Here is a 57,671-nt window from a genome sequence, read left to right as displayed (position 1 = left end):
CTTTTCTTGAGTGGAGGGATATCCAGCTCACCTTTTTCAAAGAATTTTTTCAATAAATATTTACTAAAGCCTGCTGCTTGTGTGTATGTGATTTTCCCAGGTAACGGTGGTTCATTGGTCACCGCAACATCAATGATCACAGGTTTCTCAGCTTGAAGTGCTTGATCAAAGGCTGGTGCTAGTTCTTCATGTGATGACACCGAGATTCCTTTACCACCGCATGCTTCTGCAAATTTTGCAAAATCAATATCTTCCAGCTCTATACCATAGTTGATGTTGCCTTTTACCTGTTGTTCATATTCAATCATACCAAGGTTGTTGTTGTTTAAAATCACAACGACAATTGGCAGTTTATATTTTACCGCCGTCACAAAATCTTGCATCACCATTGTGAAGCCTCCGTCACCACAGACAGCAATGGCTTGGCGGTTTGGTTCGTTTAATTTAGCTGATATTGCGCCAGGTAAACCACAGCCCATTGTGGCAAGCCAGCTGGAAATAATGAAATCCTGCTGCTTCATTTGGAAATGACGTGCCATCCATACCGTCACATTACCGACATCAACTGAAAGAATGGCATCATCATCGACCGCTTCTTCTAATCTAGCGATGACTTGTTGCGGTTTAAGCGGTGATGTGGCAATAGATTTTTCCTTATCCATTTCTTCTCGCCACTTCATCATATGCTCTGTACAAGCTTCAAGGAAACCGCGCTGCTCTTTATATTCAATATAAGAGGTTAGTTCATGAAGACCATTTTTACTGTCACTTACAATCCCCACTTCTACTGGATATCTTTTACCGATCTGATCCGATTTGATATCCAATTGAATGGCAGGTGTGTCTTCCGGTAAGTAATCCCTATATGGGAAGGAGGTTCCAAGCATGATTAATAAATCGCACTCTTCCATCGCTTCATATGCAGGCTTCGTCCCGATCTGACCTAGGTTCCCTAAAAAGTATGGATGCCTGTCTGGAACAACACCTTTTGCAGGAAGTGTAATGACGATCGGTGCAGCTGCCTTTTCTGCAAACGAAAGAAGCTCTTCTTTTGCATTTCTTAATCCTTTTCCTGCTAAGATGACTGGCTTCTTCGCATTGTTAATGAGTTGAGCAGCCTTTAGCAGTTGATCTTTCTTGGGCCGCACGTCTCCCTCTACGTAAAGAGGAGATGTATAAACGGGACTCCGCTTAATTTTCTGAGAAAATAAATCATCTGAGACAGTGAGAACCGCCACCCCTTTATGGGTATAAGCAGCTTTGATGGCTTGATTCAATAAGTCAGGCAGAGCTTCTGCTGTTTGTACTTGCTGATTAAAGACAGCAACATCGTCAAACATCCGCTCTAATTTGATTTCTTGAAATGCATCTCTGCCTACTTCAGTTGAGGCAACCTGCCCTGCAATCGCTAATACAGGTGCACCATCCGCTTTTGCATCGTATAGTCCATTTAATAAGTGGACAGCACCTGGCCCAGCAATTGATAAACAAACACCAAGTTTGCCTGTTAGTTTCGCATCAGCTGCTGCTGAAAGTGCTGCCACTTCTTCATGTCTTGTTTGTATAAATTGAATTTTGCTTGATTCATGCCTTAGTTCTTCGATTAATTCGTTAATACTGTCGCCGGGCATTCCATAAATATGTTTCACGCCCCACTCTTCCAGTAGCGCTGTTACTTCTTTTCCTGCGGTTCTTTGCGGCATGTGAGAAAACTCCTTTTTTCTTACTCCATACCACCGCACCCTTTTGATCAAACGTTTCAACTTGCTCTTGCTACTTTTTAAAGTGATATGGAAGAGTGGCGACAACAATATCCCGTTTCCATAATAAACGGAATCTTAATAAGAAAGCAGATTGATTATGCAAAATGGTGTGCCATCTTTTTTTCGGAATAAATTGAGGGACGAGCACCATCACTCTATATTGATGTGCATTTGCTTTCGCTTCAATCGTTTCAAGAAATTTATCAAGCGGGTGAATGAGACTTCGATAAGACGAATGTAAAATCACAAGACGCACATCACTATTCAGCTTTTCCCAATCAGCTTCAATTTTCTTGTCTTTCTCTTTATCAAACGATACATGAACCGCTATGACCTGGTCTGATAAGGATTTTGCATATTGCACAGATTGTTCGACGACACGTGTGACACCTGCTATTGGGACGATGACCACATTTCCTTTGATTTCGACAGGCTCGGTTTCATTCAATAAACGCAATTGTTCTCCAACAGACAGATAATGTTTCTTAATAGAATGAAAAATAAATAGAACAATTGGCATGAAAACAAATACTGGCCATACAAGGTGAAACTTGGTCAAAATGAGAATCATGAAAACCGTAAATGAAATAAGTGCTCCCACGATATTGATAGGCATTTTCACTTTCCATCCCTGTGGTTTTTCACGAATCCACTTTACACACATACCTGTCTGAGACAAGGTAAATGGAATAAACACACCGACAGCATAAAGTGGAATGAGGTGTTCCGTTTTCCCATCAAATAGCCAAATAAGCAGCATAGAAGCTACACCTAAAAAGATAATACCATTGGAATAACCAAGCCGATCTCCTCTCACTGTAAACATGCGCGGCATATATTTATCTTTTGCTAAGTTGACAGCCAATAATGGAAAAGCTGAAAAGCCTGTGTTTGCCGCTAATATTAAAATTAAAGCTGTGACAGCCTGAATGACATAGTAGAAAAATGTCCGTCCAAATGTGTCTGATGCAATTTGTGACACAACCGTTTCTTCTGGCTTTGGCGAGATGCCAAAACCAAACGCAAGCAATGTCACTCCTACAAATAGAACGGCCAGTAATCCCCCCATCATCAATAAAGTTCTCGCTGCATTTTGTGCAGCTGGTTTTTTAAAGGATGGAATTGTATTAGAAATCGCTTCAACACCAGTTAAAGCAGAACAGCCAGACGAAAATGCCTTTAATAAAAGAAATAACGTGATGCCTGATACATGTGTGCCAAATGCTGTATGTTCAGGTGCTGGCGGCACTTGCCCTGTTAATAGTTTAAACCCGCCCACTCCAATTAAAATGAGCAATGAAAAGACAAATAGGTACACAGGATAAGCCAAAATAGATGCCGACTCTGTCAGTCCACGAAGGTTTAACACCATAATCACTAGAACTAATACGATTGAAATCATGACATGATATGGATATAGAGCTGGAAAAGCCGATGTGATCGCATCGGTCCCAGCAGAAATGCTCACTGCTACGGTTAAAATGTAATCGACGAGTAATGATCCACCAGCAACCAGCCCTGGTTTTTCACCTAAGTTTCTGCTGGAGACGACATACGCCCCGCCGCCTTCTGGATAAGCATAAATAATCTGGCGGTAAGATAGAATTAACGCCATTAAAAGAATTAATACACAACCTGCAATCGGGAGTGAGTACCAAAACGCTGCCGCACTGACAACTGATAGAACAATCAAGATTTGTTCTGTACCGTATGCGACTGACGACAATGCGTCTGATGACAATAATGCCAAAGCTTTGATTTTTGATAGTTTTTGTTCTCCTGCTGCCTGTGATTTTAATGGTTTACCAATTAAAATACGCTTCATCAAACTGTACATGTGTTGCCCGCTCCTTTAGTGTCAAACGATTTGAGTTACAAAATTTTGGATCGCCAAAAAGACACAGAGGCAATAGAATGCCCCTGTGCCTATTGTTTAGATCACAGGTTGGTCTTTGCTCTCTTTAACGCTTACGAGGTTAGCTGACGGATTCGGGCGCATGAGATTTTGCCCTACCTTAAAAGGATTCACCCCACGTGGTGTTTTATACCACCACAATTGGTTCCCCCGCTCATCGAAATGATTCAGCGATTGGTCTTTTATAAAAGAGATCATACTCCCGTTTGACACCAAAGTAAAGAGATTTTTTCAAGGTCTTTTGATCGTTTAGAACTCAGTCTTTTTACGGTTTTTTCGTACGAAATAGACAATCATCACAAGCACAAAAAGGATGAGTGCAGCGATACACGCAAAGTAAATCCAAGACTCGCTGCTGCTTTGTTTTTCACTTGTTTTCAGACTGCTCGATGTGCTGCTGACGGATTGATGATTAGAAAACACGCCTTTGTTTTTACTCTCTATTGCAACTGTTGCTTTTTCTGTATTTGTTTGAAGAAATTGCATCACTTCATTTGACACGTTAGCTTCAGCTGCAGTCATTCCTGAAAAGACTGTCATTGTCTGTTCTTTATTCCAAACAGATGGCTGCGTCCATACAATTCGAGCCGTTGTTTCGTTGATCATGCCGAAAGAAGATACATCATACTGATCCTTTTTCACCGGAACAACGAGATCGGCTGCTTTTTCTTTCAGAAGAGAGAATGTTTGAATACCTCCGATAAAAATGAGAGGGTGATTTTTCAATTGTTCATTTGTGACTTGAGAAGCTTTTATTAAATGATATTGAGCTACTTCTGGCTGACTAAAAGATTCCGTCAACATGGCCATTTGATTGATTGTTTCACGTTTGATTTGATCTGGTATGATGATCAATGTATTTTTCGAAGTGAACGGGAGCGGCCATGCGGCTAAATCTGGCTTTTCACTCGTTGTTCCTTCTGGTATTTGTAAAGAGCTATTTTTGTCAATGAATATCCAGCCTTCTTCATCCGTATGTCTGCAGGATTCCATGTTTTTAAAACCACTTGTGACAAATTGCAAATCAATATATTCATTTTTTTGAAGTACCTTTGAATCTACTGGAATCGAGACATGATAGAATCCATTCGCATCTTTGTTGCCTAGTTTTGTTAATGGTACGTCGTGCGGTTCGTCATTGATCATAACAGTTAACCGTTCTGTTTTGCTTGCTGCAGTATCAGATTTTTTGAATGAAAGATTGAGCTTTGCACCAGATTTTTGGTTAGCCAGTAGCGCTTTCGGATAATAGTAGTGGTCGGATGCCGTCTTGTTGGTCCCAACCGTGACATCATCTCCGCCAAAATCTTTCAAACGAATCTTGTGAGATGGTTTAGACGTTTGAGCTGCAGTCTTTTGAATCAGTAAGTCCGTTCCAGTCAGTTGACCCGTTAATTCTGACTGAGTCAGAACATTGATTTTTTCAGCAATTGTCACAGGTTTTTCCGCTGTCACAAATAAAATGGGCTGTTCTGTTTTCTTTGCTGTCAAAGTTCTCATCGCTAACGTAAGATGACTGCTTTTTGTTTTAATTCCTGCAGCTTGTTCAATCGTTTTCAATCGTCCATCCCAGCTTCCTTTAGCTCCCACAGCAATCGTTGGGTGCGTCACTTGCTTGATGTCCTTTTCTTGGATAAGTTTGATCTCTTTTTGGCGATCTTTGTTTTTCAACGTACGGTATACTTTGATGGCTGCTTCTAATTCAGCTCCATCCGGTGAATTAGGAATTACAATGTCTGTCTGTTCTTTCTGATCACCCGTTTGAATAAAAGGTGATGGAAAGTTGTCTAATGCGAGGTCTTTCTTTTGAATTCCTTTGAATACAAGTTCACTTTCAGGATACACTTTTAGCCAATTGGCAGGTGTCTCTTGGTTGATACACACGCCTTCTTTTAAAACACCATAAAATGTGACCTGAATGCGGTGAGTACCTTTTTTCAATTGTGCTTTGTTCAACTTGATTTGAATCGACTTCTTCTGGTTTTTCCCTGATACAGGGATGGTCTTTTCGATCTCTCCATCAATCATAACAGTGAATGAGGAAGGTGAAATCAATAATGGTGAAGCCTCTATATTGAACGTCAATGTGCTTGACTCTGTTTTTTCCTGATCCACTTGATAGGTAAATTCAGTGCGGTCTTCTTGCCCATATAAGGTCACTACGTCTTCTGATAGATGCTGCGTTTTTGTTTTGCTTTCTTTTGAAAAATGAATCCACTCATCTTTGACTTGAACTCGGTTGGATTGCGCCATTGCTTGACCTGCCAGGAAAAAAGGCTGGATCGCTAAGGATAATCCTAATATATAAATCAACCATTTTAACGATTTCAATATGTCACCCGCTTTTCTTTTGTTGTTGATTGTAACGCTCGGTTTTGTACCATTTCACTTCTTGTTTCAATAATCGGCTTTTCACCTCTACACATAAGGAGTACACGACAAGCGCAATCCATACTTGGGAATAGGTAAAGTACATGAGAACGACAATGAGAATGTTTTGTTTGGTCAGCTCTGTTTTCTCTATGCTTAACGTAATCATCACTTCTGTTAAAAAGAGGAAGAAGGCTAACCCCCATAGGATGAGTGCCACAGCTCCCACAGATAAGTGAAGATCAACGAATAAGTTTACGATAAAAATGCCATTGGAGAGCAGTACACCAAAGAAAAATAAGAAATACGTAAAGAAAAAATAGAATAAATCGAAAATCATTCGTTTTCGTTTTAATTTCATAAATTGCCTTAAAAATTTGAGCACAACATATTGGTTGCCTCTAGCCCAGCGTGTTCTCTGCCGCCACCAGACTTTCCATGTTTCAGGCTCTTGTTCCCATGTAATCGCAGCAGGAAAGAACCGAATCACATAGCCCAGATTATACACACGAATTGTTAATTCAGTGTCTTCAGCTAGTGCATGGACATCCCAGCCGCCAAGCTCTTCTAAAATGTGCCGGCGGATCGCAAAGTTGGTGCCTGGTATCGTCGCAATGCCAAACCATTTCCATCTCCCGCCTTGCGCCATCCACTGGAAGCAGATCGTTTCTATGTTAATGAATTTTGTCAGGAGGTTTTTGGCTGCATTGATGACCCTGAATTTCCCGACAACAGCACCTGCTTTAGGATCATTCAATAATCCAAGAACCAAATGGTAGACGGCTTTCTTTTCAGGCATATTATCTGCATCGTATACACAAATAACGTCTCCTGTCGAAGCCTTCAAGCCTTCATTCAGTGCAGTAGATTTCCCCTTCCCTGCAAATGGCGGCTTTGTTTCAATCATATGAACATGATCGTATAGCTCACTAAATGATTGCACAATCTCCCCTGTACGATCAGAGGAATTGTCATTAATCACAATGATTTCAAGAAGGTGTTTGGGATAGGATAACTGGACCATGGCTTTTAGCGTCTGCCGAATGACCACTTCTTCATTATGTGCTGGAATGAGAATGCTGACGGTCGGCAGATCTTTCCCTTGTTTCGTCCATTTAGGCAGCACTTTTTCGTAAGTTAAATAGTGCTGAAAGCCTCCCTGCATCAGAAACATATGATATAGGAGCATGATCCAAATCAGTATTAATGATAGGTAAAATAAGATATCAGCCACCTGATTTTCTCTCCTTAAAGATCCGTTTTTTCATCGTCAGCCTTAAATACAATGTGTAAAAAGCAAATGCCACAATAAAGAGCAGCACCACCATTGTGAGTATTCGAAGCATATTTTCCATCCCGCTTCGTTTGTTTGTTTTTGGTTCAGCTATATTGGATTGCTTTATTTGAATCTGTCCATTTCCTGCTGTTTTGATCTGGACATTCTGAGTTTGAACAGTCTGTTTTGTTTTCTTTAAATCTAGCCATTCACTAGAAGGGATCGCATCCATTTGTGTGATTACATCTTGCAGCCCATCTATCCCCGCTTCCACATCATAGGACAGCCCAATGGCGGCGGATTGGATATGCTGCATGGATTGAATTGTCTGCTCTGTCAGTATGTTTGCACCTTCTTGGTCAGACGCTGTATCTATAGACTGTTCAGGATATAAAGTCATGCCATGAAGCATGGCGGGTGTCGACAAAAACGGTGATGCACTTCTTGTTTTCCATGTACGGTCTGAGAGCTGCACCTGTCCAAATAGACTGGACACATGGCGGGAAATCACTTCATAGCCTTGCAGGGAAATGGCGTCATTTGGCACTTCAAATGCAAGCGGATATAATCCCTGCTGCGCGAGCAGTTCAATGCCTTTTGTCAGCTTTTCTTCTGTATAGATGGCTTCTTGATGTTGAATGGATGTGATATACGCATTAAAACCTTTTTCATTCGGAAAAAAGCTTTTGTTCAGCTGCTGATCAGCTTTCTCTGGTTCATTTGACGTAACGGGCTGATCGTACTTTACATCCCAGAATTCAAAGCCTTTACCCGACTCCTCCGTTCGATACGTACGGCTAAACCCATGAAGAACGACACTAGCTCCATTGCTTTGCAATTGTGTTAACACGTGGACAAGTTTAGGCCGGTCACTGAGCGTCACTTCATCCCCTGTTGCTGGATCAATCCATATAGGGGTCACCGCCAGCAGAAAAGGGATATGGCGAGCTGTTACGTATCGTCCAAGTTCAAGTAACTGCTTCTCATCCGTGACGGGGTTAATCTTCCCAATCTGTAAGTACTTTGTCGTCGTTTGATTAGAAGCCGGCAGGAGACTTTCCAGCACCTCTGCAAGCAGCTTGTCGTGCTGAAGGATATTTAGCAATCCGACATATGCCGCACCTTCTTTTGTTTGAATCACAAATGGCTGTTCAGCTTGATTTTTCTTCAATAAGAATTTACGTTGCAGATCTGTCCCTTGAACTGTCTGAGCTGTGATTCCTCTCTCTAGCTGACGGTATTCTTGATCATCAGTATCTTTGATTTGACTGATGTGATCTTGTTTGTGAAAAGTAAGCTTGGAGAATGGACGAAGCTGTTCCGCATTGTATCCTATTGCGATTAAGCGTTTTGATTCGTTTATAAGACGAATGGTTTGTGCTTTCAACGTTCTCTTTTCTTCACCTATATAGATAACTAGCTGAGAGTCATTGAGGTTCTTTTCAGTGATTTGTTCATCAGATAAAATGGTCGTTCGTGCGGAAAAATGCCCCACAAGTACATCAAGCATATGAACAGTTGGCGTTGTCTCACCTGATTGTGTGGAATAGACGATGAGGGTCCTGGACTCTTTCTCAAGTGCACTGGCTGATGTACTGTCTTTGATTGAAAGCATAGAGAAAAGAACGATTAACAAACAACATTTCGTCAAAACATTAAAGTTCATTCATCATCATCTCGTTTTCTAGTTCTTCTAAAAATTGCTCTGGTGTCCGATAATCCGAGCTGCTTGTTAAATGACAGACATGAAAGGTTAAGGTCACTTCACGGCCATTTAGCAGGACATGCGTTTGCAGTTTGTCCTTTAGCTTATCAAGAACGATCGAGACATTTTCTTCAGGTGTGTGAGTGAGCAAGAGACCCATTCGTTCTTCGGATAATCGAAATTTCTTATCGGTTTCTCTCACACTTTCGCGAATCTTCATACTGAGTTGCTGGAAAAGATGTTGCATTTCTTTTTCTCCATATAATGTTTTGAATTCCGCTGAGTAGTGCATATGAAGAAGGATAAAGACGAATGGCTGTTTGTATCGTTCTGCTCGTTTCATTTCCTCAGACAACTCGAGTCTCATCCGCTCTGCATTGTCAAATCCTGTGGTTGAGTCAATCGCTACAAATTGTTTGATGGCCCTCTTTTGTTGGTCAATGGTGTAACGCATCGTTTTTATTCGCTCATGCACGTTTCCAGCAGAAATAGCAAAAAAGAGAAGCGCCACGCCCCATATCACGACATCTTGCAACGTTTGATGAGAAAAGAGTGAATTTGTGTGACCAAGCTCTGTAAAGAACATCCCGCTTCCTATAAAGAACAAAATCAACAAAGTAAAAACCAATGCTGGCAAAATACCAAATAAAATGCCGCATCCTATCACGACAAATGTGAGTGTGATGATCATGACACTCTCCGCATCACGTCCATTCAAGTAGCCCATAAATAAAATGAGTCCCGCAAACGTGAGGAGCACCGTATAATACGTGCGATAGGTGTTACTGAATAACCTTTTCATTTAGAAGCTCCCTTTCTGCAATTAGAGGCAATAAATTATCAAATGAGTGTGTATCTTTTTCGTTCATATAGCCTCCGTAATAAGGCTTGAGAGGATCTTGGATTTGCAGCTCTTTCATTCGGTGATAGACGTCTTTTGCAAAATCATCTTCTCCTTGTTTGAGTGCATATAAGATCACCAGTGCATAGACTGAAGGCGATTCATACGTCACTGCTGGCTGTAATGTGCTCAGTTTATATCGTCCATACAGTTTTCCTTCCTTTTGGAAGTTGGTTTTCAGCCATTTCATGATGACTGTTGTATCAACCTGTGCACGTTCGGCATAAAGAGCCGTATAAAGCTGGTCGATCAAGTTGATTTCCTGATCAAATGAGTAGACTTTCTTCGCTATGTCATAGGATTTTGGAAAAAATCCTTTTTGTCTCGGTGCATTTTTTAGAATGGCCAATTGGTTGTTCATCATTTTTTCTGTGAATAGGTGGAGGGATACTAGTTCTTTGATTGCTTTTGGGTCAAGATATGAAAGTGTGATTGTGTGTGAAGTTTGTTTTGTCGATGCATCATAATAGTCGGTCAACATACCCTTGAACATGTTTTTGTCTTTTAACGCTTTTGCGATTTTTTTGGCTGTGGTTTGATACACTGACTTCTGCCACAATTGATCTGCTTTTTGAAGCGCTGTTACTGCACGTAAGTCATCAACTAAAGCATTGACTTTGCTTTTTTGATGAGATTCGATTTGCCAGCTAAGAAGATCATGTTCCAGTAAGAATTGAGTGCGCAGGACGTCTACCTGTTGATCAAAAGATGTTTGATCTTTTTTTCTAACAAGATAATCCATCCAAAGTCCGAGCGATTCTGATAAGTAAGTAGGCTGCTCCGCAAGCGAGGTGCGAATCATGCCTTGATCTGTCATTAAGTGATGCGTAATAAAATATTCTCCTGACAATACTGGTTTTGCAGGTTCTGATTGAGCTGGCACCTGCTGCTGTTTCCAGGTACATCCGCCTAGTAAAATGACAATAAGTATAGCGATAGACGTACGATATATGGGTGTGTCCATTCGTGTCCCCTTTCAATCCTTGTTCTCTCTAAGCATCTAACGATTTATTATAGAGCGTTTCTGTTTAAATGAAAATAAATATTTTATACCAAATTACGAGTCTTTTCGCTTACATATTCCCATTTACAGAAAAACAACATGTCAAAATACTCGAACAAACAAAAAACCCATGCGAATTCACATGGGTTTTTACACAACTATTGATCTAATTTTAGTTTCTTTAATTGTTCTGCAAGTGCGTTATTGATTGGTTCTTCCACTTTCTTTTGTTTCTTCATATATTTGGACACATCGTGCTTACTGGCTCGTTTTTGATTGGATTGTGATTTGCGTTTTTCGAAAACAGACAGTTTCTCTCTATGACCACAAACACAGGCAAATATTTTGCCATCACCTTCTCCTCGAAGCTCAAGCTTTTTATGACAGTTCGGGCAGCGTGCATTTGTTTTCTTTGCCACATTTTTTCGATGTCCGCATTCTCTATCCTGACAAACAAGCATGGTGCCGTTTTTCCCGTTCACTTTTAACATGAGTTTTCCGCAGTCAGGGCAATGTGTGCCTGTCATGTTGTCATGCTTAAAGGTTTGGTTCGTTTGTTTGATTTCAGATACGGCTAGTTTTGCATATGACTTCATTTCACTCATGAATTGAGAAGCTTTCAATTGGCCTTTCGCAATTTTAGAAAGCTTTTGTTCCCATTCCGCTGTTAACGCAGGTGACTTTAAATCTTCAGGTACTAAAGAAAGTAGCTGCTTCCCTTTCGATGTGATGAAGATGTCTTTGTCTTTTTTTTCAATTAAGAAGCTGTTAAACAGTTTCTCAATGATATCAGCTCTAGTTGCCACTGTCCCCAATCCACCCGTTTCGCCAAGGGTTTTCACTAAGTCTTTTTCCTTGTTCTCCATAAATGCAGACGGGTTCTCCATGGCAGATAAAAGGGTCGCTTCGTTAAAACGAGCAGGAGGTTTCGTTTCGCCTTTTGTCTCTTTTAATTGGCGTACGTCAAGTGACTGCCCCTCTGTTAATGCCGGCAAGTGCTGATCTGCTTCGGCTGATTCCTCGTCTTCATAGGAATCATCGTACACGGCTTTCCAGCCGGCTGATTGCACAATTTTTCCTTTCGCTGTGAATGTCTCACTGCCGATCTTGGCGATCACTGTTGTTTCCTCATATTCAAATGGGGTCATCAGTACAGCAAGGAATCGCTTGGCAATCAGGTCATATAATTTACGCTCTTTATCGCTTAATGCACCTGGATACAGCTCTTCCTCGGTTGGAATGATCGCATGGTGATCTGACACTTTGGCATCGTTGACGAAACCTTTATGTGCTTTAATGCCTGATTGTAAAATGCGATTCACATGCTGCGCGTAAGGTCTAACGTTCATTCCTTTGAGTCGATCTTTTAATGTAGACACGATATCTGCCGAAATGAAACGTGAATCCGTACGCGGGTACGTGACGAGCTTATGCTGCTCATACAGACGCTGAAGTGTAGACAATGTTTCTTTTGCTGAAAAACCGTAGCGTTTATGGGCATCACGCTGCAATTCTGTCAGGTCATACAATCCTGGAGCAAAGGATTTTTTCGCTGTTTTTTTCAGTGCATCAATCACTGCAGGTTTTCCTTTACAGGCTGCCAAGCGCTCCTTCACTACATCTTCTTGGAATGTACGGTTTTGTTTTGTCTTTGCATCCTGCCAAGTCAGCGTCAGTCCGTCTACTTGTGCAGTCAGCCCAAAGAACGGCTTCGGCTGGAATTGCTGAATGTCTTCCTCTCGCTTGGCGATCATAGCAATCGTTGGCGTTTGCACACGTCCACAGGATAACTGCGCATTGAACTTCGTTGTCAGCGCTCTTGTTGCGTTGATCCCTACAATCCAGTCTGCCTCTGCACGCGCCACCGCCGAGCGATACAGGTTATCATACTCTCTGCCGTCTTTTAATCGTTTGAACCCTTCTTGAATGGCTTTGTCTGTAACAGACGAAATCCATAGGCGTTTTAGAGGCTTTTTCACATGTGTTTTTTCAAGAATCCACCTTGCCACAAGCTCCCCTTCACGTCCAGCATCTGTTGCGATGACAATGTCTTTTACATCTTTTCTCGCCAGCTGCGCTTTGACCGCTTGGAACTGCTTCCCTGTCTTTTTCATCACGACAAGCTTGAGTGGTTCTGGAATAATGGGTAAATCCTCTAGGCGCCAAGATTGAAATTCTTTCCCGTAGCCTTCTGGATCAGCCAGTGTCACCAAGTGGCCAAGCGCCCACGTGACGATGTATTGATCTCCTTCTAAGAAACCATTTCCTTTTTTATGACACTTCAGTACGCGTGCAAGGTCACGTCCTACTGAAGGTTTCTCTGCTAATACAACTGTTTTTGACACGAAATTTCACATCTCTTTCTTCTATCCATCCTTTTATTATAGCAGACGTGGAGATGCGGTTCTAATGACGGATTATTTCTTCAATCGTTTAATGATTTCGTTTGTGACCTCTTGTGTTTGATAGGCTCCGCCGATATCTGCCGTTAAAAAGCCGTCTGCTGTGACAGATTCAATCGTATCGAGAAGGTGTGTGCCTAATTCTTCCTCTCCGAAATGATCAAGCATGAGTTTAGCGGTCCAGATTTGTCCAATAGGGTTCGCGATGCCTTTTCCAGCGATATCTGGTGCTGATCCATGTACTGGCTCAAACATAGATGGATATTTACCATTTACATTGATATTGGCTGCTGGTGCGACGCCAATACTACCCATTATGGCGGCACCAAGATCCGTCAAAATGTCACCAAATAAATTGCTGGCGACGATGACATCGAATTTCTCTGGTCTTGTGACAAAGAAGGCTGAGAGCGCATCAATGTGCTGAGAATCTGCCTCCACCTTAGGGTAGTCCTTTGAGACGTCTTGAAACACTTCATCCCAAAATGGCATTGTATGAACGATGCCGTTTGACTTTGTTGCACTTGTTACATGCTTTCGTCTCTTTTCTGCTAATTGAAAAGCAAAATGCATCGCACGTTCTGTCCCTTTTCTAGAGAAGACGGCATTTTGAATCGCAAGCTGATCCTCCCCTTGATAGATGCGGCCTCCAATTTCACTATATTCACCTTCACCGTTTTCTCTTACAACAAGAAGATCGAAATTCTTTGGGTGAGCAAGCGGGGAGCGAATGCCGCTCAGCTGTTTTGCCGGTCTAACGTTGATCACCTGCTCAAATTCACGTCTAATTTTAATGAGCAATCCCCAAAGTGATACATGATCCGGCACTAAATTGGCATCTCCGACTGCTCCTAAGAAAATGCTGTCAAAGGCTTTTAGTTGTTCCAATCCATCCTTTGGCATCATTTCGCCATGCTCTAAATAATACTCACAGCTCCACGGAAAGTCCTGAAAGGTGAAAGACAGACCGCCATGCACATCTGATACCGCTTTCAAAACTCGAATAGCTTCAGGCACAACTTCCTTTCCAACCCCGTCACCTGGTATCGCTGCAATTGAAACATGCTTCATTGATTTTTCCCCCTTTGTTATCGGTCGACCGTCGACCGTTTCATTTGAGTTTACTAAATAGTGCGTGTTCTTACAATGGACAAAAGACGCTTTTTTTGATCAAAGCGCCTTTTTATCCTGCATCAGCACATGGGGCTTCTGTTTCTTTCTTCCCGCACTTTTTTTATCTGAAAGCAGCAAACCTCCTAAGGTCAGTGCTGTTCCAAGCCCAGACATGAAGGTCAAGCTCTCGTGAAGAACGATCATTGAAATGATCATCGTGATAATAGGCACTCCATAAATATACACACTTGATTTCACCACTCCGATCGTCTTCACGGAAAAGCTCCATGTCAGAAAACAAATAGCAGATGCAAAGACGCCTAAAAACAGCAAGTGGAAGGCAAACGATGGATTGGTCAACCGCTCCCAGTCTAAACGAACCTTAAAATGCCAGATCAGTGGAATCATCCATAGCAGTCCGTAAAAGAAGACACGCCTTGTTACCTGAATGATATGGTAGCCATATTGGTTGATCATCTTCGATAAAATGGAATAGAATGCCCAGACGATGGTTGCTGTTAATGCTAAGGCATCACCGAGTGGATTCAATTGAAACGTCGTCATTCCATTCATGCTAATCAGCACGATTCCCGTCATCGCGATGAAAAAGCCTATGAAAAACCGGCTGTGCAGCGGCTCATCTTTTAATAAAAAATAAGCCAATAAAAAAGAGAAGCATGGGACAACGGAGCTGATGACACCTGCATTCGAAGCGAACGTATAAGTAAGTGCGACATTTTCTAAAAAGTAATATAAGACCACACCGCATAAACCTGCCAGCGCAAACATCCCTTCATGCTTTTTACTTTGCACCTTCATCGTAAACGGATAGATGATCATCAGAGCCAAGTACCCTATAAAAAAACGGAAAAATAAAATCTCTGTTGGAGAAAAAGCCGTTAATAATATTTTGGTAGAGATAAAGGTAGATCCCCATAAAAAAATGGTGAACATGGCCGCTAAATGACCGAGCAGCTGTTTATTTTTCATCAGCTGTTACCTGCTTTACAAAAATTTGCTGATACTGCCCTGGCGTGAGCCCAATAAATTCTGAAAAGAAATGACTCAAATGACTTTGATCAGAAAATCCAGCGGAGGCAGCCGCATCTACAGGCTTCACTCCTTGGGCGAGAAGCTCCTTCGCAAAGTTCACTCTGACTGTCTGTAAATAACGATACGGCGTGATGCCTCTAAACTTTGTAAAAGCACGCAGCAATGAATATTTGTTCATGGACACAAGCTCGCCTAAGTCATCTAACGATATATTTTCCGTGAGGTGTGTTTCGATATATTGCTGTACGTCTCGGACTTTTTGTTCGTTGGCACGTGTGGCTGATGCTTTTTCCTCTGAGGTATCAGCATAGGCTTCAATCAATTGTTTCATAAAGAAATAGAAGGTTTCCTGTTTATTCAAAGCAGGAGCTTCTTCTGTGATCATTTGATGTAGATCATATAATGGCTTTGTTAGTTCACTTTGTGAAAACACAGGGGCTTTAAAATGCGGTTTGTGCTGAAAGACCTTCTCTAGCACACCTGCTTCAATATTTAAGCAGCGATAATCGAGTGTCCTGTGATCAATTTGTTCACATGCGTGATTATCATACGGATTAAAAAGAAGGATATCACCTTTTTCAATGATGTATTCTTGATTTTGGCAGACCAAACGTCTTTGACCGTCTTCAATAAATCCAATCACATAATATGTATGAAAATGATTCGGGAACTTTTGCATGATGCCATGAAAGCGATATGCCTCTATTTGTAAGTCTTGATCAAAATGTACAGTTCGTTCCTCTTGTGTGTTCATGTCGATCCCTCTTTTCGCTGAACTGATCATAAGTGTAGCACACCCCTTTTCTCTTGGATTGTACGATATTGACTTTTTGATGCAGGCTTGCCTAGAGGGAAAAACTTGGATAACATGAGACAAAAGATGATGTATAAAAGAGGGAATGATGGCATGAATTCATTCGAGATGGAAAGACCAACACCGTATCACATGCAATTTTATGAACAGCTGAAGCAAATGATTTTTGATGGCCAGTTTCAGCCAGGAGAGCGCATCAATGAAACACAGCTTGCCAAACAATTTGGCGTAAGCCGATCACCAGTAAGAGAGGCGATGAGGCTGTTAGAAAAAGACGAGCTCTTAATCGCGGATCATCGATCAGGCTATTCCGTCTATACGTTAACAGAAAAAGATGTAGAGGAGCTTTATCAAATTCGGGTAGCTTTAGAAACACTTGCTGTTGAGCTTGCCTGTAAGGAAGCCGTGCAAAGAGAAATGGATGAAATTGAGCAGGTTCTCACGCAGGCGGACGAAGCGATCAAGCAGCAGCTGCCCTCTAAAGAGATCGTCCAGTTACATGAAGCCTTTCACCAAAAAATCATTTTGGCGAGTCACAATGACCGCTTATCCAAACAATTGAATCACGTAAATGCACTCATTCACTATTGCCGCATTTTTCATTTTAGCGGCGGGGCTCGTGCTGAAATCATTCAAAGAGAGCATGCAGCCATCTATTCTAAAATAAAAAAGCGCCGCTCCACAGAAGCCGTTCAAGCAATGACGGAGCATTTATTGCATGATGTGATGCACTTAAAGCAAGTACTCTCTGAAACAAACAAGGAGTAAAGGACTTTTCCCATTTTTTAAGCATTCCATGAACATATTTTGAATTTTTCGTAGATTTCAGCATGTCCAGACGATCTTTCGTTTATATTAGAAGATGAGAAACTAGCTTTTATACAGGAGGATTTGTATATGCATACAAGTATTAGCCGTCTGAGACAGGCGGGTTTTATTGAGGGTATGTCTCTTTTAACCCTTCTTTTAATTGCCATGCCTCTAAAATATTTTGCGGATATTCCGATGGCGGTCACCATTGTGGGCTCTCTTCATGGCGCATTGTTTGTGATCTATATGCTCATTTTGGCATATGTGACATTTAAAGTTCGCTGGCACTTGAAATGGTCCATCGCTGGTTTTTTTGCGGCTTTCATTCCTTTCGGTAACTTCGCCTACGATAAGGTGCTCCGCCAATATGATACAAAAGCTTAATCAAAAAGGGCTAAAACGAAATTCGTTTTAGCCCTTTTTTTCACGCTGGGGAACGCTTTTTTAAATCGATGCATATTTCACAATGGCTGCTTGACGCGTCATGTCGTGATACGCCACCCATAATTCATCACCAGGCAAGACGCTAGTGATTGGATCGATCGGCTGCTTCACTTCATACATGATGCCATCTCTCTCAACCTGAATGATCGCTAACGGCTGGTTGCCGATGACACCGGAAAATGTGACATGAGTCACTTTTGCACTTCCTTGTTTCTCTTGCATAAGACTGATTTCTTTATCCAGCTCTTCTTGTTTTGTCTGCATCGTGATTTGAGTTCCTGGCGCGACCTCCATATGGTCAGGGATGAATTGACTGACCGTTTTTGTGATGGATTGATCTCCGCTAGAAACCGTCACATCCAGCATAATAGGCTTCTGATCATGAATTGTGACTGGATATTGCTTCACCCGTTGGATCGTTCCTGTTAATGTCACGTCTTTCCCCGAACGATTCCGCACTTCATGCCCATAGGCTGCCATTTTCAACTGACCGCTGATGTCAACGAGATCGGCTTTTTCTCCTGTTCTAAACTCAAAACCAGCGGCTTGAATCATCGGAATGGTATACCTTTTCTGATCTGCTTCAAATGTAAGCGATAAGACGGTGCCTCGTCCTACGGTTCCATATGATTCTATGTTTCTTAAAATAGCGCCTTTGATGAACTTTGGCTCGCTTGGCTGCGAGAAGTCACCCTCTTTTAAGAGCATCGCTTTTTTCTTTTTCGGATTGTAGAGAATGGCGATACGCTGACCCGGTTGCGGTATCTGAGTATAGGATACAACCGTTTTAACCGCCTTCTCGATATTTTCCCCATCATATTGAAATTGAAGCTGCATGTTGACCAGCGGCTGTTCATTGATGTAGGTACCCGTTTCTTTGACAGATACAATATTGGCTTCTAATGTGACACTGTCTTTTATCTTGTTCTTTCTCACCAGTCTCAAAATCGGCGGCAGGAAGATCGCTAGCACAAATAACAGCAGTGGGATAAAGAGCCATATCGCCCAGTTGAGAATGAGTGGTCCGCCCTTCATGACATATTGTATAAAGGTGTCAACAGACGTTTGGTGGGCTGGACTGGCATTTTCGATTGAGATGACCTTTTGCAAAGGAAATTCCTTTAGCTGTTTGCTTTTCGCCTCAAATGCCCCTGTTAATTGGTTGCCAAGTGAATAATAGAGCCAATTGCTCTTCACATTTTTATGAAAAGAGAGATCTTCTTTTTGTAAAGATTCATATGACAACGACTGAAAAAGCTTGCTGGCAGACGTCGCCTTATTCGTGCGATGATTATAAATATAACCAGTCAGCTTGCCTTTTGCTTCGTCCTTTGCTGTAGAGCCTGCAAGAAGAACTTCTTCTTCATTCAGCTGGTAGATAAAGGTTTGGTAAATCGGTTTTGGTGTTGGGACGACTTCCCCAAGCCTTCCCTCTGCATCCACTTTCTTTGGTCTTTTTGGATAGGTGGATTCGACAGCGACAGCAACGTTTTGTGATGATCCGATCGTTTTTTGCAGCTGCTGCACGACTTTATCTTCAATGAGGCTAAACGGTTCAGCACTTTTGGAGACATAGACCCCAAGCTGATGCTTCTCGTTTGAGATTCCGCTGACATACGCCTTCTGGTCATTTTTCAAAGTCAATTCAAACATGGGGAATGGGGTCTGCCCTCTAAAAGAATTCATGACGACATCGATGGAAACAGGTCTTGCTGGCAGCTTCAGCTCGTTGAGATTGTGCACATGAAACTGACCATTCTTTAGCTCACCGAGGACCGCAGCAGCGCCTTCCTTTTCTCCTGTAAACAAGAGTCGTCCATTCCATTGATATGTATTCGTTTTTAAAAATGAGGGAATCTGTAATTTTTGCTTAACGAGCTCTTTCTTTTCCCCGCTCGGCGTTAGTTTCTCGATCAACAGCTGCCCCTCTTTATTTTTTAAAGCAAGTAAGAGGTTGTGACCTTGAGTGGATGGCAGCATTTCATTAAACGTATCGCTTTCCGTGGTCCATTCACTGATTCTTTTTCCTGATTGAGGATCATACATTGCAAAATGGAGCTGCTGGTTTTTTGATACAGCACTCACCACTCGTTTTCCTTCATCGAATGTAAATATTTGTTTGACGTCATATTGCGTCGCTTTCCCTGCTGACAAATCATCTTGGTAATGGTTCCACACCAAGACACTAAGAATGATTGCTGGAATAAAGAAGACAATATACCTGAGGAAAATCACTGGTATTCTTTTCACTTGATCGCTTCCTTTCATGGAGTTCCTTTTTCTTATACGTCAGTGCAGCGAGAATGTTTCATGCTAGCAGAATACCATTCCAACTTTCTAAATCCATATTTTACATATTTGATTATTTACGATAAAATCCAATCAGATTCAAAAAAAGGATGTTATCTCAATGGATAAGCTATCATCGATCATTCTAGCGGCTTGGCTGCGTGTTCCCCGTTGGTTCAAGCAAGGGGTGCTCGTATCTATTACCATTTTCTTTTTTTATATGTGCTTTGTAAAGGGGCTGACTAGCTGGCACACCTTGCCTCCTGTCACTTTGCTCGCATGCGCCATTTGTTCCTTTTTCATCTGGATGGTATGGCTAAACAGTCAAAAAAACAAGTAAAAAGGAGAATTTCATGAAAGAATCCATCTTTTATTTTGCTATCTCTTTTGTTCTTCAATGGGTTTGGTTTGGGGTTGTGCATCCAGATAGAGGTGTGACACTGCTGGACATGTTGATCTTCTCTATTTTGTTTACGGTGATGTTCTTTTTTATTGGCCGGATTTGGAGGTATCAGAAGAAAGGGCGAAGTGAGTAATGATGAAGCATTCCCTCTTTCTGTCGATGAGTGTTCGTTGTTCTATTGTTGGCGGCGGATCTTTTTGAAGGAGATATCATGCGGACGGTGTCCGCTTTTATCTTCCTTTTTCCTATTTTATTGTTTAAAACGTAAAAAGGCTGCCAAATAGATGGCAGCCCGTTTCTTACTCTTTTCATGCAAATAAATAATCAATGTTTAATCTCCGTCACGGAGTGTATGAATTAAGATTCGATCATATCAGTGTGTCATATGTGTTCCGAGTGAACCTACGTTTGAAAGTAAACGCCATGGAAGTTCTGGATAACAAGACAACGAAAGCCCTACCTCTCATTCGTCCTTACGGCTCCGAAGCCGTGCCAGTGTGAATTGTAAATCAAAACGTCTTTTTTCCATTCTTCCGCTTTTATAGGGGGCGGTTGCAGAAGGAAAAGAATAAGTTTGTTCGCTTTGACAGCGTCTCGTTCTTATCAAGTAGAAGCTCTATTGCTTCTCATTATGTCATAGAAAAAAGAAAGTTTACTTTCTTTATTTATTTGCTATTTCAACACTTAATATAAAACTATAACACGTTCCCCCAACTTACGCAAGTGTTAAAGTGATAATTCTGCTGGTGTCCGGTTTCCTTCGTTCATATAACGAATGGAGGTTGGGTCAATCTTAAGGATCACTAGGTTTGGATCATCTTTTCCTTTAAACCATTTCTCCATCTCATCAGACCAAAGGCGGTCGATCAGTTCTGGATCATCAGTTAATGTGGCTTTACCTGCGATTTCTGCATATGTGTCCCCAAATCCTTCACCTGAATAACCAATGAGAATATGAACATTCGGATTTTTTTCAATCTCATCCGCTTTATGTGTTTCTTTGCTTGTTGGTGTATATAATGTCAGCCCTTCATGAAAAAAAGTCATATAGCGGGTATGCGGCTTATCTTGTTCAACAGTCGCCAATGTTCCCACTTTTTGTTCGTCTAATAAGTTCATTACCTTTTGCTTTAACTCTTCTTGTGACATGTATCTTCACTCCTTCAAGATGTCATCCGTACTCTTAGGTTTCCACGACAATCCATTCATTAAACAAAGAAATGTGTTTTTCATAAAAAGACATCTTCTAGCTGATGCTATAGAAAACGGACACATTGAAAGGGGATGTTGAATATGCATCATGAAACGATGTTCCATTTGAGTTCACTTGTTATTGCAGCGGTTGTTGTGGGCATTATCATATGGTCTGTCTCATCTGTACAGAAGAATCGGAAGAAATACTAAACACACCGCCCAATCAAATCTGGGCGGCGTGCTATTGATCATGTATTCATAAAGGAACCGCCGTTGACATGAAGTGTCTGTCCCGTCATATAAGACGATTCGTCCGAAGCAAGCAGTACATAGCAGCCCACATGCTCCACAGGCTGTCCTGGTCTTCCCATTGGGGTCTCGGCCCCGAAGCTTTCGACACTGTCTTCATCAAATGTAGATGGAATGAGCGGCGTCCAAATTGGACCGGGTGCTACACCGTTTACCCGAATTCCATCTTTCACAAGCGACTGTGCCATAGAACGAGTAAAGCCGTTGATGGCCCCTTTTGTCGCCGTATAATCAATGAGCACTTTGTTGCCTCGATACGGGTTAATAGATGTTGTATTAATAATGGAACTTCCCGGTTTTAAGTAATCGAGTGCCTTCTTCGTAAAATAAAAATAGGAATAGAAATTGGTTCTAAAGGTTTGGTGAAGCTGTTCACTAGAAATATCTTGAATACGTTCTTTCGGATGCTGTTCGGCCGCATTATTGACTAAGATGTCCAGCTGTCCAAAGGCTTCAACTGTCTTTTCTACCGCTTTCTCGCAAAAGGCTTCGTCCCCGACATCCCCTGCAATTGTTAAACATTTGACGCCTTCCTGTTCTACACGTTTTTGCGTATCCTCTGCATCCTCATGTTCATTTAAGTATACGATCGCGACATGAGCTCCTTCTTTGGCATACGCAACAGAAACGGCACGTCCAATTCCGCTGTCTCCACCTGTAATCAGCGCTACTTTTCCTTTTAGCTTACCAGACCCTTTATACGATTCATCCTCATAGATCGGCGCAGGATTCATTTCTCTTTCACTGCCTGGCTGCTGATCCTGCGTTTGGCGCGGAATGCCATTTGTTAAGTATTCACGTAAATCCATGTGTAAGCTCCTCCTTGATTTGTTGATGTATCCTTTCATTACCACTTCATTTTTTCACTCAAACATCCCTATGCGTCATCGATGCGTTTTGAAAACTGACAGGTTTCAGGATGGGAAAAATCGGTTACATAAACATAAAAAAGGAGCGTTCTCACATGCTGTCAACCATTTCTAAAACCTTTAGCAGACCAAAAGGCTGGCTCGGAAGCATCGCAGGTTTTATTATGGCAAATGAAAATAAGGCACTGAATCAATGGGCGATCCAGCATTTAGATTTATCAGATGGTGAAAACATATTGGAAATAGGCTATGGCCCCGGCTATAGCATCAAACATATGCTCAAGCATTTTGACGATCTTCACATTGATGGACTAGATGCTTCTTCAACTATGAAGGAACAGGCGCATTCGCGTATAAAGAAACGATCCAAAGAGAAGCAGGTCAGGCTGTATGTCGGGAAAATTGAAAAAACGCGCCTGCCGGCAGATCAGTATGACAAAGTACTTTCTGTTAACAATTATACGATTTGGGATGACCCAAAGGCTGGCGCACTCAACCTTTATCACACCTTGAAGCCGGGTGGAACACTCGTCATTGTGATGCAACCAAGAGAAAAAGGAGCGGACGCCAATCGAACAAAAGAAATGAGCGAAAGCATCCTCAATGACTTAGAATTTGCTGGATTTGATCAGTTTTCTGTTGAATATGAGGAGATTCGTCCCACCCTCGCTGTCTGTGTCACAGCAAAAAAGCCGAGAAGCGAATAAGCTCTCGGCTTTTTTCTTACCATTTTGCCTCTTTGACAAATTGATAAAAAAGTTGATGTAATTTCTGTTCAATCTCTTCCTTTGTTCCTTGTCCATAAAGCGCCATGCTTTCTTCGCTTTCAATGATAGATGAACTGATCAGGCTAAACATTTCAGACCCTTCTTTGCCAAGCTCTAGCGGCGCTAGCATGAGGAGCATTCTGGACATAAGCTGCTGCCCGCCATCCATGCTTTTGATCTCGTATGCCTCATCAAGATCATAGATATGAAAGACCGGTTTCTTAATGAGATCATGCTTTAAGTGAAAAAGAGCAAACTCGGTTCCTGGAATGCCTAAACCACCTTGCTGCTCACGCTCAAGCAAACCGGCTGTCACTTCGTCTGCACGTTCTAAATAGCCTTGACTTTCAACCTGACGCATCAGCTCTCTCATTGTTGACTCATGCTGCTCCGTCGTCTTCTTTTTTTCGATTGTAAAATGGGACAAGATGCTGCGAATCACTGACATATAATTCGTGATTTGCTCTGCCATTCCTATCATATCAACCGTTTCCTCCACCGATTCTTTTGCAGATTCCTGCGCTCTTTTTTTCTCAATCAGATAAGGAATTTTTCGTTTAATATGAGACTTGACCCGCACTGCGTCATCCTCGTTTAAGAGCGGGCTGACCATAATGTAATCAATATGCTCATAGGGGATCGGCACGGTTGATACGATCATGTCGTAGCTTGCAGCGTCGATTTCCTTTAGCTCCATTAAGGAAGATAGATCGAATTTGGCGATCTCAGGCAATTCTTTTTTTAATCGTGATGCGAGCATTTTTGACGAACCGATACCGCTTGAGCAAACGACCAATGCATGAATCTTGGTTTCTTCTTTTTTAATTTCAAGCACCGAACCAAAGTGAAGCACGATAAAGGCAATTTCATCCTCAGGAAATTCGATCTCAGGAAAGAAGCGCTCCACACCTTCTTCAATCGCCATGAACAGCAAGAAGTAGTCTTTTTTTATTTGTTGTGTGAGCGGATTATAAATCCGCATCTTTTCTTTTAATCGGTTCATAGCTGGTTCAAGATGAGACACGAGTCCCTCATACAATGAATCGTTTTCATTTAAATGATAGCCTGTTTTATGAGAAATAAAGTCAATGAGTTTCTTCGTTCTCAGCGCGATATCTAACTCAATCTCATCAATGCGGTATTCTGCCGTAAAGCTTCGATTTGCACTGCGCAAATGGATGGTCATGTATCCAACTTCAGCTTCAGGAATCTCTACATTAAACATGCGTTCTAATGCTCGTGCGATTCTGAGTGAAGATTCAAATTCCTTCGTCCGCTTTAATTCAAGCAATTCTTCCTCTTCCATCCGAATGGTTTCACCGATTTGAATGCGTTCAATGGCATAGGTTAAGTGAACGACAAGTGCAATATAGGCACTATCTGACAACGAGAGAGAGAGTCTGTTTTTCAAATGAAAGAGCAGCCTTTCTACCTTGAGCAGCTGTCCTCGACTGACTACCCCAAACACCTTTTCAGTCGCTTTCGTTCGATGTTTAATATTCATCTCAATCGTTTCGAGAAATAATTGAATGTCGAGACGGTCAACGATCAGGTTCCCGACAATTTTTCGTTTGGCTTCCTCCGGTCCTTTTAATTCAATGCCGTACCCACGCTTGCGGATAAGCAGTAAACCGTAAGGAGCGATCCAGTCCGTCAGTTCATCTAAGTCGTAGCTGATGGTCGCATTTGTGACCTGCAAGTCGGCTGCAAGTGTATATAATTTCACCGGTTCTTTTGCTTCAAGTAGGGCACACAGGATTAAGAGCTTCCGTTCATCAGAACTATATTCAATTTGGTCTTCATTTGAAATATGAGACAGAAGCCGCTGTTTGTCTTCCTGTTCACCGACCGCCTTCAAGCCCTTCCCCGGCTGTTTATCAAGTGATAGGTTGTAATTCTTTAAAATAGGTTTAATGGATTTAAGTTCTCTATGAATGGTTCTTGTACTTACCTGAACAGAATCGGCGATCTCACGAATGGTGACATAACGATTTTGCTGAATCATATATTTGATCACTTTCTGTTCTCGTGCCGTTATGTACATGAAATGCCTCCTTCTGCTTAAATAGGTCTATTGTCACACTTTAATATAAAACGCTTTCACTGATCGATGCAACCTGAAGTTGATCTAAATTTGGCACACAGGCTGTGACAAAATGAAAGACTCACACGTTTCTCCAAAAGGAAGGTCCATAATCCTTTTGATGAAATTGAATCGTTTGTTCATGAAATGGCAGTGCGCCCCCGACCTTTAATGAATAGGTAGGATGATAGACGGGAGAGCCAAAGCAATACTCCATCGTCCCTTCCTCCGGCCGAAACATGACGGTTCGCATCGTACCAAACAGCTCTTCATAATTGTGCACAGTCAGACCAGCAGGGTATTCTGTCTGAAATAGTTCTGTCAGAGACTCGCTTGACGGCTGTTCTTCTAAAGCTTGAATTAACATGTCGTACCTGACAACAGAATGATGTTTCGTCAACCCTTTTGCCGTGTGATCAGCGAGCGGATGGTTCGTAGCCGCAATAAATCCACGCTCCGGCCTTCTCACCTTTTTTTGCCCATCAATCATTTCAATCACAGCCGCCTCTCCCTTCCGGTCAGCAAGCATGAGGTGAACATTAGACGCGACAGGCATTTCCTGTACCAAACGGACGGCATCCTCCACCGTTTTACAGGACTCTAGCACAGCACGAATGACATGATATACTTGCAAGCCAGCAACAGCCGGCGGCTTTAAGCCTGGTTCGTTGCCAATAGGCGGACCGCATGCAGAAAATGTCACCGATAGACCATGTTCATTCATCCCATCCGATCGACCAAATAAGATTAATGATGAGCCTGTATGGACTGCTGAGCCCTTCACATGCGTAGATACAAGACGCATATCATCAAACAGCGGAGAAAAATCATAGTTGCGAAGCATCACCGTCTGTTGATTGGCAGCCTCATTCCTCTGCATCACACAATGGGAACAGCCTGGCTGAAGATGCGAAGAATAGAAAAAGGTCAAATCGCTTTCATCTATTTGCATAGCATCACAAAATCCCGAGAGCTCTTCTTCTAACTGAGGAAGAAACGGTCGAACCAGCTGCTTTGTTTCCTTCACAGCCTCTTTTGATAACGGTTCTGATTGAATGTATTGTTTCTTAAGCAAAGGGCGTTCCTTCAGCCAAATAGCCTGCTGCTTTCCTACCTCATAAGCTGTTCCTTTCAATTCATGAAAATACGCACTCATCTCCTGCATGCATCCACCTCTTTTGTCTTAGTTTCTTTTATCATATCGAAACAGCCCTTCATTTAAAAGAATGAAAAAAACTGTAATCCCGCGGGATCACAGTTGCTTAGCGGATTTTTGAAACAGCGCTTCTGCCATTGCTTCATATCCTTTGTGGTTCGGATGAAATTGATCAATCGATAAGTATGCGCTTTGATGACTTTCAAATACACCGTAAATATCCACCACTTCTACATGTGGATTCGTAGCAAGCTGGCGAAGGTGATGGTTGTATTGCTTCAGCCATCTCTCGGCGATCGGAATCTCAGGAAAAGGATTATATAAATTCAATAAATATACGCAGTATGGTTGATGCTGCCCTCTTTTTATCAGAGCGATTTCTTGAACCATTTTGCTAAAATTCGCCTGACAATGCATAGACGCTTGCAGCAGTGTCTTTTCATCTTCACCTTTTTCATACTGCAGAACAGCTTGAACAAGATCATTCCCGCAGCCTGTGATGGTGATGATGTCAGCATGAGCAATCGCCCGTCTTACATCAGACCGCTGAAAAAGCTGCAAGATTTCTTCCGTTGTTAACCCTGATTTCGCAAATACGGACAGTTTCACCGGTATATTCAGCTTCTTTTCAAGCTTCGCCGCATATCGCTCCGTAAAACCGCCGCCAAATAAACGTGCCCCCACCCCAACCGTTAAGGAATCTCCAATCGCAACATAGGATCGTCCCACTCTTATCCCTCACTCTCTCCTGCCTTCTCTTATATATACGAAAAAGAAGAACAAATGCTTGTAGCAGATGGCTTAAAGGCATCCACCTTTTTTTCAAAAGCGCAGGATGGGCGCATTTACAAACACTTTACTTGCGATATCGATCCATTTTTTGTTCAATGGGAGTAGGGTTTTTTTGCTTAAATCGCAGCTTTGAAGCGTTTCAGAAAAATTTACAAACTTTTTATCTTGATTTCAAGACTTTATACCTTGACTTCAAACTATATAGTGATTACAATGAAAATATCAGTTTTTATGTAACTGTGCTTGTTACATCTTTTTCATAGCATTCCAATATGATTAAAGATGCCACATATTCAGTGTATCTTTGGGGTACGCTAAAAAAATCATTGAAACAGGAAGGATTGAATAAACATGGCAAAAGTTTTATACATCACTGCACATCCGCATGATGAAACAGTTTCTTACAGTATGGCTACTGCTAAAGCATTTATCGAATCTTATAAGGAAGCAAATCCAAGTGACGAGGTTGTACATATCGATTTGTACAAAGAAAACATTCCTCACATTGATGCAGATGTATTCGCTGGATGGGGCAAGCTTCAATCTGGTGCTGGCTTCGATACACTTTCAGCTGAAGAGCAAGCGAAAGTTGCTCGCCTAAACGAATTAAGCGATCAATTCGTTTCTGCTGACAAATACGTATTTGTTTCACCACTTTGGAACTTCTCATTCCCACCAGTTCTTAAAGCATACATCGACTCTGTTGCTGTAGCTGGTAAGACATTCAAATACACTGAGCAAGGTCCTGTTGGATTACTAACAGACAAAAAAGCGCTACACATTCAAGCACGTGGCGGATATTACACTGAAGGTCCTGCTGCTGAACTAGAAGCAGGTCACCGTTACCTTGGAACAATTGCAAACTTCTTCGGTATTCCTTCTTTCGAAGGTCTTATTGTTGAAGGTCACAATGCTGAGCCTGCAAAAGCAGAACAAATTAAAGCAGATGCGATCGAACGTGCAAAAGCTTTAGGTAAAACTTTCTAATCATGAACACGCAAAAAGCCAATGATCTTAACGGTCATTGGCTTTTTATTTGTTCAGATGCAAAACCTAATTCTTTTGAAATGCCACTGGCCGCTTTTTTGACCTGCTCAATTAAATAAGGAAGCCGTTCCTTTTGATAGCCTGCCTCAAACCCTGCAATACTAATGCCTGCTGCCACTTCTCCGTGATGATTGAAAATGGGCGCTCCAATAGCCGCAGTATAGTTTTCAAGCTCTGAATAGCTTAACGTATAGCCGCGTCTGTTTGATTCTTCGATCATGTTTCGCAGGACATCTTTATCGGTAATGGTTCCGATCCCGATTTTCCCGAGCTCTACCGAATCAATATAGGCAAGTCTCTCTTCCTCTGGCAAAAAGGAAAGAATACTTCTCGCACAAGCTCCCGCATATAATGGAGATCTTCTTCCGACAGCGGTATAGAGCCGGACAGGCTGCGTTCCTTCCATTTTCTCCACATAAATGGCTTCATCTCCTTCACGAATAATGAGCTGAACAGCCTCACCTACCTCATCACGCAAGTTTTCCATAAAGGGCCTTGCAATTCTACGGATATCGAGGCGATCGGCGACAAGCTGACCGTATTCAAGGAACATCAATCCTAATCGGTAAACACCTGAAGGATGCTTTTCTAATAACCCCATATCGGCTAACGAGTTGGCCATTCGATGTACAGATGTTTTGGGCATGCTCGAGAGCTCAATCATGTCATTTAACGTTAATTGTTCGCGAGTGATAAAAAGCCGTAATATCTCCATTGATTTCACAACGGTTTTATTTGTGTTCTGCATGTTTCTCACCTTTTCTAAAACGAAAATGCTTCGAGTTTTAATCTTGCCGTCAGGTCCTTCATTTCTGCTTCTTGTGTGAATAAGGCTTGCTCTGCTTCTTGGCGGTCAATTTGTTGAAACGTGAGATTCGCTCCAGGCATCGCCTGCGCAATGAGCGGCAAATCGACTGTTGCCACCTCACCAATACGGGGATATCCACCTGTCGTCTGGCGATCTGCGAGCAGAATAATCGGCTGGCCGTCAGGAGGAATTTGAATAGAGCCAAAAGCAACCGCTTCTGAAATCAATTCAATCTTTTGCTTTAAACGTATCGGTTCTCCTTTCAATCTGCATCCCATACGATCAGATTGGGGAGTGACCTGATAAGACCGTTCGAAAAAAGCTTGCTGCGATTCTTCCTGAAAATGAGATAGATGTCTGCCTGCCAGCACCCGAATGACTGGTGATTTCCCGAGAGGCAAAAAATGAGCATGATTGACTGTCCATTCTGGCGCACGTTCCCCTTTGCTTTTTAACATGTGAACGAGGCTCACCGCCAGTGGTGACGGTTCTCCAATCGGCAGGACGTCTCCTTTTTCTAGCGGACGCCCTTCTACCCCGCCTATCTTCGCTCTGACATACGTACTTTTACTTTTCATCACCGGCTCAACATCAAATCCACCGGCTACAGCGAGGTAGGAGCGGCATCCCCTCTTACAAGGGCCAAAGGTGATCGTGCTTCCTGCTCGAATGAAGAGCGGTTTCCATAGAGGCACTTGTTCCCCGTCAATCTCAATCTCCACATCAGCACCGGTCACGGCGATCAGCTGATCCTTCTGACATGTCAACACTGGGCCGGGCCCCATTAAAGTGATTTCCAGCACCGCTTCGTTTTCTTGATTCCCGGTGAGGATGTTGGCGATTCGGAGTGAGAGCGGGTCCATGCCGCCGCTCGTTAAAACACCGTACTTCTGATAGCCTATTCTCCCTTTATCTTGAATGGTGGTGAACATTCCTGGCTTGATGACATGCATACTCAACGATCTTCCTCCTTCATGCTGAAAAATTCCTTTTCAGACAGTTGAACAAATCGAACCTCGTCCCCTGCCTTTAGTAGACTAGGTCTCTCAGCATTCGGCCGAAATAAGGACAAAGGGGTTTGTCCAATGAGCTGCCAGCCTCCGGGTGTAGATATCGGATAAACCCCTGTCTGCTTCCCCGCAATACCCACAGATCCTTTTGGAATCGACATTCTTGGTGTTTGTCTGCGCGGAGCTGCAATTTTTTCAGAAAGTCCGCCTAAAAACGGGAACCCAGGAGCAAACCCAATCATATAGACAAGATACGTCCCGGATGTGTGAATGCGTACAACTTCTTCAGGCGTCAAATCATTGATACGGGCGACTTCTTCTAAGTCAGGACCGAGCTCTCCTCCATAACATACAGGAATGTCGACGATCCGACGCTTTGCCTGATTCCCCTCCTGCCAGTTGTCTTCAAGGAGGTTTTCAATATAGTCTTTGACCCATTCATACGGAGAGATCGCACGTTGCTTAAGCTCAGCAGATTGATACACCTTATAGGGCTCATAAAAGACGGTCACGTTTGTAAAAGCTTGAACAGCTTCCACATATCCTTCAAATGGATGCTGTTCAATACATGAAAACAGCTGCTTCACACGCTCATGAATGTCTTCACTTATGTCAGTCCCGGCTTGAATGACAATGGCTGCGTCTCCTAGCGGGTGGAACGTGATCGTATCTTTTATCGTTGAAAATGCCACTCTTATGACACCTCTCTTTCTACAGGACACCGAGCTTTTGATCTCTTACATCTGTGATAAACATATGACCGGGTGCATGGGTGATCGCAATGTCTGGCTTAGTGTGCATGACGATGGCTTGCGGCGTCACACCACATGCCCAAAACACCGGGACTTCCCCTTCTTTGATCACAGATGGTTCTCCAAAGTCTGGTTGATCTACATGTTCAATGCCAATCACAGCTGGATCACCTATATGGATAGGACCGCCATGTACCGATGGGAATCTAGATGTCACCTGAACACTTCTTGTGACTTGATGCGCTGGGATCGGCCTCATACTGACAACCATCGGACCATGGAATACACCTGCCCTTTCACATGGAATGTTCGTTTGATACATTGGGACATTATGACCGTCTTCAATATGGCGGACAGGAATGTCATTCAGCATCAGTGCATGCTCAAACGTAAAGCTGCATCCGATGAGAAAGCCCACCATATCATCCTCCCAATAGGAAGAAATATCTGTTATCTCTTCTTGAAGAACCCCTTTTTTGTAAACACGGTATTTAGGGAAATCCGTTCGAATATCGGCATCAGGTGCTGAACGCCTTGGCACTGGATCACCTGGGTCGAGCACATCAAGCAAAGGGCACGAAGCCGGATTCCGCTGACAAAATAAAAGAAAATCGAAGGCCAGCCCTTTTTTGACGATCATTAAGTTGGCTTGCGCAAATCCCTCAGCAAAGCCAGCCGTTGGGCCTGTGATCTTCTGCTTACGAATCAATTCCCTTATTTGTGACGGCTTATAGGTTTGATATGCTTTCATGTGATCAGCTCCATAGTTTTGGAATTTCATTCATGATGGTATATCCGCCCATGATTGCCATGATGACAACAACAAACGCACCTGTTGCGGTCAAAAAGAATGGATGGCGATAATCACCGACAATTTCTTTTTTATAGGCAGCAATCAGCAATGTTCCGAGTGCAAGCGGCAAGATCAATGCATTGATGGCCCCAACCAAAATCAATATGTTCACAGGTCTTCCAATCGTTATAAAACAAATGGTCGAGAGCGCAATGAATCCAACGATAATGCCTCGTTGATTTTTCTCGATTTTTGGTGAGAAGGTTTTAAAGAAGGAAACGGAGGTGTATGCTGCTCCAATGACTGAGGTAATGGCAGCAGCCCACATAATAATCCCGAACATTTTATATCCAACATTTCCAGATGCTAATTGAAAAACAGACGCAGGCGGGTTCGACGGATCAATCTGTAAGCCTTTTGAGACAACTCCTAGAACGGCTAAAAACAAAGCCACACGCATCACGGATGTGATCAAAATACCGAAAATGGAACTTTTCGTCACTTGCGGCAATGCTTCCTTCCCCTTAATGCCAGCATCCAGCAGACGATGACCACCAGCAAAAACGATATAGCCACCAACTGTCCCGCCGACAAGTGTGACAATTGATAACATGTCAATTTTCTCTGGCACGAAAGTTCTCATAACCGCTTCTCCAACTGGCGGTGCTGTAGAAATAGCCACATACAGCATCAGACCAATCATGACAAAACCAGCGATTTGTGTGAATCGGTCCATCGCTTTTCCTGCCTCTTTGATGACAAAAATGAGAATGGCAATGACTGCACTGACCCCAGCCCCTATGCGGGGATCGACGCCGAATATGACCTGAAAACCGAGACCCGCACCAGCGATATTTCCAATATTAAAGGCAAGACCCCCAATGACAATCAAACAGGCTAACACATATCCGAGCCCCGGCAGAACCATATTGGCAATGTCCTGTCCTCTTTTTTCCGAGACGGCAATGATACGCCATACATTTGTTTGCGCAAAAATGTCTAGTAAAATGGAAATCAAGATGACAAACCCAAAGCTAGCTGCGAGCTGCTGTGTGAACACCGTTGTTTGTGTTAAAAATCCCGGTCCAATGGCGGACGTTGCCATTAAAAAGGCTGCGCCCATCAGCATAGAACGGTTCCCTTTTGGAGCTTTCATCTGTTTGGCTTTCTCTCTTTTCATGCTGTTTCCCCCTTTGATGACGATTTATCGAAAGGCCTTGAGTTGAATAGTGGCTTCTTTTAGCTTCGCTGTAATGGTTTTTGCAAATTGAAGCGCGTGACTGCCATCCCCGTGGATGCACACCGTATCTGCTTTGAGCTGAACATCTTCCCCTTGCACTGTCTGCACTTTTCCCTCTCTTACCATACGGATGACCTGCTGAACCGCCCTTTCATCCTCTTCAATGAGTGCATGAGGTTCACGGCGGGATGTCAGTGTCCCGTCTGGTTGATACGTCCGATCAGAAAAAACTTCATGTGCCACTTGAAGACCGATTCTTTCCCCTGCTGACGCAAGTTCACTGCCTGACAGCGCAAATAACACAAGGTTAGGATCAATATCATACACAGCCTTCGCAATTGATTCAGATAATTCAGTATTTTTAGCCGCCATGTTGTAAAGGGCGCCATGTGGTTTGACGTGCTGCATCATGCCGCCTTCTGCTTTCAGAAAGGCTGAAAGTGCACCAATTTGATAGATCACAAGATCATAGGCTTCCTCTGCTGAGATAGCGATTGGACGTCTGCCAAAACCGACTAAATCTTGCAGACCTGGATGTGCACCAATTTGAACCCCTTTATCCAGTGCCATTTTAACCGTCTTTCTCATCACAGTTGGATCTCCCGCATGAAAACCGCATGCAATATTGGCTGAGGTAACATATTCAAGAATTTGTTCATCTGAACCGATGGTGTATTGACCAAAACTTTCTCCCAAATCACAGTTAATATCCACTTGATACATAGGACCCCTCCTTGTCGTTCCGAATTTCGGAATAGAAAGTCCGAATATTCGAATTTATATTGATTATACCAACTTTGGATAGACTGCACATGAAATTGTCAGAAAATATAACAATAGAACTAGTAGAAAATAAAAAAGTGAGAGGTCATGTCCTCTCACTTTTTCTACTCGTTTATTTAGACAGCACCCAATGCTGGATGGCTTTTGCTACCCCGTGTTCTGTATTAGGAGCCGTAATCCAATCAGCCGCTTCTTTCACAACTTCTTGTGCATTGCCCATTGCAATGCCTAATCCGGCTTCTTGAATCATCGCCATATCATTCAGACTGTCGCCAAGTGACATGACGTTGTCCATTGTACAGCCAATGCGTTCTGCTACTTTTGCAAGAGCTGCCGCTTTGTTAATGCCTGCTGCATTGACTTCGATATTGGTTGGACTGGAATTCGTGATTTCTAGCTGTCCATTTGTTTTCAATGTATGGAGGACTTCCTCACGAACAGCATCGTCATGAATATCAAAACCAAATTTCAACCATTCGTGGTCATGAATGCGTTCTGGGAATTCTCCCCTCCACACCTTATCCACAGTAGATGCCCAGTAATCGGTTTCGTATCTGTTTTTTAGATCCCACATCATCTGAACGTGATCGGGATGCAGTAGTTCTCGCTCGATCAGCTGGAAGTTTGAATCCCAAATTTCACTTCCGTTCGCTGTGACAAGATAGGAAGAGAGTTTCAGCGGCTCGACCAGCTCTCGGCATGTCATCAGCGTACGTCCTGTGCTAATCACCACATGGACCCCTTTGGCTTCTGCTTCTTTAATGGCTTGTTTATTTTCCTCAGGAATGACGTGCTCACTGTTTAACAGCGTGCCATCCATATCAATGGCAATCAATCGGATGTCTTTCTTATCAGCTTGTGTTGACAAATTGAGTACCCCACTTTGTATCATTTTTTGAATCTATCTTTATTTTAATATAAAGATGAAGATGGCACAAAGGGACGAGTTTGATCCCAAAGAAAAAAGACCTTGTGACAGGTCTTTTTTCTTCTTCTTAACGTTCACATGCGATGCCGTCTTTATCACGGTCAAGATGTTTATTTTTTAAGTAAAGTGCTTTTGATACATAAGGCTTGTACTTCGTTTTTCCACCTTTGTTTTTCGTATTTTTGCTTTTTGCCACGCCGCCTTTATACACTTTGTTGAGTGCTTTGCAGTTTTTGTACTTGACTGTCTTTGCATCCGCTGTGTGAGTGTCAACTTGTGTAAAGCTAAGTAAAAGACCGAAAGATATGACAGCCACCATGATTTTTTTCAACATGTAAGTTCCCTCCTATTTTTTCTCATTTTACATTTTTATCATATGTCACCACATTTTGTTTTTCAAGACTATTAGTGTGGAAATATTGGTTTTTTTGGAATTAAATGAATCTTATTGCCTATGTGGTAAAATGAGTGGGAAACCTTTCCGGTTTTGACACGTATATGAAGAGAGGAGCTTTCCATATGAAAATGAAATATACCATTCTATATGTAAACGATGTTGAAGCAAGTATTCAGTTCTACCATCATATCCTCGGTTTCCCGATTAAATTGAGAGTTGAATCCTATGTTGAGTTTGATACAGGAGAAGTGACCTTATCGATTAATTCACGCCAAGATGTGAAAGAGGCACTTGGTCTACCTGTTCCAGAGGCAGTTAGCTCGTCACAAACGTTTGAGATTGGCTTTGTTGTGGATGATGTGAATGAAACCATTGCGTCCTTGAAGGAAAAAGGGGTACCTGTCATCAAGGAACCTGCTAAGAAGCCGTGGGGACAAACGGTCAGTTATGTGTCTGATCCTGATGGACATTTCATTGAAATATGTGATGCGGTCTCCTAATAGCTGTCCGAAGGAGTGAAGCGTAATGAGAAAGAAACATGCTTTTTTTGTTGGTGTTTGCTCCATGCTGGTGATTTGCAGTGCGGCGCTCATATTACAGCACCATGAATGGATTGGGTTTGTCAGTGGTGGAATCTCTATTATTGCATTCGTCGTGTCTGGATTTCTTATGGGTGCATGGACCAACGGGGACGAGGCACGAGCGGCCTATCACTCTGAAACAAAAGAACACCGGATGTTTCGTCTTGATACGGCGTTTCTTTTCATCATCTTTGCCCTTCCGCATATGGGTGCTGCACTATTATATGTTTTTATGTAAATAGTTGATTTGGTTCAAAGGAGTGATCAACATGGCTGTTTTTGTCTTATTCGTTGTATTTGGTTTACCTATGATCTCTGTGCTGATTGGTATTTTCGGTACATTGTTTTTAAAGAACATTTGGTTTCCCACCTTGATTGTGCTGGTAGCGAGTGTGATTCTGATGTTCACCTCTATTGGTGGAAATAAAACCTTTCTCATTTGGATCATCATCTACACAGCCTGTGCATTTCTCGGTGCATTCATTACAAAGCGATTCCAAGTTGTTTCATAAATACTTATTAAAAAAGAACAGTTTGCACTGTTCTTTTTTTGATTAAATATCTGCACACCATAGCTCTATTTCGATTTTCAGCTCTGTCCATCCTAATGCCGTCACATAGGCAACGGTCATTGATGGATATGCGGTTTTGAAGATTGCATCCCACTGTGGATATAGATGATCCCAATCAATTTCTTCTGTTGCCCAAATATTGACTTTGATGACGTGTTCTTCATTCAATCCTTCTGATGCAAGGATTTTTTTTATATTTTCAAACGTATTGGTTACTTGGTCGTTCAAGCTTGATGGGATCTGTCCATCCGCTCCTGTCCCTACTTGACCTGATGTCACAAATAACCCCGCACCCTTTGGCACCCTTGTGATATGACTGTAGTTGCCAACGGGTTTCGGCATACTTTCTGGGTTTTTTCTCGTGATTTTTTCCATGTAAATCCCTCACTCACTATGATTTTTCTGCGTGTTTTTCTTCCTGTAGACAGACTTCACCAATATTTGTCTATTCTAAAAGAAAACAGCAGTGGAGTATCCATAGCCACAAGGTAAGAACATCAATATTTTCTTTTTCATGGCCGAAACACTCCTTTTGATTGCGTGAGCAAGGTTTAGATTTATTTCATCCTACCTGATAAATGAACCACAGTCAAAAATAAATGATAAACGATAACGTGCAATATCATGGTTCTTCATACCCATTATCTAAAATCGTTCTTTTCTTGTTCATGGTTTGTTCAAATTTCTTCTATATAGTAGATCGTAATAGGAGGTAGGATACATCATGGCAAAAATAAATAAGAAAATGATTAGTCTTTGCACCGCAGCCATCAGCAGCTTATACATCACTGGTTATGCAACTACCCATCACGCTCAAGCCGTTCAAACAGCACAATCAAATACACAAGCAGACGCTTCTTCAAACGATACATCTCTCACATCAGATACTACCGCCACTCAAACAGAAGATACCACTTCAGAAACTGAACTCAAGGATGGTACTTTTTCTGGTACTGGATCAAATGAGATTGGCTCTATCAGTGTATCTGTTACCATCAAACAAGGAAATATCACTTCTGTCGAGATTACGAGTGATAACACTAGATACGGGCAAAGCTCCATTTCATCATTACCCAATGAAGTGGTTATCAGACAAAGTGCTGATGTAGATACGGTGAGCGGTGCAACATTAAGTACTCAGGATTTTGAAACAGCCGTTGCTCAGGCTTTAGAGCAGGCAAAGGCATAGAGAGGAGACACTATGATGAAATGGTTAGGACAACAAAAACTCATTACTTTTCAAAAATCCATGCTGGCTATGGGAACTGTTATCAATATTCAAGTGGTTGCCTATGAAGAAGATCGACGAGCTGTTTTAGAAGACATCGACCGTGCCTTTTCCATTTTTTACGATATCGAGCATCGTTTTAGCCGTTTCCGTTCTGATTCTGAAGTCATGAAGTTAGCCAATCGTTCAAAGCAAGAGGTATTAGTCAGTGAAATGCTTTTCGATTTAACAGCCTATGCGCTAGAGTTAGCCGAGTTAACAAATGGCAAGTATGATCCAACCATCGGAAAAATCATGGAACAAAAAGGATTCAATCGGTTATACACGACAGGACAAACTTTTTCATCACATGACGTACCACATACAGCTGTTCATTACCGTGACGTCCAGTTAAACGAGAAGAATCGGACGATTTATTTGAACAAACCGCTGATTTTGGATTTCGGTTCTATTGCAAAGGGATTTGCGTGCGATCTTGCCGCAAAAGAGCTTGAAGCATGGGAAGGCTTTATGATGAATGCTGGTGGGGATGTGTTGGTATCTGGATTTAACGAACAACAAGAAGAGTGGACAATTGGGATTCGGCATCCCATTCACAAACAGACCAACATCTCGGTCATTCAAACGACTAATTGTGCGATTTGTACATCTGGAAGCTATGAACGGATCAGCCGTAATGATCCTCATACGCACCATTTGATTCTCCCTCAAACGAAACAGTCTGAACAAAGTTTGTTAAGCTGTACCGTCATTGCACCACTCGGTATGCTCGCAGATAGTCTCTCTACAGCTGCTTTTTTATTAGGTAGAGAAGGAGGTTATTCTTTTTTAGCCGAGCATGAAATACCTGCCGTGATGGTGGATCAAGATGCTGATATGACCCTAACACCGGAGATGAAGGAGGTTCCATCATGGAAATACAGCCAGCACCAACCACAGACCAAACATTTTTGAAATCATCGCCTTCACTAAAAACCTACATTCGGACGCCGAAACGGTATGTCATTGCCATTCTTTTGGTTCTTCTAGCCGCCGGCAGTCTGCACACTGGATTTCTTAGTGGTCTCACTACAGTTGCCACCAGCATCGGGACAGCACTAATTCTTGACACTTTTATTACAAGAGTGATTCGGAAACGTCATAAACACACATTCCCTGATGGAGCTCTGCTCACAGGGCTGATTATTGGCATTGTTCTCAGTCCAGCTACTTCTTTTGCTGTTTCTGTTTTCACAGCCGCAGCAGCCATTTTATCTAAGCATGTCATCACTTATCAAAAGAAACCGATTTTGAATCCAGCTGCGTTTGGTTTATGGCTCTCAGTCATTTTATTTTCTTCCAATCAAAGCTGGTGGGGCGGTATGTCTCTTCTACCTTGGTGGACTATAATCCTAGTGGTGGTCGGCGGTTATTTGGTGACAAGCCGCGTACAAAAGTTCCCGCAAGTTTTCGCCTTTCTAGCAGCATACGGCCTGATCCACCTCATATTGGGATTCATTGGCTTAACGGATGCTTCATCTGCTTTTATGACGCCCTACTTAAATGCCGTCTTGTTCCTTGCATTCTTTATGTTGACTGATCCACCTACTTCACCAGCAAAGAATCGTGATCAAATCATCTTTGGTATCCTGTGTGCTGTCGTTTCATGTGTGGACTTCTATTTATTTAACAGCTTATCTTACTTACTCACAGGGCTTTTATGTGCCAATGCTTGGAAAGCCTATCGAACGTACCAAACAAATCAAAAGCGACGGGCAATACGGACGAAAGTCGTCTAAATAAAAAACGGACATCGACTTTTCGACGTCCGTTTGACCATACCTTATAAACGATAACGTGCAATATCTTGATTCAATCGCATGCTTAGCTCATTGAGCCTTTCTGCTGCCTTCGCCACATTGGAGATGGCGGTGACTTGTTCGTCTGTAGATGCAGTGATTTCTTCAATCGCTGCGGCATTTTCTTGAGAAATATGCGCTGCACCATGCATCGCTTTTGTGATGAGGTCGTTTTGTTCTAGTAAGGTGTTCAGCTCTTTTGCCATCGCATTCGTTTCAACGATGGTTTGTGAAATCGATGTAGAGATGGAATTGAATTCTTGTTCTGTTGCGTGAACCGCTTCATCAAGCTCGGCAAAACGATCCATTGTTTTTGACATCATGCCAGCTGTAGACGTCGTTTCTTCTTTAATGCCTTGAATCATCTGCTGGATTTGAACAGCTGATTGCTTTGTCTGCTCAGCTAAATTCCGCACTTCACTCGCCACAACCGAGAATCCTTTGCCATGCTCTCCTGCACGAGCTGCTTCAATGCTCGCATTCAGGGCCAGTAAGTTCGTTTCATTTGAAATGCTTTCAATGGTATCTGTGATTTGTGAAATATCTTGTACTTTTGTACTTAATTGCTCAATCCCTGATCGAATGCCTTGAGATGCCTGAATGGATTGCTCATTTGATTGTTTTAATTGCTGGACAATTTGCTGACCCTGCTGGGAAGATTGGTTCGACTGGTCTGAAATTCGTTTGATCTGGTCGCTTTGTTCTTTGACGTTTTCAATGGATTGATTGAACTGAGTCATTTGTTGATTGGCTACCTCAAGGTCTGATGCCTGATGAAGGGTCCCAGTTGAGATATCTCCAATTGCTCGGCCAATTTCTTCACTGCTGGCGGATGTTTCTTCAGAGATGGCGGATAGATCTGTCGCAGATTCGACGAGCTGGCTGCTCGTTTCCTGCAAACCGCTCACAAGTGCTCTAAGCTCTCCTGACATATGATTAAAGCCTTTTGCCAACTGCCCAATTTCATCCGAGGTTTCTTTTAAGCTGGTGCGTTCAAGATTGCCCGCCGCAATTTCTTTTGAAGCAGCCGTGACTTGCTTAAGCAGTCTCACTTTACCTCGGGCTGCCAAATAAAAGACACCCATACTTAAAAGAGCGACACCTGCTGTAATGAGAATAATATAGAGCTTCATCTGCTCTAGTTCTTTATAAAATTCATCCTGAAATACGGCGATTCCTATACTCCAATTCCACGGTGTAAACTGGTTCATATAAGCGAGTTTTTGCTTTTCTTCCCCCGTGGCATCGTCTTTATCCATATAGGTGATATAGTGTGCATCCTCGCCTTTTGCTGTGGCTCCAGCGACCATTTTTTGACGGTTTGTCGTATCATCTGGGATGACGCCAATGTCGTTAACCGGATGAACCTGTGATGAATAATCGGCTCCATATGCGACAAGGTAGCCTTTATTTTTATAGATAAAATCTGATTTTTGAAATTGGTACCCTTTGCCGTTGTCATTTTTAGGCCCGCTCAAGTAAATACGGGCTTGTTCCTGCGCCTGTTCAAGCGTCAGTTCTTTGTTCTCCACACGGTCGTTCAATTGTTCAAGAGTGGCCATCGCTCCATTTACGATGTGTTTTAAATCTGCTTTCCCTGCATCAATTAAGACATTTTTCGCTAAAAAATACCCCGTTGTTCCTACAAGTCCGCCTGTTAAAATTGTAATAACGATAATGGCTGACATCAATTGAAAAAAGACACTTCTCGAAGCAAACGCTTTCTTTTTCATGTTCTAATTCCCCCTTACTACATATATCGTCATGCAGGGGAAAGTATTAAAAAAGTCATAGAAAAATCCCTTTCACGTTAGAAAGGGATCTCAGAATTGTTGACAAAGGGCTAAAATGAACTTGATTTTAGCCCTTTGTCTTCTTTTCAGCGTGATAGAAAACCTTTGCAGTCTAGGAAGGACGAGTATCGGAGCGGAGCGAATGAGAGATTCGTGAGCACCGACACACAGGACTGACACCGAATGCGGGGGTTTGTCTATACGCTGAAAATCCCTTTCACGTTAGAAAGGGATTTTTTGATTATCGCTCGGTTTCTTTGAGGATGGCTTGATAGAGATCGTCTTCAGGTTTGAGTCCACATACCTCTTGAAGCACACCTTCAATGCCTTTTTCTTTCCTTAATGCCTGCAAGCGAACCGCTTCTTCGTCTTCTGCAAAGTCGTAAGCCAAAGCAGCAGCGATCCCTTTGATTAAGTACACTGGCTGCTTGATCTTTTTCGCTGGACCGATTAAACGGTCATCTGCTCCCAGCTTTCTAAGAGGAGAGCGTGCGACACGAGTCACTTCATCGGAAATAAAAGCATTTTCAAATCGTTTGATGATTTTTAGAATGTACGCATCATGTTCTTCTTTTCGGAAGCCATATGCTTCAATTAAATAACTGCCCGTTTCATGAAGAGCACCTTCGACTATCTGACGAATGTCTGGTGTATCAACAGCTTCTTTAATGGTTTTTACGCCTTGCTGATACCCGACATAAGCCGCTAGTGCATGTCCTGTATTGACGGTGAAGAGCTTCCGTTCAATATACGGCGTCAAATCTTGGACAAAGGTCGCTCCGTCAATTTGAGGAACATCTCCAATAAAGCCCGTCTCATCAATGACCCACTCGAAAAATGGCTCAACCGACACTTTGAGAATGTCCTCATGGTGCTGAATCGGAACAATGCGATCAACCGCAGCGTTCGGAAAGCCAACGGTTTGTGATATCGCTGCTTGCTCATCTGCTGTTAAATGAGAGAACACCGCTTCTTTTAAATGAGCACTTCCCCCAATCATATTTTCACATGCCACGATGTTGATGATATGGTCCGGCTTTTTTTGTTTTAATCCTTCAGCAATCGATGAGGCAATGATCTTCAATACGGCTGGTCCAACAGCTGTTGTAATCAAATTGGCTGTGGCAACGGCCTCTGTTAATGCCGCTGGGTTTTGCGAGGAATTGATCGCTGATACGGGCCCGACTACTTCTTGCTTCTGCCCTGGTGCTGCGAGTTCAACCGTGTATTCTCCTCTTTCATTCAGCTCATTGATGACCGCTTCATTCACATCGGTAAAGACAAGCTCAAAGCCTGATGTCTTTAACAAAGATCCGATAAACCCTCTGCCAATATTCCCTGCTCCAAAATGAAGTGCCTTCATGTTAGTTCACCTCGTTAAAGATGGCGATCAGTTCATCCTGATCCTTTGCATGAATGATCCGTTCTACATTTTCTTCTTCTGAACAGACAATCGCAATTTGAGAAAGAATATCAAGATGCTCGTTGTTTTTCCCAGCGATCCCAAAGACGACTTTCGCCACATTTCCTTCACCGTATTCAACGCCATCAGGAATTTGGATAATGGAAATCCCTGAATGAAGGACAGCCGCTTTCGCATCCTCTGTTCCATGAGGGATCGCAATGCCGTTCCCCATAAATGTAGAAGATATGTTTTCTCTTTCAAACATTTTGTCGACATAATCACTTGTGACATAGCCGTTTGCTACGAGGACTTCGCCTGCTTTTTTGATGGCTTCTTCTTTAGAACCTGCTTGTTCGTTTAGAAAAATATTGTCTTTAGAAAGTACTTGTTTCATACATGATCACACACCTTTTTTAGAATAAAAATCAGGAAAACAACCAAAACGGGGAGTTCAATTAGGAAAAATTGGACTCAACCCGTTTCGTCATGTTATTTTTTCAATTTCTCAATCAGCTCATCATATTTCGGGCTGTTTAAGAAATTATCCACTGAGATATGCACAGCGCCTGGCAGCTTTGCCTTGGCTCTGTCTGTTAAATCTTTATGAGTAAAGACCACATCCGCATCGTCTGGGATGTTGCTGATCGATGTGTTTGTCACATCGATATCAAGCTCTGCCTTTTTCACTTTGTTTTTCAGAATGGACGCACCCATTGCACTTGACCCCATCCCTGCATCGCAGGCAAAGATGATTTTGTTCACGGCATCTGGATTGACATCACTTGGAGATGCTGCTTGCTCATTAGCTTCAGCATTTTCATTTTGTGCTGTAAGAGCAGCGGCTGCTGCACTTTTCTTGCCTTTCATGTCCTGCATCTTTTCTGTTGCTGCTGTTAAATCTTCGTCAACTTCTTTAGATGCTTTCAAAATGACCGATGCGACAAGGAACGATACGATAGCTGCTACGACAACACCTGCTAAAACGGCAAGGTGACCGCCTTTTGGAGACATCAGCATAAGCGCAATAATACTTCCTGGTGACGGCACAGCTTTTAATCCTGCATTTAATAATGTGAACGTCAGGACACCACTTGCTCCCCCTGCAATGACAGCCAAAATAAGTTTTGGTTTCATTAAGATGTACGGGAAGTAAATTTCATGGATTCCTCCTAAGAACTGAATCACAATGGCACCTGGTGCAGACTGTTTCGCATTTCCTCTTCCAAAGAACATATACGCAAGAAGAACACCTAAACCTGGCCCTGGGTTTGTTTCAAGCAAGAACAGAACAGACTGCCCTGTCTTCGCTGCTTGCTCCACCCCTAACGGACCTAAAATACCTTGGTTAATCGCATTGTTTAAGAACAATACTTTTGCTGGTTCAATGAAGATGCTTGCCAGCGGTAGTAAATGAGCATTGACAATGATATCTACACCTGCCGCAAGGGCTTTATTCAGACCTAGTACCACTGGGCCGATGGCATAGAATGCAATGACAACGAGAATGGCACCGAGGATACCTGCCGTAAAGTTATTCACAAGCATTTCAAAGCCAGATTTGATTCGGTCTTTGAACAGCTGGTCGATTTTCTTTATGAGATAACCGCCAAGCGGTCCCATGATCATGGCACCTAAAAACATTGGAATGTCTGAGCCAACAATGACGCCAATCGTAGCCGTAGCACCGAGCACTCCGCCTCGATGGTCATAGACGAGTTTACCGCCTGTGTAACCAATTAAGAGCGGCAGTAAGTAGTTAATCATCGGTCCAACGAGTGTAGCTAATTGCTCATTCGGAAGATAACCACTTGGAATGAACAAAGCTGTAATGAGTCCCCATGCAATAAATGCACCAATATTCGGCATAATCATGCCGCTTAAATAGCTTCCAAAGCGCTGTACTTTCACGCGGAATCCGCTTTTTTCCTGCATCTGTGAAAACCCCTTTCTTCTCTCCCTTTATTTCGGGCTTTATAGGTCAAAAGATATAAGAACAAGAGTCAGTGAAGCCCTTATACCTATCGTAAAACGCTTTCACTTTCCCTTCAATTGAAACTAAATGTCACTTTGTCACTTAGTGTGTGACAAAATTGAAAAATGATGTGAATTCTCTTTCAGATCATAGAAGATAGTGGCTGAAAAGGTGAATCAGCCGGCATTTCCTCGAAAATTCATTGGAATTTCACAACTTTCAAATGGTCACTTCTTGTTTCCTCTACATAAATCGAATAGGCTTATATTGATCAAACATTCAAGAAACGTCTGCGCAGACAAGACATGACACAGAAAAAGTGAACCATCTTGCTATTTGTTTCGTTTACCTTTTAGAGTGGGCGGTACAATAGAAAGAGCGGTTTTTCTGTGACTCACAGTTTACTGCCGCTTTCTTTCTGATACATGAGACATTTTCATAGGTAGAAAGGCGGTTATTTACATTGTTGAAATATAGTAAGTGGCTTTTGCTGCTCATCTTCATGTTCTCCTTCTTCATGCCAAAAGAGGCATTTGCTCATGCATATGTAGTGAGCTCAAATCCAGTGGCAAATGAAGAGCTGGATCAGCAGCCTCCTGCAGTCTCGATCACCTTTAGTGAAGGAATCGAAAGTGGATTTCATGCCATTAAGGTGTTCAATGCAAAAGGGGATCGTGTCGATCAAGGAGATACGGTCATCAAAGAGCAAAAGATCATGGAAGCAGCTTTAAAAAAGAATTTACCTAAAGGAATTTACACCATTCAATGGAATGCAGTATCAGCCGATGGACACTCTGTGTCTGGCATGATTCCTTTTAGTATCGGAAAAGCGGATGGAGGATTTGATCAATTAGATCAAGGACAATCAAGTGAATCCATCGACATGGCTTCAACCATTGACAAAGCCTTTCTGTATACGTCATTCAGCTTATTTCTTGGAACCATTTTATTTGGGCTTCTATGGTTTAAAGCGGTCATAACCGACGTTTTAGCTCGGCGAATGAAGCGACTCTTAACTGTTTCATTGATCATGATGGGCGGAGCACTCTTGTTCCAGCTGCCGATTCAAACTAAATCAGCGGCAGACGTGTCCTTTTTAGGAGCATTTCAACCATCGCTTTTACAAGAAACCATTGCGTCGACTTCGGGCGGGAGTCTGTGGATGATGCTAATGGCGTCATTTGTTCTACTGACGATCTGGACAATTGTGGCGATGAAAAAAGGAAACTTCACTTCCTTCCGGGTATGGCTGTTTCCACTGCTCATTTTCATCGTGCTTCTTTGGCTGAAAGCACAAATCGGTCATCCAGCCGCTACAGATAATAAAATACTGACAACGTCACTCGATTTCATTCATCTCGTTTCTGCATCTATTTGGGTCGGCGGCTTAACAGCCATTGTCCTTCTTTTGATGAAGAAACTGCCGAATGAAGATCAGCCGCTCATACGCAGCACCCTGACAGCTTTTCATCCGTGGGCACTGCTCTCAGTTGGACTGATTGTGTTTTCTGGGTTTGTGAATGCGATTTTTATTCTGCAATCATTTGATGCCCTTTTCCAATCAGCTTATGGACGCACCTTCTTAATCAAACTTGGTTTATTTATCATCATGGGTCTTCTTGGGCTCGTCCATTATTTGATGCTGAGATGGGAAAAGAAGCAGAGACGAAACGTATCTTTACGAGCAGAGTGGATCATTGGGATCGCTATTTTACTATTAACAGCCGTATTCACCAATATCCCAAGTCCTCCGCCGCCTGCACCAGAGCCATTCTTTGGAGCCAATCAGGTGGAGCATCGTGACCTTGTGTCTTTGAGCATTACCCCGAATGCTCCTGGTAAAAACACGTTCGAGGTGGCATTTACGAAGAAGGATGGACAAACGATCACAGACATTCAATCAGTGACAGCTAAGATCCACAAAGTCTCCTTGTTCGGTGATGAAACGCCTAACGAATTTCAGCTGAAACGATTAAAGAATGGACACTTCTCGGCTGAAAACCTCTTACTAAATGAAAAAGGCACTTGGAAAATTGAGATTCATGCATTAACTGGTTCTTTTGACAACATCGATACGACATTCATTAGAAGAAACTAAAAGGAGTTCATATCATATGAAAAAATACGTTAAAGCTTTATTACCAATGCTTCTCGCTTCATTTTTACTGGCGATTCCTGTGAGTGCACACGTGACAGTCAAACCTGATACATCCGCAACGAATGCTTGGGAAACCTATACGTTAAAAGTACCTTCTGAAAGCGACAGTCCGACAACAAAGGTTGTCATCACGATGCCTAAAGGCGTAGAATTCCAGCAATACGAACCAGTACCTGGCTGGAAAACAACAACTGAAGAGAAAAACGGAAAAGTCACAAGAGTCACTTGGGAAGCAACTGGCGATGGTGTCCTTGCTGGACAGTTCCAGCAATTCGTGTTTGTCGCAAAAAACCCTGAAAAAGCCGGCGAAGCGGCATGGGATGCGTATCAATATTACAAGGATGGAACAGTAGTTGAATGGACTGGCGACAAGGACGCTGATAAGCCTCATTCGATCACAAATATTGTTGCGTCTAATACCGTAACGGATTCACATGGTCAAGAAAAACCAAAAGAAGAAAAGGCATCTGAAACAGCCTCTGCTTCTTCTTCACCACTTGTTCTTGGTCTGTCCATTGCAGCCTTAGTTGTGGCATTGATTGCACTTGGTCTTGCTTTTAGAAAGAAATAAACCTTACATGAGCGATCGTTTTTTCAAGCGGTCGCTCTTTATTTTCCCAACCTATCATTTCCAATATAGGATTGAATAGGATACTCGTGCATGCCATAATGAGACACATGACCACCTAGGAGGCTATGAGATGAACCATCTAATCATATTTGCTCATCCCCAGCAAAGCTTAAATCAAACCCTATTAGATCTTGTTGTAAGCACTCTTTTGAACAATGGTCATGATGTGACAGTTCGTGATGTGTATGCCATTGGATTTCCGCCAGAGCTGACAACAGCAGAAAAGGCTGCCATGAAAAATGGGCATGTGCCGGTACCGGTTCAAAGAGAGCAGAAGCTGATTCAACAAGCTGATGTCCTCACATTTATCTTTCCAATATGGTGGACAGGCTTGCCGGCGATGCTAAAGGGTTATGTGGAGCGCGTTTTTTCAGAGGGGTTTGCGTATGAGATCAATGAAAACGGAGTGGTGAAAAATCTGCTTCGAGACAAAAAAGGGGTCATTATTAATACGCATGATGCACCGAGGACCTTTCTTGATTCAAATATGATCATCACCCCCAGCCATCACATGACGACAGATACAGCCGCCTTCGATCTGATCGGCGTTGAGCCAGTCGAACGGCTCTTGTTCAGCAGCATGGAACAAGCATCTGCAGACGACATCCACGAGATTCTCAAAGAAACAAAAGAAACGGTGGATCAACTTTTCCCACCGGCTGTTTAACATAAAAAAGACTGCCGAGACTTCTCGGACAGTCACAGATTGTTGACAAAGGGCTAAAATGAACTTGATTTTAGCCCTTTGTCTTCCTTTTCAGCGTGATAGAAAACCTTTGCAGCCCTAGGAAGGACGAGTACTGGCGCGGAGCGAATTTCACATTCGTGAGCACCAGCACGCAGGACTGACAAAGAATGCGAGGGTTTGCCTACACGCTGAGACTGCCGAGACTTCTCGGACAGTCTTTTTCACATGTTATTCGTCTAAACCAATTGACACATACTTCGTTTCTAAATAAGGCTCGATGCCTTCGATGCCGCCTTCACGACCTATACCACTCTCTTTCATACCGCCGAAAGGTGCCTGCACAGCGGATGGTCCCCCGTCATTCCAGCCAATAATCCCGTAATCTAGATTCTCAGATATATAGAGACCATTGCGGTAATTCTCTGTAAAGAAATAAGCCGCAAGTCCAAAAGGTGTATCATTTGCTAATTCAATGGCTTCATCTAATGTGCTAAATGTCGTAATGGGTGCCACTGGACCAAACGTCTCTTCATGCATAATGTTCATTGAAGGATCGACATGAGTTAGCACCGTCGGCTGAACAAAATAATACGACTTCTCATCGTCAAAATGTGTATCGCCGCCGACAAGAACTTTCGCCCCTTTATCCACGGCATCTTGAATTTGTTCGACAATTTTATCGAAGCCTCGCTTATTGATAATCGGTCCGATGGACGTGCCTTCTTCAAAACCATTTCCTACTTTCAGCTTTTCCACTTCTTTGCTGAAGCTTTGCGCAAATGCTTCATGAATTTCTTCATGGACAATTAATCGATTGGCACAAACACACGTCTGACCTGCATTACGGAATTTAGATGCCACTGCTTGTTTCACAGCCAATTCAAGGTTGGCGTCCTTATCTACGATCAGCGGGGCATGACCGCCAAGTTCCATAGAAACGTGTTTCACTGTGCTCGCACTGTTTTTGATGAGATGTTTTCCAACTGGTGTTGAGCCAGTAAACGTGATCTTGCGGATCAATGGACTATCTGTGAAGATTCCCCCCACTTCTTTTCCATCTCCAATCACCCATTGCAAGGCATCCTCTGGAATTCCGGCTTCATGGCCTAATTTGACAAGTTCGATGGCCGTAAGCGGCGTGTCTTCAGCAGGTTTCACGATAAACGTACAGCCCGCCGCAAGCGCTGGTGCAGCCTTCCTTGTAATCATCGCCGCAGGGAAATTCCACGGTGTAATCGCAGCAACAGGACCAACTGGCTGCTTTGTGACAAATAGGCGTTTGTTTGTCGTATGAGACGGGATCGTTCTGCCGTAAATCCGCTTTGCTTCCTCTGCGTACCACTCAATATATCCAGCGGCATAGACGATTTCCCCTAATGCTTCTTGATACGGCTTCCCGTTTTCTTCTGTGATGATTTTTGCGAGCCTTTCTTTATGCTCGATCATGAGATCAAACCATTTGCGAATGATATTTGCACGTTCATGGGCTGACGTTTTGGCCCATGTTTTGAATGCTTTGTGTGAGCGAGTGATCGCAGCTTCAATCTGTTCTTTTGTATGCTGAGCAACTGAGGCAATTTCTTCTCCGGTTGCAGGATTATACACTTTGAGTTCGTTTGTCATGCTCTACCTTCTCCTTCGTTCTTGGATTCATTACATATAGTATATACCCAATGAGTGCCCAACCTAAAAGCAAAATCCATTCAGCTGGCCATGATAAGGAGGCCGGCATCCCAGGAAAATAAAATGAAAGAAAAAGGAAACTAAGGCCAATGGCTAAAACGCCGGTCGTCCGCCAATATTTAATGCGGTATGGACGCTCAAGCTCAGGTTCTGTCTTGCGAAGTTTCATAAAGGCAATGGACACAATCAAATACCCAACGATGATACCCACACCGCCTGCATTAACAATCCACACGAGGGCAGGACGGCCAAGTAATGGTGCAAAAAATGCAAGTGCACCTAAGAACAAAATGGCATTTGTCGGTGTTTTATACTTCGGATGAATATACGCAAACCATTTGGAAATCATGCCTCTTTCCGCCATTGCATAGAGGATACGGCTTGCACCAATGATAAATGCATTCCAGCTCGTCACAATGCCTGCTACACCACCAATGACAAGCACAGTCCCAAACGCCTGATGACCAAGAAGCTGTACCATGGCATCTGCTGTTGCCAGTGATGAAGCCTCAAGCTGACCTTTTGACAATCCTGCCGCTACTCCAAAGACAATGAGCAGATAAAATACAACCGCACTCACAATGGAGATAATCAAAATTCTCCCGATGATCTTCTTAGGTGCGTTAATCTCCGCCGCTACCTGCGGGATGACATCAAACCCAACGAATAAAAAGGGAATCATCACTAACACAGCCATCAGACCGCCAACCCCGCCCTGAAACATCGGCTCAAGGTTTGCAAAATCTCCATTAAATGTAGCTCCGCCTAATAGAAGAAAACCTGTCAGGATAATGGCCACTGTGAACACCGATTGAAAAATGGCAGCAGGCTTTGCGCCAATGTAGTTCAGAGCTGTTAAAAACAGTGCACCGCCAGATCCAATCAATACCCATGTAAAGTAAACATCCCATCCTCCTATATTCCATAGGAAACCAACATGCTGTGTTGGAATGACATAGTCAATGACTGTCGGAAGTGCGACCGCTTCAAACGTAATCACGGACACATAACCGAACAATACGCCCCATGCGGAGACAAACGCTGATTTGATCCCAAATGCCCGCTGGACAAAGACGAGTCCTCCGCCTGTTTCTGGAATCGCAGAGGAAAGCTCTGCATACGTTAGTCCAATAAAGATGACGAGAATGCCCCCTATGACAAAGGCAATCACACTTCCTAAAAATCCAGCTGTTAAAATCCAATCTCCCGAAAGTACAACCCAGCCCCAGCCAAGCATTGCACCAATGGATAAAAACAGTACGTCTGACTGCGACATGGTTTTAGCCATTTGTTGTTTTTGCATACAACCATCCCCCTTTGTTGTTTAGCGTGCTGTGAAGGCGTCTTCGATGATCCCTAGTCCTTCTTGCAGCAGCTCATCTGTGATGACAAGTGGTGTTAAAAAGCGAATAATATTCCCATTGATCCCTGCCGTTAATAAGAGTAGTCCGTGCTTGTTTGCATAGGCTGCAATCGCTGCGGCTGTCTTCTTATCTGGTGTACGCGTTTTTTGATCTTCCACAATTTCAATGGCCGCCATTGCCCCTAATCGCCGGACTTCCCCGATGAATGAATACTGACTTCTCCACTCATTCGCTTTGTCCTCAATGACTTGTCCAATGTGTTCAGATCGTTCATTCAGTTGTTCTGTTTCAATAATATCAAGTACAGCCAAAGCTGCCACACAGCCTAATGGACTGCCAGCATACGTTCCTCCTAGCTCCCCTGGGTCCGCTGCATCAAGTAATTCTTTTCTGCCAACAACACCGCTCAGCGGCAGGCCAGCTGCAAGTGATTTTGACACAGTGATTAAGTCTGGCACCACATCGTAGTGTTCAATCGCAAAGTATTTCCCTGTTCTTGCGAATCCTGTTTGGATCTCATCTGCCACGAATACGATTCCATGTTGCTGACAGAATGAAGCGACATGCTGGACAAAACGCTTCGATGGTACAATGAATCCGCCCTCCCCTTGGACTGGCTCCATCACCACACAAGCGACTGTTTCTGGTGCAACGGTTGCGACAAAGAATTGATTGAACTGATCGATGATGTATTCGTCGTAGGCTGCATCGCTTAATCCTTCAGGTTTTTGATAGTAATAAGGATACGGCGCTTGATAAACCTCTGACGCAAATGGTCCGAATCCAAATTTATAAGGCTTGACCTTGCTTGTCATGCTCATCGTCATATTCGTTCTTCCGTGGAAGCCTCTTGTAAATGAGACAACCGCTTGTCTTTTCGTATATTTACGGGCAATTTTCACTGCGTTTTCAACCGCTTCGGCACCTGAATTTAAGAAAATGGCTTTTTTGTCGTGGTCGCCTGGTGTGAGGTGGCATAGCTTTTCTGCCAATTCGATATAGGATTCGTACATCATGACATTAAATCCTGGGTGAATCAGGCTGTCTGCCTGCGCTTTGACTGCTTCCACAACCTTTGGATGGGAGTGTCCTACATTTAATGTACCGATGGCGCCTGCAAAATCGATAAAACGATTGCCATCAATATCGAAAAGCTCGGCTCCCTTCCCTTTCGCTGCAAGATGACGGTTGCCATTACTTACGCCTCTTGCGACGTATTGATCTCTTTTCCCCTGCCATTCCTCTGTTGAAAAACGGTTTGTTGTCGTTTGACTCATTGTCATCCATCCCCTTTATGTCTTTTTTATTATTCTGAATATTTTTTGGTATGATAGAAAGTACCAATATCATTTTTTTCATGGTACCAGAGAGGATGGAATGACGAGATGCTGACAATTCAACTAGATCAAACAGGGGAAAACGGATTTATTTATCATCAAATTTATACAAAAATTAAAGAGGAAATTTTAAACCGTAACCTGCAGCCGCACGATCAATTACCGTCTAAACGAGAGTTAGCAGATACTTTAAACGTCAGCGTCAATTCAGTGAATGGCGCCTATCAGCAGCTGCTTGCCGAGGGATATTTATATTCAGTTGAACGGAAAGGCTTTTTTGTGGAATCACTGGAAACATTTCATGAATCAGGTCAACTGAAACCCTCTTCCCTTCCAGCAGATTTAAAAGAGAATCCGATTGAGCGAGATGACTGGTATTCCTTTTCTCATATTTCTGTTGATACAGCTAATTTTCCTTTTAAAAGTTGGCTGAAAAGTGAGCAAAAAGCGATTCATCTCCACCAAGACGCCTTTGGTGAGCTGCCGCACCCACAAGGCGTCTATGAGCTGCGGGAAACAATTGCCCGGCTGATTGGACTTGCACGAGGGGTCAAATGCTACCCTGAACAGCTCATTTTAAGTGCAGGTACACAGTCGCTCATTCATTCGTTATCTAGCATCCTTCCAGCTGATCAAATATACGGATTAGAAAACCCCGGCTATCGCAGACTGTATCAAATGCTGAAAAACAATCATCACCGGATTGAAACGATTGGCATTGATCAAAAAGGGGTGCGGATGAGCGATATTCAGAAGAAAGAGCCAAATGTCTTGATCATTACGCCTTCTCATCAGTTCCCAACAGGGGTGATCATGCCGATTTCTAGGCGGATACAGCTATTAAACTGGGCAGCTGATCAGCCAGATCGCTATATCATTGAAGATGATTATGACAGTGAATTTAAGTACGGCACAGACAGCATTCCGGCGCTGCAGAGCCTTGACCGCTATGACAAAGTCATTTATATGGGAACCTTTTCGAAATCATTGCTGCCCGGCTTGAGGATCAGCTACATGGTGCTGCCGCAGCATTTATTAAGACGCTATAAAGAAGAACAGCACTTTTTTATTCAAACGGCTAACCTTTTTACACAATACACCCTTCTTTATTTTATAAAAGATGGCGCCTATCAGCGGCATATTAAAAGAATGAATGGGCTATATGAGGAAAAACGAAAACAGCTCATTGGAGAGCTCGACACTGTCTTTCGTGACAACGTACGGATTATCGGGGAAAATGCAGGGCTGCATTTTATCGCAGAATTCCGCTCAGATCGTACGCAGCATGAGATTTTACAGCGTGCCAAAGACCGAAAGCTGAAAATGTACGGGATGGACCGTTTTACCCTTGATGAGCATGTGCCTGGTCACAAAGAAGGCTTTGTCCCGCTTGTCCTCGGTTTCTCTCATATGCGGCCAGTGGATATTAAGCCAGCGGTGAAACGCCTGTATGACTCGATTTATGGGAAATAAAACAGCTCATGTAGATGAATCGTGGCACTCCTTTGACGGGACTATACCCATAGAGGAGTGTTACGATCACATTCTTTCATAAACGTAATAGTTGATGTGAATATTTTTTTCTAGCAATTTCACGAGTGTTTGAAGGCTTTTTAAGTTGGTTGGCAGTAACGCAATACCATCTCCCTGTTCAACGATTTTGATCATTCCTTCAAACGAATCTAACTCAAATAGGGTTCGATCACCCAGCATACGCGTGGCCTCATGTCTTAATGGGCAAAGCTGATCACGATTCACGACCAATGAAATATCATCATCGTATATCTCTTTGGATTTTCCATATACGTTCAATGCCAAGCTCTTTACCTCTTTTAATTGATATTCCGCTTTTTCCATTTGATTAAAAGAAATAATTTGATCATACACATCCTCTGTTAACTTTTTGTTGATCGTACTTGATGAAGCAATGATAAAATCAGTGGCTTGAATATCCTCTAAAACATGCTGCTCGTACAAAACGTTAAATAGAAGTTCAGAGCATAAAACGGTCTTTTTCTGTGAAGTCAATTTTTGTTGAATGTCCTTCGTTTCTTTTACGATTTTTTGAGCGTATTGATAAAATAAATCCCCCTGTCCTGTTGAACTGATTCCATGATGATGCCGGATAAAAAATGTTGCATCATATAAAGTTTCAAGCGCTTTGATTCTTTGAGAAATATTGGATTGCGCATACCCTAAAGCTTTAGCCGCTTGATTAATCGATTCTTTTTGATACACCTCTATAAAAATAATCAAATCATTTATATTCATCATGATCACCTATCACTTTTTGTGATAACAATAACACAAATATGTATTATTCAACTGGTTTGAAGTCGATTATGATGGCTATTGAAAGGGAGTGTTTCTATGCATGCCATGCAATATCATGTGGATCTGCCTGCGGATTATGATATGAATATCATTAGAAAAAGAGTACGAAACAATGGATGGAAAACAGATGGATATCAGGATTTATTATTTAAAGCTTATTTGATCACTGAAAAAGACAAACATAGGAGTTTACACAATGGCTATTGCCCATTGTATATTTGGAAACAATCTGAGGGGATGACGGATTTTGTGTTTAAGGGGGCATTTGATCATATTTTACGTTCTTTTGGCTGGAAACAAATCAATATTGGCATCACGTATTCCGTTCATTTAACAGATGATTTTCATCGTAGCACATTCGTTCTTGAAGAGTATGTGACGATTCATCCTACTGATTGCCTTGAAAATCTAGATATCGCCCATCTCTTTTCCCATTTTAACAATAATAAGGGTGAAGTCATCGTATATAACCCCGATAAATGGAAATGCGTCAAATATTCTTTTCTGGACTCATTACCAGAGAATATAGAGCAGCAGATTCACATTTATGACATTGTCCATCTGTCTATGGATCATTCAATGGCCTAATTCCGTTTTACACGAGACGCATCACAAATCCCCAAGGTTACAATGCCTTGGGGATTTGTCATTTGTTGATGCAAGACTCTCTTACCACCGCTCCTTGTCTACAGCTAATACGGATGACAAGAGGCCTGGAAAAGCGGTATCAATGTCGTCATTTCTGAGAGAGTAGTAACGGTGCTTCCCGTCAATTCTCACTTTCACGATGCCTGCTTCTCTTAGTACTTTAAAGTGATGCGACAGCGTGGACTTGGCAATGTTCATATCATACGTACCGCATGTTCTCTCACCCGCTTCTGCTAAGCAGCGGACAATTTCCAGCCGAACAGGGTCAGCCAATGCTTGCAGCACAGAAATGAGTCTCATGTTTTCTTGGGTTGGATGATTTGGATTATTCATACGATAAATGTATCGTATTTTGTTCTAACATACAATCTCGTTACTCGTCTATGACAAAAAAGACAAAGGGCTAAAATCAAGTTCATTTTAGCCCTTTGTCAACAATCGGATACATGTCATTGAGACATGTATTTTTTTAAGTTCATTTTCTTGTCATGTGTCATTGGTTTTGTTATCATAGCAAAAGTGACCACTCGGTTTCCATTGTGACCATATGGTTTTGCCGATTCGGAAAGGACTTATGAAGATGAACGAAAAGCAAGAAGAGATTTTGCGGGTATCGAAGAAATTATTTTCTCAAAAAGGCTATATGAGTGTCTCTATGCAGTCAATTGCTGATGCCTGTAAAATATCAAAAGCGTCAATTTATAAACTGTTTGATTCAAAGGAAGCTCTTCTATTGGAACTGATTAAATACAATCAGCGCAAAATGAGAGAGATTTCTCAGATCATTCATTCCGAAACGACGCTGTCCAAAAAGGAAAAATTCACAAAAAAGATTAAGCTTGAGCTTGAAGAGTTTAAAGAGAATCATAAATTTTTGAATATGCTGTCCTTTGAAGCTTTTTCACAGCATTCGCCCATCGTCATTAAGCATTTACGTGAGACACGCTCCATTATCATGCAGCGACACAGAGACATCATTTTAAGCACATATGGTGAATCTGTTGCGCCTTATGTGTGGGATCTTGTGATTGTCCTCAACGGATTAATGAGAGAATTCATCTTGATGTTGGCGATTGAGCACAAGAACATCCAATTAGAAAATGCCGCCGAAATGATCATCGGTGTAATGGACCGTGTATCAATAAAGCCTTGCTCCATTGAGCCTGTGCTAACAGATCAGCTGATGGACTCTTATTTGCTTTCCACACAGGAAGAATATGATGAAGAAAAGCTTGTCATCTCGTACTTAACAAAGATGAAACAAGAGCTTCACACACTAGCAAACGGAGAAGAAAAGGACGATCTCCTCTCTGCGTTTGAACTGCTGAGTCAAGAACTGTCAAAGGACCAACCGAGAACCTTTTTAATTAGCTCATTGCTTGATTATTTAGGCAAACACAGCGTTTTATCTCAAAACGTGTCACAGCTGAAAAGCATTATTTTATAGATAAAGAAGGGATAATATGAACCAATCAACAACATCGTATAACCGGTCTGTGATTGTTGGGATTTTCCTCGTTGGGGCGTTCGTTGCGATCTTAAACCAAACGCTTCTCATTCCAGCGATCCCGCATATCATGGAAGAGTTCAATATTGATGTCAGTAAAGGTCAATGGCTGACCACAGCCTTTATGCTGACAAACGGGATTCTCATCCCAATTACGGCCTTTTTAATTGAGAAATTTTCAAGCCGTTCCTTAGTCTTAACGGCTCTTAGCATTTTTACAGCAGGTACCATTCTTGCTTCGTTCGCCACTAATTTCCCAGTGTTACTTGCAGCACGTATCGTGCAGGCAGCTGGCGCAGGGATTTTGATGCCGCTCATGCAAACGATCTTCTTAACCATTTTCCCAAAAGAAAAACGCGGGCAAGCCATGGGTATGGTCGGACTAGTGATTTCATTCGCACCGGCGCTTGGACCAACACTTGGCGGCTGGATTGTCGATTCCTTTAGCTGGAAGTTCTTATTCTATATTGTTCTTCCAATCGGTATTATTGATCTCATTCTTGCTTTCTTCTTAATGAAAAATGTCACACAGCAAAGAGACACTCGTATCGATGTCTTATCGGTGATCCTGTCTTCCTTCGGATTTGGCGGACTGCTGTACGGATTTTCAAGTGTCGGAACGTATGGTTGGACGAGTGCGACCGTTCTGATTTCACTCATTGTCGGCGCTGTGAGCTTGTTCTTCTTTATCCTGCGTCAGTCGAATTTGAAAAGACCGATGCTTGAGTTTGGCGTCTTTAAGT

General features: G+C 42.6%; 54 protein-coding genes and 1 riboswitch (2 of these 55 cut by a window edge). Of the genes, 19 read left to right on the top strand and 35 right to left on the bottom strand.

Annotated elements, in window-relative coordinates:
- The 11 genes from ACTJJD_RS14280 to ACTJJD_RS14230 form a co-directional block, all read right to left on the bottom strand.
- A protein-coding gene (locus ACTJJD_RS14280; RefSeq protein ID WP_065459891.1) for a pyruvate oxidase crosses the window boundary here: on the bottom strand, window positions 1-1,703 show its 5' portion. The gene continues 19 nt to the left of window position 1, outside the view; the window shows 1,703 of its 1,722 coding nt (coding positions 1-1,703); its start codon is at window positions 1,701-1,703; its stop codon lies beyond the left edge, outside the window.
- Window positions 1,704-1,773: 70 nt separating this feature from the next.
- Entirely contained in the window at window positions 1,774-3,600 is a 1,827-nt protein-coding gene (locus ACTJJD_RS14275; RefSeq protein ID WP_007498061.1) for an APC family permease, read from the bottom strand.
- Between the two features lie 113 nt (window positions 3,601-3,713).
- A riboswitch (cyclic di-AMP (ydaO/yuaA leader) is annotated at window positions 3,714-3,861 on the bottom strand.
- Between the two features lie 66 nt (window positions 3,862-3,927).
- The gene (locus tag ACTJJD_RS14270; RefSeq protein ID WP_440608570.1) at window positions 3,928-6,009 is read right to left on the bottom strand and encodes a cellulose biosynthesis cyclic di-GMP-binding regulatory protein BcsB; all 2,082 of its coding nucleotides are present in this window, start codon (window positions 6,007-6,009) and stop codon (window positions 3,928-3,930) included.
- Between the two features lie 4 nt (window positions 6,010-6,013).
- Complete coding sequence (locus ACTJJD_RS14265; RefSeq protein ID WP_411340327.1) at window positions 6,014-7,237, bottom strand: glycosyltransferase family 2 protein; 1,224 nt, start codon at window positions 7,235-7,237, stop codon at window positions 6,014-6,016.
- Window positions 7,238-7,274: 37 nt separating this feature from the next.
- Window positions 7,275-8,990, bottom strand: a complete 1,716-nt coding sequence (locus ACTJJD_RS14260; RefSeq protein WP_440608569.1) for a DUF2334 domain-containing protein — start codon at window positions 8,988-8,990, stop codon at window positions 7,275-7,277.
- Window positions 8,980-9,831: a GGDEF domain-containing protein gene (locus ACTJJD_RS14255; protein WP_024720232.1), complete on the bottom strand. Its 852-nt coding sequence runs from the start codon at window positions 9,829-9,831 to the stop codon at window positions 8,980-8,982. The genes ACTJJD_RS14260 and ACTJJD_RS14255 overlap by 11 nt, the downstream gene beginning before the upstream one ends.
- A complete protein-coding gene (locus ACTJJD_RS14250) occupies window positions 9,812-10,894 on the bottom strand; it encodes a glycosyl hydrolase family 8 (RefSeq protein WP_242731597.1) in 1,083 nt (360 codons plus the stop codon). The genes ACTJJD_RS14255 and ACTJJD_RS14250 overlap by 20 nt, the downstream gene beginning before the upstream one ends.
- A 197-nt stretch (window positions 10,895-11,091) precedes the next feature.
- A complete protein-coding gene (locus ACTJJD_RS14245) occupies window positions 11,092-13,278 on the bottom strand; it encodes a DNA topoisomerase III (RefSeq protein WP_440608568.1) in 2,187 nt (728 codons plus the stop codon).
- A gap of 72 nt (window positions 13,279-13,350) precedes the next feature.
- Complete coding sequence (locus ACTJJD_RS14240; protein ID WP_217967531.1) at window positions 13,351-14,406, bottom strand: tartrate dehydrogenase; 1,056 nt, start codon at window positions 14,404-14,406, stop codon at window positions 13,351-13,353.
- 99 nt (window positions 14,407-14,505) lie between these two features.
- Entirely contained in the window at window positions 14,506-15,438 is a 933-nt protein-coding gene (locus ACTJJD_RS14235; RefSeq protein WP_217967532.1) for a DMT family transporter, read from the bottom strand.
- Window positions 15,428-16,255 (bottom strand): AraC family ligand binding domain-containing protein, encoded by an 828-nt coding sequence (locus ACTJJD_RS14230; protein ID WP_138278123.1) that lies wholly within the window; start codon window positions 16,253-16,255, stop codon window positions 15,428-15,430. The genes ACTJJD_RS14235 and ACTJJD_RS14230 overlap by 11 nt, the downstream gene beginning before the upstream one ends.
- Window positions 16,256-16,408: 153 nt before the next feature.
- Between ACTJJD_RS14230 and ACTJJD_RS14225 the strand changes: the two genes are divergently transcribed.
- Window positions 16,409-17,083, top strand: coding sequence for a GntR family transcriptional regulator (locus ACTJJD_RS14225; RefSeq protein WP_217967533.1), 675 nt, complete (start codon window positions 16,409-16,411; stop codon window positions 17,081-17,083).
- Between the two features lie 129 nt (window positions 17,084-17,212).
- Complete coding sequence (locus ACTJJD_RS14220) at window positions 17,213-17,509, top strand: DUF3817 domain-containing protein (RefSeq protein WP_008347156.1); 297 nt, start codon at window positions 17,213-17,215, stop codon at window positions 17,507-17,509.
- 60 nt (window positions 17,510-17,569) lie between these two features.
- Here ACTJJD_RS14220 and ACTJJD_RS14215 read toward each other — a convergent pair whose 3' ends face one another.
- Window positions 17,570-19,819, bottom strand: a complete 2,250-nt coding sequence (locus tag ACTJJD_RS14215; protein WP_440608567.1) for a hypothetical protein — start codon at window positions 19,817-19,819, stop codon at window positions 17,570-17,572.
- A 160-nt stretch (window positions 19,820-19,979) separates the two neighbouring features.
- Between ACTJJD_RS14215 and ACTJJD_RS14210 the strand changes: the two genes are divergently transcribed.
- Both ACTJJD_RS14210 and ACTJJD_RS14205 read left to right on the top strand, forming a co-directional pair.
- Window positions 19,980-20,198: a hypothetical protein gene (locus tag ACTJJD_RS14210; protein WP_035390420.1), complete on the top strand. Its 219-nt coding sequence runs from the start codon at window positions 19,980-19,982 to the stop codon at window positions 20,196-20,198.
- Window positions 20,199-20,211: 13 nt separating this feature from the next.
- A complete protein-coding gene (locus tag ACTJJD_RS14205) occupies window positions 20,212-20,394 on the top strand; it encodes a hypothetical protein (RefSeq protein WP_008347162.1) in 183 nt (60 codons plus the stop codon).
- A 593-nt stretch (window positions 20,395-20,987) separates the two neighbouring features.
- Here the strand turns inward: ACTJJD_RS14205 and ACTJJD_RS14200 are convergent.
- Window positions 20,988-21,410: a pyridoxamine 5'-phosphate oxidase family protein gene (locus tag ACTJJD_RS14200; RefSeq protein WP_008347166.1), complete on the bottom strand. Its 423-nt coding sequence runs from the start codon at window positions 21,408-21,410 to the stop codon at window positions 20,988-20,990.
- A gap of 293 nt (window positions 21,411-21,703) precedes the next feature.
- A complete protein-coding gene (locus ACTJJD_RS14195) occupies window positions 21,704-22,573 on the bottom strand; it encodes an SDR family oxidoreductase (protein ID WP_024720227.1) in 870 nt (289 codons plus the stop codon).
- A 155-nt stretch (window positions 22,574-22,728) separates the two neighbouring features.
- Between ACTJJD_RS14195 and ACTJJD_RS14190 the strand changes: the two genes are divergently transcribed.
- Complete coding sequence (locus tag ACTJJD_RS14190; RefSeq protein WP_024720226.1) at window positions 22,729-23,340, top strand: class I SAM-dependent methyltransferase; 612 nt, start codon at window positions 22,729-22,731, stop codon at window positions 23,338-23,340.
- 16 nt (window positions 23,341-23,356) lie between these two features.
- On the opposite strand, the gene ACTJJD_RS14185 is transcribed toward ACTJJD_RS14190, so the two are convergent.
- The 3 genes from ACTJJD_RS14185 to ACTJJD_RS14175 all read right to left on the bottom strand — a co-directional run bounded on the left by ACTJJD_RS14185 (window position 23,357) and on the right by ACTJJD_RS14175 (window position 27,368).
- Window positions 23,357-25,444, bottom strand: a complete 2,088-nt coding sequence (locus ACTJJD_RS14185) for a BglG family transcription antiterminator (RefSeq protein ID WP_008347174.1) — start codon at window positions 25,442-25,444, stop codon at window positions 23,357-23,359.
- A gap of 121 nt (window positions 25,445-25,565) precedes the next feature.
- A complete protein-coding gene (locus ACTJJD_RS14180) occupies window positions 25,566-26,648 on the bottom strand; it encodes a C45 family autoproteolytic acyltransferase/hydolase (RefSeq protein ID WP_440608566.1) in 1,083 nt (360 codons plus the stop codon).
- An 87-nt stretch (window positions 26,649-26,735) separates the two neighbouring features.
- Window positions 26,736-27,368 (bottom strand): GDSL-type esterase/lipase family protein, encoded by a 633-nt coding sequence (locus ACTJJD_RS14175; protein ID WP_242731589.1) that lies wholly within the window; start codon window positions 27,366-27,368, stop codon window positions 26,736-26,738.
- A 414-nt stretch (window positions 27,369-27,782) separates the two neighbouring features.
- On the opposite strand from ACTJJD_RS14175, the gene ACTJJD_RS14170 reads away from it, so the two are divergent.
- The gene (locus tag ACTJJD_RS14170) at window positions 27,783-28,418 is read left to right on the top strand and encodes an FMN-dependent NADH-azoreductase (protein ID WP_024720223.1); all 636 of its coding nucleotides are present in this window, start codon (window positions 27,783-27,785) and stop codon (window positions 28,416-28,418) included.
- A 34-nt stretch (window positions 28,419-28,452) separates the two neighbouring features.
- Here ACTJJD_RS14170 and ACTJJD_RS14165 read toward each other — a convergent pair whose 3' ends face one another.
- From ACTJJD_RS14165 to ACTJJD_RS14130, 8 genes are all read right to left on the bottom strand, one after another.
- A complete protein-coding gene (locus tag ACTJJD_RS14165; protein WP_350390861.1) occupies window positions 28,453-29,226 on the bottom strand; it encodes an IclR family transcriptional regulator in 774 nt (257 codons plus the stop codon).
- Window positions 29,227-29,240: 14 nt separating this feature from the next.
- Window positions 29,241-30,245, bottom strand: a complete 1,005-nt coding sequence (locus ACTJJD_RS14160; protein WP_440608565.1) for a biotin-dependent carboxyltransferase family protein — start codon at window positions 30,243-30,245, stop codon at window positions 29,241-29,243.
- Window positions 30,242-30,988, bottom strand: coding sequence for a 5-oxoprolinase subunit PxpB (gene pxpB / locus ACTJJD_RS14155; RefSeq protein ID WP_440608564.1), 747 nt, complete (start codon window positions 30,986-30,988; stop codon window positions 30,242-30,244). The genes ACTJJD_RS14160 and pxpB overlap by 4 nt, the downstream gene beginning before the upstream one ends.
- Window positions 30,989-31,007: 19 nt before the next feature.
- The gene (locus ACTJJD_RS14150; protein ID WP_440608563.1) at window positions 31,008-31,799 is read right to left on the bottom strand and encodes a putative hydro-lyase; all 792 of its coding nucleotides are present in this window, start codon (window positions 31,797-31,799) and stop codon (window positions 31,008-31,010) included.
- A gap of 4 nt (window positions 31,800-31,803) precedes the next feature.
- Window positions 31,804-33,021, bottom strand: a complete 1,218-nt coding sequence (locus ACTJJD_RS14145) for an NRAMP family divalent metal transporter (RefSeq protein ID WP_007498097.1) — start codon at window positions 33,019-33,021, stop codon at window positions 31,804-31,806.
- Window positions 33,022-33,045: 24 nt separating this feature from the next.
- Window positions 33,046-33,804: a LamB/YcsF family protein gene (locus ACTJJD_RS14140; protein ID WP_039166171.1), complete on the bottom strand. Its 759-nt coding sequence runs from the start codon at window positions 33,802-33,804 to the stop codon at window positions 33,046-33,048.
- 172 nt (window positions 33,805-33,976) lie between these two features.
- Window positions 33,977-34,756 (bottom strand): Cof-type HAD-IIB family hydrolase, encoded by a 780-nt coding sequence (locus ACTJJD_RS14135; RefSeq protein WP_370539173.1) that lies wholly within the window; start codon window positions 34,754-34,756, stop codon window positions 33,977-33,979.
- 103 nt (window positions 34,757-34,859) lie between these two features.
- Window positions 34,860-35,111: an excalibur calcium-binding domain-containing protein gene (locus ACTJJD_RS14130; RefSeq protein WP_370539175.1), complete on the bottom strand. Its 252-nt coding sequence runs from the start codon at window positions 35,109-35,111 to the stop codon at window positions 34,860-34,862.
- A 200-nt stretch (window positions 35,112-35,311) separates the two neighbouring features.
- Here ACTJJD_RS14130 and ACTJJD_RS14125 point away from each other — a divergent pair, with 200 nt between their 5' ends.
- From ACTJJD_RS14125 to ACTJJD_RS14115, 3 genes are read left to right on the top strand one after another with little or no spacing between them, the layout of a single operon-like run.
- Complete coding sequence (locus ACTJJD_RS14125; RefSeq protein WP_008347199.1) at window positions 35,312-35,689, top strand: VOC family protein; 378 nt, start codon at window positions 35,312-35,314, stop codon at window positions 35,687-35,689.
- Window positions 35,690-35,714: 25 nt separating this feature from the next.
- Entirely contained in the window at window positions 35,715-36,008 is a 294-nt protein-coding gene (locus ACTJJD_RS14120) for a DUF5316 family protein (protein WP_019743141.1), read from the top strand.
- 31 nt (window positions 36,009-36,039) lie between these two features.
- Window positions 36,040-36,282 carry a DUF2651 family protein gene (locus ACTJJD_RS14115; protein ID WP_224562789.1) on the top strand — a complete coding sequence of 81 codons (243 nt, stop codon included), beginning with the start codon at window positions 36,040-36,042 and terminating at the stop codon, window positions 36,280-36,282.
- Window positions 36,283-36,324: 42 nt separating this feature from the next.
- Here the strand turns inward: ACTJJD_RS14115 and ACTJJD_RS14110 are convergent, their stop codons facing one another.
- A complete protein-coding gene (locus ACTJJD_RS14110; RefSeq protein ID WP_440608562.1) occupies window positions 36,325-36,717 on the bottom strand; it encodes a RidA family protein in 393 nt (130 codons plus the stop codon).
- A 349-nt stretch (window positions 36,718-37,066) separates the two neighbouring features.
- Here ACTJJD_RS14110 and ACTJJD_RS14105 point away from each other — a divergent pair, with 349 nt between their 5' ends.
- Genes ACTJJD_RS14105 through ACTJJD_RS14095 form a run of 3 tightly spaced genes read left to right on the top strand, consistent with a single transcriptional unit; the run spans window position 37,067 to window position 39,348 of the window.
- Window positions 37,067-37,531: an FMN-binding protein gene (locus ACTJJD_RS14105; RefSeq protein WP_007498114.1), complete on the top strand. Its 465-nt coding sequence runs from the start codon at window positions 37,067-37,069 to the stop codon at window positions 37,529-37,531.
- A gap of 15 nt (window positions 37,532-37,546) precedes the next feature.
- Complete coding sequence (locus ACTJJD_RS14100) at window positions 37,547-38,524, top strand: FAD:protein FMN transferase (protein WP_440608561.1); 978 nt, start codon at window positions 37,547-37,549, stop codon at window positions 38,522-38,524.
- Entirely contained in the window at window positions 38,482-39,348 is an 867-nt protein-coding gene (locus ACTJJD_RS14095) for an RnfABCDGE type electron transport complex subunit D (protein WP_440608560.1), read from the top strand. Before ACTJJD_RS14100 ends, ACTJJD_RS14095 begins: the two co-directional genes overlap by 43 nt.
- 44 nt (window positions 39,349-39,392) lie before the next feature.
- On the opposite strand, the gene ACTJJD_RS14090 is transcribed toward ACTJJD_RS14095, so the two are convergent.
- From ACTJJD_RS14090 to ACTJJD_RS14075, 4 genes are all read right to left on the bottom strand, one after another.
- Window positions 39,393-41,141, bottom strand: a complete 1,749-nt coding sequence (locus tag ACTJJD_RS14090) for a methyl-accepting chemotaxis protein (RefSeq protein ID WP_284564891.1) — start codon at window positions 41,139-41,141, stop codon at window positions 39,393-39,395.
- A gap of 301 nt (window positions 41,142-41,442) precedes the next feature.
- A complete protein-coding gene (locus ACTJJD_RS14085) occupies window positions 41,443-42,564 on the bottom strand; it encodes a mannitol-1-phosphate 5-dehydrogenase (protein ID WP_284564890.1) in 1,122 nt (373 codons plus the stop codon).
- A 1-nt stretch (window position 42,565) separates the two neighbouring features.
- A complete protein-coding gene (locus ACTJJD_RS14080) occupies window positions 42,566-43,000 on the bottom strand; it encodes a PTS sugar transporter subunit IIA (protein ID WP_008347215.1) in 435 nt (144 codons plus the stop codon).
- A 95-nt stretch (window positions 43,001-43,095) separates the two neighbouring features.
- Window positions 43,096-44,538, bottom strand: a complete 1,443-nt coding sequence (locus tag ACTJJD_RS14075) for a PTS mannitol transporter subunit IICB (RefSeq protein WP_440608559.1) — start codon at window positions 44,536-44,538, stop codon at window positions 43,096-43,098.
- A gap of 503 nt (window positions 44,539-45,041) precedes the next feature.
- Here ACTJJD_RS14075 and ACTJJD_RS14070 point away from each other — a divergent pair.
- The 3 genes from ACTJJD_RS14070 to ACTJJD_RS14060 all read left to right on the top strand — a co-directional run bounded on the left by ACTJJD_RS14070 (window position 45,042) and on the right by ACTJJD_RS14060 (window position 48,034).
- On the top strand, window positions 45,042-46,676 hold the full coding sequence (locus ACTJJD_RS14070) for a copper resistance CopC/CopD family protein (protein WP_284564889.1): 1,635 nt from the start codon (window positions 45,042-45,044) through the stop codon (window positions 46,674-46,676).
- A 16-nt stretch (window positions 46,677-46,692) separates the two neighbouring features.
- On the top strand, window positions 46,693-47,307 hold the full coding sequence (locus tag ACTJJD_RS14065) for a YcnI family copper-binding membrane protein (protein WP_039166206.1): 615 nt from the start codon (window positions 46,693-46,695) through the stop codon (window positions 47,305-47,307).
- A 130-nt stretch (window positions 47,308-47,437) separates the two neighbouring features.
- Window positions 47,438-48,034 carry an NAD(P)H-dependent oxidoreductase gene (locus ACTJJD_RS14060; RefSeq protein ID WP_045035018.1) on the top strand — a complete coding sequence of 199 codons (597 nt, stop codon included), beginning with the start codon at window positions 47,438-47,440 and terminating at the stop codon, window positions 48,032-48,034.
- Window positions 48,035-48,283: 249 nt separating this feature from the next.
- On the opposite strand, the gene ACTJJD_RS14055 is transcribed toward ACTJJD_RS14060, so the two are convergent.
- The 3 genes from ACTJJD_RS14055 to gabT are packed head-to-tail and all read right to left on the bottom strand — an operon-like array spanning window position 48,284 to window position 52,379.
- Window positions 48,284-49,678, bottom strand: a complete 1,395-nt coding sequence (locus ACTJJD_RS14055) for an NAD-dependent succinate-semialdehyde dehydrogenase (protein ID WP_440600333.1) — start codon at window positions 49,676-49,678, stop codon at window positions 48,284-48,286.
- Window positions 49,653-51,041: an APC family permease gene (locus tag ACTJJD_RS14050; RefSeq protein WP_008347228.1), complete on the bottom strand. Its 1,389-nt coding sequence runs from the start codon at window positions 51,039-51,041 to the stop codon at window positions 49,653-49,655. The genes ACTJJD_RS14055 and ACTJJD_RS14050 overlap by 26 nt, the downstream gene beginning before the upstream one ends.
- Window positions 51,042-51,062: 21 nt before the next feature.
- Window positions 51,063-52,379: a 4-aminobutyrate--2-oxoglutarate transaminase gene (gabT, locus tag ACTJJD_RS14045; RefSeq protein ID WP_039166217.1), complete on the bottom strand. Its 1,317-nt coding sequence runs from the start codon at window positions 52,377-52,379 to the stop codon at window positions 51,063-51,065.
- A 108-nt stretch (window positions 52,380-52,487) separates the two neighbouring features.
- Here gabT and gabR point away from each other — a divergent pair, with 108 nt between their 5' ends.
- Entirely contained in the window at window positions 52,488-53,912 is a 1,425-nt protein-coding gene (gene gabR, locus ACTJJD_RS14040; RefSeq protein ID WP_440608558.1) for a MocR-like transcriptional regulator GabR, read from the top strand.
- Between the two features lie 66 nt (window positions 53,913-53,978).
- On the opposite strand, the gene ACTJJD_RS14035 is transcribed toward gabR, so the two are convergent.
- On the bottom strand, window positions 53,979-54,710 hold the full coding sequence (locus ACTJJD_RS14035; protein WP_025206749.1) for a LysR family transcriptional regulator: 732 nt from the start codon (window positions 54,708-54,710) through the stop codon (window positions 53,979-53,981).
- Window positions 54,711-54,809: 99 nt separating this feature from the next.
- Here ACTJJD_RS14035 and ACTJJD_RS14030 point away from each other — a divergent pair, with 99 nt between their 5' ends.
- Entirely contained in the window at window positions 54,810-55,361 is a 552-nt protein-coding gene (locus ACTJJD_RS14030; protein ID WP_440608557.1) for a DUF4865 family protein, read from the top strand.
- A gap of 81 nt (window positions 55,362-55,442) precedes the next feature.
- Here the strand turns inward: ACTJJD_RS14030 and ACTJJD_RS14025 are convergent, their stop codons facing one another.
- Window positions 55,443-55,754, bottom strand: a complete 312-nt coding sequence (locus ACTJJD_RS14025) for an ArsR/SmtB family transcription factor (RefSeq protein WP_025206748.1) — start codon at window positions 55,752-55,754, stop codon at window positions 55,443-55,445.
- Window positions 55,755-56,001: 247 nt separating this feature from the next.
- Here ACTJJD_RS14025 and ACTJJD_RS14020 point away from each other — a divergent pair, with 247 nt between their 5' ends.
- Together ACTJJD_RS14020 and ACTJJD_RS14015 are read left to right on the top strand one after the other, a co-directional pair.
- On the top strand, window positions 56,002-56,868 hold the full coding sequence (locus ACTJJD_RS14020; protein WP_231131664.1) for a TetR/AcrR family transcriptional regulator: 867 nt from the start codon (window positions 56,002-56,004) through the stop codon (window positions 56,866-56,868).
- A 16-nt stretch (window positions 56,869-56,884) separates the two neighbouring features.
- Window positions 56,885-57,671 carry the 5' portion of an MDR family MFS transporter gene (locus ACTJJD_RS14015; protein WP_007498149.1) on the top strand. It continues 647 nt past the right edge of the window, so 787 of the gene's 1,434 nt are visible here — the first part of the coding sequence; it begins with the start codon at window positions 56,885-56,887; its stop codon lies off the right edge, out of view.

Origin of the sequence: Bacillus sp. 22446 (assembly GCF_052044955.1) — a bacterium.
Taxonomy (GTDB): Bacteria; Bacillota; Bacilli; order Bacillales; family Bacillaceae; genus Bacillus; species Bacillus altitudinis.
Note: the sequence above shows the minus strand (reverse complement) of the source record. Positions and strands in the feature narration are given on the sequence as shown.

What these genes read in the sequence shown, in the direction of transcription:
- ACTJJD_RS14275 (WP_007498061.1), bottom strand. Translation starts at nt 3,600, where the DNA reads ATGTACAGTTTGATGAAGCGTATTTTAATTGGTAAACCATTAAAATCA.
- ACTJJD_RS14265 (WP_411340327.1), bottom strand. Translation starts at nt 7,237, where the DNA reads ATGCTCCTATATCATATGTTTCTGATGCAGGGAGGCTTTCAGCACTAT.
- ACTJJD_RS14260 (WP_440608569.1), bottom strand. Translation starts at nt 8,990, where the DNA reads ATGAACTTTAATGTTTTGACGAAATGTTGTTTGTTAATCGTTCTTTTC.
- ACTJJD_RS14255 (WP_024720232.1), bottom strand. Translation starts at nt 9,831, where the DNA reads ATGAAAAGGTTATTCAGTAACACCTATCGCACGTATTATACGGTGCTC.
- ACTJJD_RS14250 (WP_242731597.1), bottom strand. Translation starts at nt 10,894, where the DNA reads ATGGACACACCCATATATCGTACGTCTATCGCTATACTTATTGTCATT.
- ACTJJD_RS14240 (WP_217967531.1), bottom strand. Translation starts at nt 14,406, where the DNA reads ATGAAGCATGTTTCAATTGCAGCGATACCAGGTGACGGGGTTGGAAAG.
- ACTJJD_RS14235 (WP_217967532.1), bottom strand. Translation starts at nt 15,438, where the DNA reads ATGAAAAATAAACAGCTGCTCGGTCATTTAGCGGCCATGTTCACCATT.
- ACTJJD_RS14230 (WP_138278123.1), bottom strand. Translation starts at nt 16,255, where the DNA reads ATGAACACACAAGAGGAACGAACTGTACATTTTGATCAAGACTTACAA.
- ACTJJD_RS14225 (WP_217967533.1), top strand. Translation starts at nt 16,409, where the DNA reads ATGAATTCATTCGAGATGGAAAGACCAACACCGTATCACATGCAATTT.
- ACTJJD_RS14220 (WP_008347156.1), top strand. Translation starts at nt 17,213, where the DNA reads ATGCATACAAGTATTAGCCGTCTGAGACAGGCGGGTTTTATTGAGGGT.
- ACTJJD_RS14210 (WP_035390420.1), top strand. Translation starts at nt 19,980, where the DNA reads ATGGATAAGCTATCATCGATCATTCTAGCGGCTTGGCTGCGTGTTCCC.
- ACTJJD_RS14205 (WP_008347162.1), top strand. Translation starts at nt 20,212, where the DNA reads ATGAAAGAATCCATCTTTTATTTTGCTATCTCTTTTGTTCTTCAATGG.
- ACTJJD_RS14200 (WP_008347166.1), bottom strand. Translation starts at nt 21,410, where the DNA reads ATGTCACAAGAAGAGTTAAAGCAAAAGGTAATGAACTTATTAGACGAA.
- ACTJJD_RS14195 (WP_024720227.1), bottom strand. Translation starts at nt 22,573, where the DNA reads ATGGATTTACGTGAATACTTAACAAATGGCATTCCGCGCCAAACGCAG.
- ACTJJD_RS14190 (WP_024720226.1), top strand. Translation starts at nt 22,729, where the DNA reads ATGCTGTCAACCATTTCTAAAACCTTTAGCAGACCAAAAGGCTGGCTC.
- ACTJJD_RS14185 (WP_008347174.1), bottom strand. Translation starts at nt 25,444, where the DNA reads ATGTACATAACGGCACGAGAACAGAAAGTGATCAAATATATGATTCAG.
- ACTJJD_RS14180 (WP_440608566.1), bottom strand. Translation starts at nt 26,648, where the DNA reads ATGCAGGAGATGAGTGCGTATTTTCATGAATTGAAAGGAACAGCTTAT.
- ACTJJD_RS14170 (WP_024720223.1), top strand. Translation starts at nt 27,783, where the DNA reads ATGGCAAAAGTTTTATACATCACTGCACATCCGCATGATGAAACAGTT.
- ACTJJD_RS14165 (WP_350390861.1), bottom strand. Translation starts at nt 29,226, where the DNA reads ATGCAGAACACAAATAAAACCGTTGTGAAATCAATGGAGATATTACGG.
- ACTJJD_RS14150 (WP_440608563.1), bottom strand. Translation starts at nt 31,799, where the DNA reads ATGAAAGCATATCAAACCTATAAGCCGTCACAAATAAGGGAATTGATT.
- ACTJJD_RS14145 (WP_007498097.1), bottom strand. Translation starts at nt 33,021, where the DNA reads ATGAAAAGAGAGAAAGCCAAACAGATGAAAGCTCCAAAAGGGAACCGT.
- ACTJJD_RS14140 (WP_039166171.1), bottom strand. Translation starts at nt 33,804, where the DNA reads ATGTATCAAGTGGATATTAACTGTGATTTGGGAGAAAGTTTTGGTCAA.
- ACTJJD_RS14135 (WP_370539173.1), bottom strand. Translation starts at nt 34,756, where the DNA reads ATGATACAAAGTGGGGTACTCAATTTGTCAACACAAGCTGATAAGAAA.
- ACTJJD_RS14130 (WP_370539175.1), bottom strand. Translation starts at nt 35,111, where the DNA reads ATGGTGGCTGTCATATCTTTCGGTCTTTTACTTAGCTTTACACAAGTT.
- ACTJJD_RS14125 (WP_008347199.1), top strand. Translation starts at nt 35,312, where the DNA reads ATGAAAATGAAATATACCATTCTATATGTAAACGATGTTGAAGCAAGT.
- ACTJJD_RS14120 (WP_019743141.1), top strand. Translation starts at nt 35,715, where the DNA reads ATGAGAAAGAAACATGCTTTTTTTGTTGGTGTTTGCTCCATGCTGGTG.
- ACTJJD_RS14115 (WP_224562789.1), top strand. Translation starts at nt 36,040, where the DNA reads ATGGCTGTTTTTGTCTTATTCGTTGTATTTGGTTTACCTATGATCTCT.
- ACTJJD_RS14110 (WP_440608562.1), bottom strand. Translation starts at nt 36,717, where the DNA reads ATGGAAAAAATCACGAGAAAAAACCCAGAAAGTATGCCGAAACCCGTT.
- ACTJJD_RS14105 (WP_007498114.1), top strand. Translation starts at nt 37,067, where the DNA reads ATGGCAAAAATAAATAAGAAAATGATTAGTCTTTGCACCGCAGCCATC.
- ACTJJD_RS14100 (WP_440608561.1), top strand. Translation starts at nt 37,547, where the DNA reads ATGAAATGGTTAGGACAACAAAAACTCATTACTTTTCAAAAATCCATG.
- ACTJJD_RS14095 (WP_440608560.1), top strand. Translation starts at nt 38,482, where the DNA reads ATGGAAATACAGCCAGCACCAACCACAGACCAAACATTTTTGAAATCA.
- ACTJJD_RS14090 (WP_284564891.1), bottom strand. Translation starts at nt 41,141, where the DNA reads ATGAAAAAGAAAGCGTTTGCTTCGAGAAGTGTCTTTTTTCAATTGATG.
- ACTJJD_RS14085 (WP_284564890.1), bottom strand. Translation starts at nt 42,564, where the DNA reads ATGAAGGCACTTCATTTTGGAGCAGGGAATATTGGCAGAGGGTTTATC.
- ACTJJD_RS14080 (WP_008347215.1), bottom strand. Translation starts at nt 43,000, where the DNA reads ATGAAACAAGTACTTTCTAAAGACAATATTTTTCTAAACGAACAAGCA.
- ACTJJD_RS14075 (WP_440608559.1), bottom strand. Translation starts at nt 44,538, where the DNA reads ATGCAGGAAAAAAGCGGATTCCGCGTGAAAGTACAGCGCTTTGGAAGC.
- ACTJJD_RS14065 (WP_039166206.1), top strand. Translation starts at nt 46,693, where the DNA reads ATGAAAAAATACGTTAAAGCTTTATTACCAATGCTTCTCGCTTCATTT.
- ACTJJD_RS14060 (WP_045035018.1), top strand. Translation starts at nt 47,438, where the DNA reads ATGAACCATCTAATCATATTTGCTCATCCCCAGCAAAGCTTAAATCAA.
- ACTJJD_RS14055 (WP_440600333.1), bottom strand. Translation starts at nt 49,678, where the DNA reads ATGACAAACGAACTCAAAGTGTATAATCCTGCAACCGGAGAAGAAATT.
- ACTJJD_RS14050 (WP_008347228.1), bottom strand. Translation starts at nt 51,041, where the DNA reads ATGCAAAAACAACAAATGGCTAAAACCATGTCGCAGTCAGACGTACTG.
- gabT (WP_039166217.1), bottom strand. Translation starts at nt 52,379, where the DNA reads ATGAGTCAAACGACAACAAACCGTTTTTCAACAGAGGAATGGCAGGGG.
- gabR (WP_440608558.1), top strand. Translation starts at nt 52,488, where the DNA reads ATGCTGACAATTCAACTAGATCAAACAGGGGAAAACGGATTTATTTAT.
- ACTJJD_RS14035 (WP_025206749.1), bottom strand. Translation starts at nt 54,710, where the DNA reads ATGAATATAAATGATTTGATTATTTTTATAGAGGTGTATCAAAAAGAA.
- ACTJJD_RS14030 (WP_440608557.1), top strand. Translation starts at nt 54,810, where the DNA reads ATGCATGCCATGCAATATCATGTGGATCTGCCTGCGGATTATGATATG.
- ACTJJD_RS14025 (WP_025206748.1), bottom strand. Translation starts at nt 55,754, where the DNA reads ATGAATAATCCAAATCATCCAACCCAAGAAAACATGAGACTCATTTCT.
- ACTJJD_RS14020 (WP_231131664.1), top strand. Translation starts at nt 56,002, where the DNA reads ATGAACGAAAAGCAAGAAGAGATTTTGCGGGTATCGAAGAAATTATTT.